General features: G+C 50.4%; 51 protein-coding genes and 2 riboswitches (1 of these 53 running past the window's edge). Of the genes, 6 read left to right on the top strand and 45 right to left on the bottom strand.

The genetic code is table 11. From position 1 onward, the window contains the following. The 9 genes from pckA to cysK all read right to left on the bottom strand — a co-directional run. On the bottom strand, window positions 1-648 hold the 5' end (the start) of the coding sequence (gene pckA, locus H6A13_RS00910; protein ID WP_204907741.1) for a phosphoenolpyruvate carboxykinase (ATP). 957 nt of this gene lie to the left of the window's left edge; the window shows 648 of its 1,605 coding nt (coding positions 1-648); it begins with the start codon at window positions 646-648; its stop codon lies beyond the left edge, outside the window. A 108-nt stretch (window positions 649-756) separates the two neighbouring features. Beyond that, window positions 757-1,485 (bottom strand): ABC-2 transporter permease, encoded by a 729-nt coding sequence (locus H6A13_RS00905; RefSeq protein ID WP_204907740.1) that lies wholly within the window; start codon window positions 1,483-1,485, stop codon window positions 757-759. 146 nt (window positions 1,486-1,631) lie between these two features. Further along, complete coding sequence (locus tag H6A13_RS00900) at window positions 1,632-2,057, bottom strand: DUF6465 family protein (RefSeq protein ID WP_204907739.1); 426 nt, start codon at window positions 2,055-2,057, stop codon at window positions 1,632-1,634. Window positions 2,058-2,137: 80 nt separating this feature from the next. Further along, complete coding sequence (locus H6A13_RS00895; protein WP_204907738.1) at window positions 2,138-2,986, bottom strand: putative manganese transporter; 849 nt, start codon at window positions 2,984-2,986, stop codon at window positions 2,138-2,140. Between the two features lie 11 nt (window positions 2,987-2,997). Then, window positions 2,998-3,513, bottom strand: coding sequence for a transcription repressor NadR (locus tag H6A13_RS00890; RefSeq protein WP_204907737.1), 516 nt, complete (start codon window positions 3,511-3,513; stop codon window positions 2,998-3,000). A gap of 18 nt (window positions 3,514-3,531) precedes the next feature. Next, a complete protein-coding gene (locus H6A13_RS00885; protein ID WP_204907736.1) occupies window positions 3,532-5,115 on the bottom strand; it encodes an ABC1 kinase family protein in 1,584 nt (527 codons plus the stop codon). Further along, window positions 5,108-5,431, bottom strand: a complete 324-nt coding sequence (locus H6A13_RS00880; RefSeq protein WP_204907735.1) for a phasin family protein — start codon at window positions 5,429-5,431, stop codon at window positions 5,108-5,110. The genes H6A13_RS00885 and H6A13_RS00880 overlap by 8 nt, the downstream gene beginning before the upstream one ends. A gap of 50 nt (window positions 5,432-5,481) precedes the next feature. Further along, on the bottom strand, window positions 5,482-5,874 hold the full coding sequence (locus H6A13_RS00875) for a diacylglycerol kinase family protein (RefSeq protein ID WP_204907734.1): 393 nt from the start codon (window positions 5,872-5,874) through the stop codon (window positions 5,482-5,484). Between the two features lie 20 nt (window positions 5,875-5,894). Then, window positions 5,895-6,824, bottom strand: a complete 930-nt coding sequence (gene cysK, locus H6A13_RS00870) for a cysteine synthase A (protein ID WP_204907733.1) — start codon at window positions 6,822-6,824, stop codon at window positions 5,895-5,897. Window positions 6,825-7,079: 255 nt separating this feature from the next. On the opposite strand from cysK, the gene H6A13_RS00865 reads away from it, so the two are divergent. Beyond that, window positions 7,080-7,400: a DMT family transporter gene (locus H6A13_RS00865; RefSeq protein WP_204907732.1), complete on the top strand. Its 321-nt coding sequence runs from the start codon at window positions 7,080-7,082 to the stop codon at window positions 7,398-7,400. 119 nt (window positions 7,401-7,519) lie between these two features. Next, window positions 7,520-8,680, top strand: a complete 1,161-nt coding sequence (locus tag H6A13_RS00860; RefSeq protein ID WP_204907731.1) for an FprA family A-type flavoprotein — start codon at window positions 7,520-7,522, stop codon at window positions 8,678-8,680. A 373-nt stretch (window positions 8,681-9,053) separates the two neighbouring features. Here H6A13_RS00860 and H6A13_RS00855 read toward each other — a convergent pair whose 3' ends face one another. From H6A13_RS00855 to tdh, 8 genes are all read right to left on the bottom strand, one after another. Beyond that, a complete protein-coding gene (locus H6A13_RS00855) occupies window positions 9,054-9,566 on the bottom strand; it encodes a YgjV family protein (protein WP_204907730.1) in 513 nt (170 codons plus the stop codon). A gap of 164 nt (window positions 9,567-9,730) precedes the next feature. Beyond that, window positions 9,731-10,246 carry a hypothetical protein gene (locus tag H6A13_RS00850; RefSeq protein ID WP_204907729.1) on the bottom strand — a complete coding sequence of 172 codons (516 nt, stop codon included), beginning with the start codon at window positions 10,244-10,246 and terminating at the stop codon, window positions 9,731-9,733. Window positions 10,247-10,252: 6 nt separating this feature from the next. Continuing rightward, a complete protein-coding gene (locus H6A13_RS00845; protein WP_204907728.1) occupies window positions 10,253-10,675 on the bottom strand; it encodes a DUF4430 domain-containing protein in 423 nt (140 codons plus the stop codon). A 155-nt stretch (window positions 10,676-10,830) separates the two neighbouring features. Next, window positions 10,831-11,019, bottom strand: a riboswitch (cobalamin riboswitch). A gap of 97 nt (window positions 11,020-11,116) precedes the next feature. Continuing rightward, entirely contained in the window at window positions 11,117-13,741 is a 2,625-nt protein-coding gene (gene ppdK, locus H6A13_RS00840; RefSeq protein WP_204907727.1) for a pyruvate, phosphate dikinase, read from the bottom strand. 101 nt (window positions 13,742-13,842) lie between these two features. Beyond that, on the bottom strand, window positions 13,843-15,231 hold the full coding sequence (locus H6A13_RS00835) for an aminopeptidase (RefSeq protein WP_204907726.1): 1,389 nt from the start codon (window positions 15,229-15,231) through the stop codon (window positions 13,843-13,845). A 133-nt stretch (window positions 15,232-15,364) separates the two neighbouring features. Further along, window positions 15,365-16,132, bottom strand: coding sequence for a transposase (locus H6A13_RS00830; RefSeq protein ID WP_204907725.1), 768 nt, complete (start codon window positions 16,130-16,132; stop codon window positions 15,365-15,367). 124 nt (window positions 16,133-16,256) lie between these two features. After that, on the bottom strand, window positions 16,257-17,456 hold the full coding sequence (locus tag H6A13_RS00825; RefSeq protein ID WP_204907724.1) for a glycine C-acetyltransferase: 1,200 nt from the start codon (window positions 17,454-17,456) through the stop codon (window positions 16,257-16,259). Between the two features lie 84 nt (window positions 17,457-17,540). Then, window positions 17,541-18,602 (bottom strand): L-threonine 3-dehydrogenase, encoded by a 1,062-nt coding sequence (gene tdh / locus H6A13_RS00820; RefSeq protein ID WP_204907723.1) that lies wholly within the window; start codon window positions 18,600-18,602, stop codon window positions 17,541-17,543. Window positions 18,603-18,877: 275 nt separating this feature from the next. Between tdh and sstT (H6A13_RS00815) the strand changes: the two genes are divergently transcribed. Both sstT (H6A13_RS00815) and sstT (H6A13_RS00810) read left to right on the top strand, forming a co-directional pair. Next, entirely contained in the window at window positions 18,878-20,146 is a 1,269-nt protein-coding gene (sstT, locus tag H6A13_RS00815) for a serine/threonine transporter SstT (RefSeq protein WP_204907722.1), read from the top strand. A 354-nt stretch (window positions 20,147-20,500) separates the two neighbouring features. Beyond that, window positions 20,501-21,769, top strand: coding sequence for a serine/threonine transporter SstT (gene sstT / locus H6A13_RS00810; protein WP_204907721.1), 1,269 nt, complete (start codon window positions 20,501-20,503; stop codon window positions 21,767-21,769). Window positions 21,770-21,883: 114 nt separating this feature from the next. Here the strand turns inward: sstT (H6A13_RS00810) and H6A13_RS00805 are convergent, their stop codons facing one another. The 19 genes from H6A13_RS00805 to proC form a co-directional block, all read right to left on the bottom strand. Next, window positions 21,884-23,275: a glycine--tRNA ligase gene (locus H6A13_RS00805; protein ID WP_204907720.1), complete on the bottom strand. Its 1,392-nt coding sequence runs from the start codon at window positions 23,273-23,275 to the stop codon at window positions 21,884-21,886. Between the two features lie 117 nt (window positions 23,276-23,392). Further along, the gene (gene recO, locus H6A13_RS00800; RefSeq protein WP_204907719.1) at window positions 23,393-24,136 is read right to left on the bottom strand and encodes a DNA repair protein RecO; all 744 of its coding nucleotides are present in this window, start codon (window positions 24,134-24,136) and stop codon (window positions 23,393-23,395) included. A 179-nt stretch (window positions 24,137-24,315) separates the two neighbouring features. Further along, the gene (gene era / locus H6A13_RS00795) at window positions 24,316-25,212 is read right to left on the bottom strand and encodes a GTPase Era (protein ID WP_204907718.1); all 897 of its coding nucleotides are present in this window, start codon (window positions 25,210-25,212) and stop codon (window positions 24,316-24,318) included. Between the two features lie 74 nt (window positions 25,213-25,286). Continuing rightward, a complete protein-coding gene (locus tag H6A13_RS00790) occupies window positions 25,287-28,208 on the bottom strand; it encodes an insulinase family protein (protein WP_204907717.1) in 2,922 nt (973 codons plus the stop codon). Window positions 28,209-28,353: 145 nt separating this feature from the next. Next, entirely contained in the window at window positions 28,354-29,958 is a 1,605-nt protein-coding gene (locus tag H6A13_RS00785; protein WP_204907716.1) for a Na+/H+ antiporter NhaC family protein, read from the bottom strand. A 143-nt stretch (window positions 29,959-30,101) separates the two neighbouring features. Then, window positions 30,102-30,278, bottom strand: a riboswitch (Lysine riboswitch). Between the two features lie 93 nt (window positions 30,279-30,371). Then, entirely contained in the window at window positions 30,372-31,295 is a 924-nt protein-coding gene (glsA, locus tag H6A13_RS00780; protein ID WP_204907715.1) for a glutaminase A, read from the bottom strand. Window positions 31,296-31,339: 44 nt separating this feature from the next. Beyond that, window positions 31,340-32,200 (bottom strand): Uma2 family endonuclease, encoded by an 861-nt coding sequence (locus H6A13_RS00775; protein WP_204907714.1) that lies wholly within the window; start codon window positions 32,198-32,200, stop codon window positions 31,340-31,342. A 228-nt stretch (window positions 32,201-32,428) separates the two neighbouring features. After that, window positions 32,429-35,965, bottom strand: coding sequence for a pyruvate:ferredoxin (flavodoxin) oxidoreductase (gene nifJ, locus H6A13_RS00770; protein ID WP_204907713.1), 3,537 nt, complete (start codon window positions 35,963-35,965; stop codon window positions 32,429-32,431). Window positions 35,966-36,091: 126 nt separating this feature from the next. Further along, window positions 36,092-37,033 (bottom strand): TIGR03943 family putative permease subunit, encoded by a 942-nt coding sequence (locus tag H6A13_RS00765; RefSeq protein WP_204907712.1) that lies wholly within the window; start codon window positions 37,031-37,033, stop codon window positions 36,092-36,094. A gap of 33 nt (window positions 37,034-37,066) precedes the next feature. Next, complete coding sequence (locus H6A13_RS00760) at window positions 37,067-38,137, bottom strand: CobW family GTP-binding protein (protein WP_204907711.1); 1,071 nt, start codon at window positions 38,135-38,137, stop codon at window positions 37,067-37,069. Between the two features lie 211 nt (window positions 38,138-38,348). Continuing rightward, complete coding sequence (locus H6A13_RS00755; RefSeq protein ID WP_204907710.1) at window positions 38,349-40,331, bottom strand: sodium-translocating pyrophosphatase; 1,983 nt, start codon at window positions 40,329-40,331, stop codon at window positions 38,349-38,351. A gap of 81 nt (window positions 40,332-40,412) precedes the next feature. After that, on the bottom strand, window positions 40,413-41,153 hold the full coding sequence (gene truA, locus H6A13_RS00750; protein ID WP_204907709.1) for a tRNA pseudouridine(38-40) synthase TruA: 741 nt from the start codon (window positions 41,151-41,153) through the stop codon (window positions 40,413-40,415). A 12-nt stretch (window positions 41,154-41,165) separates the two neighbouring features. Further along, a complete protein-coding gene (locus tag H6A13_RS00745) occupies window positions 41,166-41,990 on the bottom strand; it encodes an energy-coupling factor transporter transmembrane component T family protein (protein ID WP_204907708.1) in 825 nt (274 codons plus the stop codon). Continuing rightward, the gene (locus tag H6A13_RS00740) at window positions 41,987-42,841 is read right to left on the bottom strand and encodes an energy-coupling factor transporter ATPase (protein ID WP_204907707.1); all 855 of its coding nucleotides are present in this window, start codon (window positions 42,839-42,841) and stop codon (window positions 41,987-41,989) included. Before H6A13_RS00740 ends, H6A13_RS00745 begins: the two co-directional genes overlap by 4 nt. Beyond that, a complete protein-coding gene (locus H6A13_RS00735) occupies window positions 42,826-43,677 on the bottom strand; it encodes an energy-coupling factor transporter ATPase (RefSeq protein ID WP_204907706.1) in 852 nt (283 codons plus the stop codon). Before H6A13_RS00735 ends, H6A13_RS00740 begins: the two co-directional genes overlap by 16 nt. Window positions 43,678-43,730: 53 nt before the next feature. Beyond that, window positions 43,731-44,663 carry a DMT family transporter gene (locus tag H6A13_RS00730; protein WP_204907705.1) on the bottom strand — a complete coding sequence of 311 codons (933 nt, stop codon included), beginning with the start codon at window positions 44,661-44,663 and terminating at the stop codon, window positions 43,731-43,733. Then, entirely contained in the window at window positions 44,663-45,181 is a 519-nt protein-coding gene (locus H6A13_RS00725; RefSeq protein WP_204907704.1) for a peptidylprolyl isomerase, read from the bottom strand. Before H6A13_RS00725 ends, H6A13_RS00730 begins: the two co-directional genes overlap by 1 nt. 76 nt (window positions 45,182-45,257) lie before the next feature. Further along, window positions 45,258-46,934, bottom strand: coding sequence for an aryl-sulfate sulfotransferase (locus H6A13_RS00720; protein WP_338042975.1), 1,677 nt, complete (start codon window positions 46,932-46,934; stop codon window positions 45,258-45,260). Window positions 46,935-47,113: 179 nt separating this feature from the next. Beyond that, window positions 47,114-47,908: a pyrroline-5-carboxylate reductase gene (gene proC, locus H6A13_RS00715; protein ID WP_204907702.1), complete on the bottom strand. Its 795-nt coding sequence runs from the start codon at window positions 47,906-47,908 to the stop codon at window positions 47,114-47,116. A 196-nt stretch (window positions 47,909-48,104) separates the two neighbouring features. Here proC and H6A13_RS00710 point away from each other — a divergent pair, with 196 nt between their 5' ends. Beyond that, window positions 48,105-48,746: a GntR family transcriptional regulator gene (locus H6A13_RS00710; RefSeq protein WP_204907701.1), complete on the top strand. Its 642-nt coding sequence runs from the start codon at window positions 48,105-48,107 to the stop codon at window positions 48,744-48,746. A 70-nt stretch (window positions 48,747-48,816) separates the two neighbouring features. Here H6A13_RS00710 and H6A13_RS00705 read toward each other — a convergent pair whose 3' ends face one another. The 6 genes from H6A13_RS00705 to H6A13_RS00680 all read right to left on the bottom strand — a co-directional run bounded on the left by H6A13_RS00705 (window position 48,817) and on the right by H6A13_RS00680 (window position 54,770). Further along, window positions 48,817-51,207, bottom strand: coding sequence for a ribonucleoside triphosphate reductase (locus H6A13_RS00705; RefSeq protein ID WP_204907700.1), 2,391 nt, complete (start codon window positions 51,205-51,207; stop codon window positions 48,817-48,819). A 168-nt stretch (window positions 51,208-51,375) separates the two neighbouring features. Further along, window positions 51,376-52,068 (bottom strand): anaerobic ribonucleoside-triphosphate reductase activating protein, encoded by a 693-nt coding sequence (locus H6A13_RS00700; RefSeq protein ID WP_204907699.1) that lies wholly within the window; start codon window positions 52,066-52,068, stop codon window positions 51,376-51,378. Window positions 52,069-52,148: 80 nt separating this feature from the next. Continuing rightward, window positions 52,149-52,739: a TetR/AcrR family transcriptional regulator gene (locus H6A13_RS00695; protein WP_204907698.1), complete on the bottom strand. Its 591-nt coding sequence runs from the start codon at window positions 52,737-52,739 to the stop codon at window positions 52,149-52,151. Between the two features lie 48 nt (window positions 52,740-52,787). Next, entirely contained in the window at window positions 52,788-53,057 is a 270-nt protein-coding gene (locus H6A13_RS00690; protein ID WP_204907697.1) for an acylphosphatase, read from the bottom strand. A gap of 118 nt (window positions 53,058-53,175) precedes the next feature. Beyond that, on the bottom strand, window positions 53,176-54,096 hold the full coding sequence (locus H6A13_RS00685; protein ID WP_204907696.1) for a DUF1848 domain-containing protein: 921 nt from the start codon (window positions 54,094-54,096) through the stop codon (window positions 53,176-53,178). 137 nt (window positions 54,097-54,233) lie between these two features. After that, the gene (locus H6A13_RS00680; protein ID WP_204907695.1) at window positions 54,234-54,770 is read right to left on the bottom strand and encodes an HD domain-containing protein; all 537 of its coding nucleotides are present in this window, start codon (window positions 54,768-54,770) and stop codon (window positions 54,234-54,236) included. 137 nt (window positions 54,771-54,907) lie between these two features. On the opposite strand from H6A13_RS00680, the gene H6A13_RS00675 reads away from it, so the two are divergent. Beyond that, window positions 54,908-55,642 (top strand): SDR family NAD(P)-dependent oxidoreductase, encoded by a 735-nt coding sequence (locus H6A13_RS00675; protein WP_204907694.1) that lies wholly within the window; start codon window positions 54,908-54,910, stop codon window positions 55,640-55,642. Between the two features lie 39 nt (window positions 55,643-55,681). Here the strand turns inward: H6A13_RS00675 and H6A13_RS00670 are convergent, their stop codons facing one another. From H6A13_RS00670 to nrdR, 3 genes are all read right to left on the bottom strand, one after another. After that, window positions 55,682-56,443 carry an exodeoxyribonuclease III gene (locus H6A13_RS00670; protein ID WP_204907693.1) on the bottom strand — a complete coding sequence of 254 codons (762 nt, stop codon included), beginning with the start codon at window positions 56,441-56,443 and terminating at the stop codon, window positions 55,682-55,684. Between the two features lie 52 nt (window positions 56,444-56,495). Further along, entirely contained in the window at window positions 56,496-57,230 is a 735-nt protein-coding gene (truA, locus tag H6A13_RS00665) for a tRNA pseudouridine(38-40) synthase TruA (protein WP_204907692.1), read from the bottom strand. 24 nt (window positions 57,231-57,254) lie between these two features. Next, the coding region (nrdR, locus tag H6A13_RS00660; RefSeq protein WP_207751817.1) for a transcriptional regulator NrdR at window positions 57,255-57,671 on the bottom strand (417 nt) is incomplete at its 5' end.

Here is a 57,671-nt window from a genome sequence, read left to right as displayed (position 1 = left end):
CAGATAATAGTTCATCATGGAGAACATACCTTTCTTCATCTCTCCGCCGTACCAGGTATTCACGATCACCTGCTCGCGGCTTGTGATATTAAACATCGCCGCAGTCTCGGATCTTAAGCCAAGCTCTTTGTAATTCTCCACTTTCGCTTTGGACGCATTGTATACAATGAAGTCCGGCTCAAAGTTCTCCAGCTCCTCCTCTGTGGGGCGGATGAACATATTCTTAACGAAGTGAGCCTGCCATGCAACTTCCATAATGAAACGGATCGCCATACGTGTATCTTTGTTGGCGCCGCAGAATGCGTCAACTACAAAAAGGCGTTTGCCGGAAAGCTCTTCCTGGGCAATTTTCTTTACTGCGTCCCATGCTTCCTGGGTTGCCGGATGGTTGTCATTGGGATACTCCTCTGTCGGCCACCATACAGTGTCTTTGGAATTTTCATCCATCACAATGTATTTGTCTTTCGGAGAACGGCCTGTGTAAATACCGGTCATAACATTGACCGCGCCAAGCTCGCTGACCTGTCCCTTGTCAAAACCTTCCAGATTCGGGTTCGTCTCTTCCTCGAACAGCATTTCGTAAGAAGGATTGTGAACAATTTCTGTTGTTCCGGTGATACCGTACTGTGTTAAATCGATCTTTGACATGATTCGCTCTACCTCTTTCTTTCTTTATTATAGTTCATTCGTCTCACATTATACAGGATGATTGACAAAAAATCAACAAGTAAACTTTCATTTTGCAAGTTTTTAACTCTAATCTTGCAAATCGTCGTCTTCATCGTCATCCAGAAGATGACGCATCTTTTCCACCTCAGACTCCATAGAATCCTGCTCTTTCACCTGTTCGGAGAAATTTTTCTCCTTCTTTCCAACCCTTCTGGAATGCATCATAAATTGAACGATTATTCCTATCACCGCAATGACTGCGCCGATTCCAATACCGATCCAGACGTTTTCCCCAAGTCCGGCCAGGACCGCGATATTGGTTCCCGCTGTCACGCCTCCGCTCAGCCCGGTCACGATGATCACAAACGGCTCCACATAGATCACAGCCAGGATCGCAACCACCAGAGCCGCCACGGCACATACCCCTGTCAGCACCACCGACTGGGGCTGAAGGATGGAAGAAGCGATTCCCAGCACCTGGAGAAACACCAGGAAAAATACGCCGATCCGGTACAAAAACCAGGAAAGCACCGCCAGGATTACACCGGCCGCCACTACGACTCCTGCAAAGGCCAGCCCGTCCAGCCCGGCCACCAGGGCAATGACCGCTCCGATCAGAGCGCCCACAAAGAAGCCCACCAGGGCTCCCAGAAACTTCACAAGCTTCAATCCAAAGAAACAGATCAGCAGTCCGACCACGATACCCGCCGCCGCGGCTCCTACGCCGACTGCCGCTCCGCCTTCCGCGAATACATTCAGCTGCTGCCCCTCCACGATCTGGTTCAGCTGCTCCTGAATTCCACTTAACTGTTCCATCTTTTTATTCTCCTTTGTCCCTTATTCTTATCTCGCTTTGTATACTCCAATTTTTATTTCCCTTATTATACCAGTAAATCCCCGATCAGTAAAGTTTTCCGAAAAAAAAGAGCGCCCCAGATCCGGGCGCTCCGCATGTACACCTTTTAGAACAGTGCAACCGCTCCTGTATCAACACCGTTGATCACATAGTATACCGCACTCTCTTCCGGCTTGATATAAAGATCCATGGTCTTGATCTCTCCGACTTTTCTGCCGGACTTTGTCCATGCCTTCTTTACATTTGCAACAATCGTTTTTTCATCCATCTGCTGTCCGTAATATTCCACAATCGCATTTACCTTGATGTCTTTCTTTGCTGTGGTCTTCTTCGCTGTCGTCTTCTTTGCAGCAGCCTTAGCCGGCGCTTTCTTCTCTTCCGCCGCTTTTACTGTAGTCTTCTTCTCTTCTGTCTTTACTGCTGCCTTCTCGGTCGTTGTCTTTGCCGCGGGAGTCTTAGCTGGCTCTGCAGCCTTTGTCACAGTCGCTGTTTTCTTTGTTTCTGTACTTGTACTTGCTTTTTTTGTAGCCATGATAATTCCTCCTCAATTTGCCAGGTTTCTGCCTGACCATGAATTATTATAACACATTGTAAAAAAAAAGCAATTGTGAATCAATTGACAAACTGCAACAACAATCCTGCCGCAACAGCCACAATATACAGCATAATCATGATTTTTACGTTTTCTTTCCGGTTCCGGTTCACTTTAAAGAGCACGATCAGCCCGGCCCCCGCCCCGGTACACAACCCGGACACCACAGAAGCAAAGGAGATCGCCCCGCTAAGATAAAGCTCTGTTAAGATCACCGAAGCCGCGCAGTTGGGGATCAGTCCGATCACCGCGGCGATCACTGGCTGGAATACCGTATCTCCCAGCAGAAATTCGGAAAGCCCCTGTATGCCAAAGATCTCCACGCACAGATCCAGGATCCAGGTAAAAAGAAAAAGATAGAGGAACAATCGAAAGGTATGTCTCCAGGCCGGCATCAGGATCCCCGCGTGATCTGCATGGCAGCCGCAGTTTACGCACAGGATGCCCTCTTCCTTTTTCCCGGACAGCCGGTCTTTCAGGCACAGATCCGCCACATACCCGCCTGCAATGGCGATCACCACCTTGACCGCCAGGAGACGCCCCACCTCCGGGGCATACTGCGGATTCCCAAGGAGGATCAGCACCGCCTCATCGGAAGTGGCGAGGAACACCGCCAGAAGGGTTCCCACGGAAATGACCCCGCCTGCGTACAGATTCGCCGCCATAACGGAAAACCCGCATTGCGGCACGCAGCCTGCAGCCGCGCCCACAACAGGCCCCGCCTTCCCTACTTTTTCCATGATTCTTGCGCTGTGCTTTCCCGAGTAATGCTCCAGGCCCTCGATCAGCAAAAAAGCCGCAAATAAAAACGGCAGCATGCGCAGACAGTCCGCGCATGCGTGCTCTAATGTATGCAATAAAATTTCCATTCGATTCCTTTCTAGCCGTCAACCGTTACCAGTATCTTCTTTTCTTTCAACACCTGCTCGATCAGATCCAGCGTCTCCTCGCTGTCTGCCGTGATCAGGTGGTAATGATAATTGGAAGTGATATTCTTAAGCGGACTGGACCTGCCGCTTCGCATATCCTCCAGAAACCGCCCCACATCTCTCCGGGACCGAATATTCAAGTCCGCTTCCAGACGCCCATACACCCGGTGCTGCACCACCACATTTTTCACGCAGCCGCCCAGATCCACCACCGCGCACAGCTCCGCCTCCAGCTGGTCGTCCGTATGGCACACCTTCAAAAGCCGGGATACCTCCCCGGTCCCGGCCAGCACATATCCCCGGTTGGTGGAGATCACCTCATAACCGGCCGCCCGCAAAAGCGCGATATCCTGCACGATCACCTGCCGGCTCACCTGATAACAGGCCGCCAGCGCAGCGCCGGAGACCGGGCTGTTGCTTTCCCGGATCCGCCGGATCATATCATTTCTTCTGTCTGTTCCTGTCATACCCAAATCCATCTCCCGTTATTTCCGCGAAAATATATGCTTGAGAAATACGTACATGACGATACAAAATGCGATCACATACCCAAAAGCTCCCAGAGCCGGGATCCCCATGATCTTCGGCTTCATATCTGTCGTACAGATAATACTGGAGCTGATCAGAAGGGCCATCACCCACAGGCCCATCACAATATTCCGGACCATCCGGCGCAAAAGCCGCTCCAGTTCCACAGACGCATGAAGGTCCAGATTCACTTTGGTCTGTCCTTTCATATATCCGTGCAGCATATCTGACACAAGCGCAGGGATATCCAGCGCCTTATGTATGGACCGGAAAATGGTCTTGCCGCTGTTTTTCAGCTCCTTCTTCCAGTCCCTTCCCAGAAGATACCTGCCCGCCATCCGCCGGGAGGCGATCTCGATCATATTAATGTCCGGGGCAATATCCGCCAGCACACCTTCCATGTGCGTCAGTCCCCGGGCCAGCATCGTCAGCCCGTGCGGCATGATGATCTTATTCTCCTTCATGACCTCCATCAGATCCATCATCACTTCCGCGATATCGATCTGCCCGAGATCCAGGGAACCGTACTTGCTCATCAGCTCACTGATCCCTTCATACAATACGCTGGGATCCGGCTTTTCCTTAAACTCTCCCAGCTCCATCACCACATCCTGGATGACGCCGATATCGTTCATGGCTATGCCTTCCACCGCACGCCCGATCAGTTCCCTGTCCCGGTCGGTGAGGCGCCCCATCATGCCCATGTCCATCCAGACGATCTTACCTTCCCGGATCTTTACATTGCCCGGATGGGGATCCGCATGGAAGAATCCGTCCTCCATGACCTGCTTGATATAATTATCCACCAGCTTGCTGCCGATCTCCTGGAGATCGTACCCATTTTCCAGCAGATATTCCTTATCATTGACGCCGCAGCCTTCGACAAACTCCATCACCAGGACCTGCATGGTGGTATACTCCTGATAGATCCTGGGCGTATCCACATAAGCCACATCCTGGTTATTCTTGCGGAATTCTTCCATATTGGCCGCTTCCGTCAGGAAGTTCATCTCTTCCCTGGTCACGCTCCACAGTTCATCCAGCACCATGTTCAGGTCCACCATGCCCTTGATGCTCACCGGCGGCACCAGCTTCACCGCCTTATGAAGAAGCGCAATATCCCTGGCCATGGTCTCATAGATCCCTTTTCTCTGGACCTTCACCACCACAGGGCTTCCATCCAGCAGCACCGCCCGGTGCACCTGGGCGATCGACGCCGAACCAAGCGGCGTCTCATCGATCTCCGCAAACACCTCATAGAAGGGGCAGCCATAAGCGGTCTCGATCACCTCCGCCACTTCCGGGAACGGCATGGGAGCCACATCATAACACAGCCGCATCAGCTCGTCACAGTACCGCTTGGGCAAAATGTCCGAATGCATGGACATAATCTGGCCGATCTTAATAAAGGTTGGTCCCAGATCCTCCAGGATCAGCCGCAGCTTTTCCGGCGTCACGCCCTTTGTAATACTGTGCCTGCGCAGGACCGCGGTAATTTCCCGCAGCCTTCCTTTTTGCTCTGTCGCTGGTTCTTTACTCATCCATACCCTCTTCTTTACACTCTTCTTTTGCCTGGATCCGCTCCTTTAACAGCGCGATCTGCTCCGGCGTCATCTCATCCAGCAGAGTATCCAGGTCTTCGGGAGAAGAAGCCTTTACAGACAAATTTACCTTATCTTTCATGGTCTTCTTAATGTTATGCTTCAACTCTTCATTCAGGGCCTTCCCCTGCTCTACGGTCAGTTCACCCTTTTTCACCATCTCGTCCAACAGTTCTTTGGACTTTTCTCCTGTAACTGCTACCGCTCCGATCCCTGCAAGGATCACTTTCTTAATGTTATCGCCAAAGTTTTCCATATGATTTTCTCCTTTCTACTTGCTTTATCCTTTACATGATGCCCGGGAAATCATCCGATGATCCCAAGAGCCTCAACAAATTCTAAGATTTTCGGCAGAAAAATGATGCATCCGCTGACCGCCGCCATGATGGCCGCGATCAGCACCGCCCCTGCCGCCGTATCTTTGGCGATCTTAGCCAGAGGCTTTCGCTCCTCCGTTACCAGATCCACCACCGCTTCCACCGCCGTATTCACCAGCTCCAGCGCCATCACCAGTCCGAAAAGGACCAGGCAGATACACCACTCCGTGGCAGAAAGCCCCAGAACCGTGCCGAAAAACACCACCAGGATCATGGCCGCCGTGTGGATCCGCATGTTGCGTTCTTTGCGGATCCCGGTCAGGATTCCCTCAAAAGCATAGCCAAAGGTCTTGCGAAGCGGCGGTTTTTTCTCTCGTTTCATATCCGTCACCTTAACTTTCCCTACGCGTCAAACAGCTCGGTAGAAAAATAGCGTTCTGCCGTATCCGGCAGGATGGTAACCACCGTCTTGCCCTTTCCCAGTTTCTTCGCCATCCGAAGAGCCGCCGCCACATTGGTGCCGCCGGTGATGCCGCACATCAGGCCCTCTTTTGCCGCCAGCTCTCTTGCCGTGGCAAGCGCCTCCTCATCGGTCACGATCACGATGTCCTGGTACACATCCTGATGCAGGATCTTCGGGATCACGCCGTCTCCGATTCCCATCTGGATATGGCTTCCCACTTCCTTACCGGAGAGGATCGCCGCATGCTCCGGTTCGATCGCCCAGATCAGGATATCCGGATTTTGCTCCCGCAAAGCCTCGCCCACGCCGGTGATGGTGCCGCCGGTGCCAATACCGGAGCAGAATCCGTGGATCGGCTTACCTGCCTGCTTTAGAATCTCCTGTCCGGTCTGTTCCCTGTGCGCCTGGCTGTTAGCCTCATTTTCAAACTGCTGCGGCACAAAGACATTCGGATCGTCTTTCGCCATCTGAAGGGCCGTCTGCATACACTTCTCAATGCATGCGCCGATATTTCCCTCGTCATGGATCAGCACCACTTCCGCCCCATAGTTCTTCACCAGCTTACGCCGTTCCTCACTGACAGAATCTGGCATAATGATCCGGGTCTTATATCCCTTCACCGCGCCGATCAGCGCAAGGCCGATCCCCTGGTTGCCGCTTGTCGGCTCCACGATGATCGTATCCGGCCCGATCCTGCCGTCCTTCTCAGCCGCCTGAATCATATTCAGGGCCGTGCGGGTCTTCACAGAACCGCCGATATTCACCGCCTCAAACTTCACCAGCACTTCCGCATCCTCAGGATCTGTCATCCGGTTCAGCCGGATCAGGGGTGTATTTCCTACAGCTTCCAAAACGTCGTGATATATCATAGTCTTACCTTCCTTACTGAAAAAATACCTTTTAACACGTTGCTTCTTCCTAAAATAATAGACCAAATCATTGACAAAGGCAATTCCATTTGTTAAATTATATTCGAAAGTTCACAAAATGTTTATTTGCCGCCGGGTAATCGAAGCGCTTGCTCTGTATCGTTAGGCCATAGAAGATACAGTCCAGACGCTTTTTCTTTTTGCAAAATTCATATTCCCGGCAGGCTTTTCTGCCATCTGAAAGGAGAAAAAAATATGGAATGGTTTTATCTTGTCATCGCCGGAGGGCTGGAAGTCTTCTGGTCCACCTGTCTGAAATTTTCCGAAGGATTTACTGTCCTGAAATTCACGATCCTCACCGTGATCGGCATGATCTTCAGCTTTGTGTTTCTGTCCCAGGCCACCAAAGTCCTGCCCCTTGGCACTGCTTACGCCGTCTGGACCGGCATCGGAGCCCTGGGCGCCGTGATCGCAGGTATCGTCCTTTTTCACGAATCCGTCTCTCCGGTGAGGCTCTTCTTCGTGGCTCTTTTGCTCATCGGGATCATCGGGCTAAAGGCCACCTCAGCCGCGTAAGCAAAAGACCGGACAGAATGTTTCTAATATTGTACTTGGTTTTCCGGCGTTTATCGCCTATAATGTTACCAGAAACTTTTCTATAATGAATGGACATAAATGAAGGGAGATCTTACGATATGACAACAGTAACAGAAGCAATCCGCTATGTGGGTGTCAACGACCACCATGTAGACCTCTTTGAAGGACAGTATCCCGTTCCCAACGGAATGGCCTACAACTCCTATGTGATCCTGGACGAAAAGACCGCAGTCATGGACACCGTAGATATCCTCTTTACAGAAGAATGGCTGAAAAATGTAGCCGAAGCACTCGGCGGACGCAAACCCGACTATCTGGTGATCCAGCACATGGAGCCGGACCACTCCGCCAGCATCGAAGCCTTCTTAAAGGTTTATCCGGATACCACCGTAGTGGCAACCGCCAAAGCATTTGCCATGATCGGCCAGTTCTTTGACCTGGATCTGGAAGGCAGAAAACTGGTGGCAGAAAACGGCGCTTCCCTGTCTCTGGGTTCCCATGAACTCCACTTCGTCTTTGCGCCCATGGTACACTGGCCGGAGGTTATGATGACCTATGAAAGCACTGACAAAGTCCTCTTCTCTGCAGACGGATTCGGTAAATTCGGCGCCCTGGACACAGAAGAAGACTGGGACTGCGAAGCCAGACGCTACTATATCGGTATCGTAGGCAAATACGGCGCACAGGTACAGAACGTATTAAAGAAAGCCGCAGACCTGGACATCCAGATCATCTGCCCGCTCCACGGACCAGTATTAAAGGAAAATCTTGCTCATTATCTGGAGAAATACGACATCTGGTCCTCCTACCGGGCAGAGTCCGAAGGCGTCATGATCGCCTATACCTCCGTGTACGGCCACACCAAAGCTGCTGTAGAACTTCTGGCAGACAAGCTGAGGGAAAAGGGCTGCCCCAAGGTTGTGGTATGCGACCTGGCAAGAGACGAGATGACCGAAGCGGTAGAAGACGCTTTCCGCTACGGCAAACTGGTGCTTGCCACCACCACCTACAATGCCGACATCTTCCCGTTCATGAAGCACTTTATCGATCACCTGACCGAACGCAACTACCAGAACCGCACCATCGGCCTGATTGAGAACGGCTCCTGGGCGCCTCTGGCTAACAAGATCATGAAAGGGAAATTCGAAAAGAGCAAAAACATCACCTGGCTGGAGACAGAAGTCACCATCAAATCCGCTCTGAACGCTGAAAGCAGCGCACAGATCGAAGCCATGGCAGACGAACTGTGCCGGGAGTAATTGAGAAGATAAGAAATATGCTGCACTGACCTTCGCGCCGTGCAGCATATTTTTTTGCCAGACTCCGAAACACATTCCCAAAGATGCCAGAATTCTTCCTTCAGAATATACTGATCGACTTCCAGCTTATAACTTTCAAATTCATACTCCGGGTGGGCTGCCAGATAGACAAGATAGACGTCCGGATCCGCACGCAGAAGCTTCCGTCCGATCTCTATCCCGTTTACCGGACTCATTTCGATCATCGTCCTGACCATACCCCTCTGCCGTAAAACTCATTTGAAGATATTATACTCCCCGATTTCTGTAATGTCACCCCTTTGGCCACCACTGGTTGTATAATTGACCTTGAGTTTTATCGTTTTCTGACAATCTAGGATTCCCGGACCCTCCTCGCCGAAATCCGGTACAGGGAGATCACGCAGAGGATACCCATGACCACCTGGGCGATCCCGGAAGAAAAGTCCCAGATCACAAAGAAATAAATGGTCCACAGGGCAATATTGATCAGCAGAAAGATCTTCACGCAAAATACATCCCGGAAATAATAATTGGCAACTGTCCAGATCAGGGTGGCCAGCACCGGAAAAAGCCCTGCCAGCCCCTTGGTGTTCAAAAGCACGCCGCCTGCCGTGATCACGATGCTCAGGCCAATCATCCAGTTTCTGGTATATTTATTTTCCATGATCAATACATTCCGGAAGATCGCCAGAGACAGGGTCACAAGTCCCGAATACGATCCAAACACTACAGACGACAGGCAGAGAATCCCGTTTTCCGCAATCTGATATGTATAGATCTTGCGGGTGTCTGTGGTGCAGCACCCCAGTAGCAGCATCACCGCCGCTGCAAAAGATATGATATTTCCCAAAATAATATGGTTCATGAATGATTTTCCTTCTTTCATTGTAAAAATGATAACTCCACTCCAAATATTATCGCAGATGGCTGCGGGATACAATATGAATCTTTCTTTTTTCTGCCGGAATTGCCAAAAAGCCTCATGGACACCAGCATACATCTGCCATCCATGAGGCTTTCTTCTCTTTTTTAGTCCAGCATCCGGCTGCATTTTTCCAGGACACGCAGGATCGGATGGAACAGGACCAGGCACAGGACAAAGTTCCCGGCTCCGTGGATCAGGTCATAGGGGATCCCTGCCACCCACCAGGACACCATCATCCCCGGCCCTCCGATAAACAGGTAGGGGATCGCGCACAGCGCGCCAAATCCCAGGCCGAAGGCCCCGCTCATTACTGCGTAGACAAGGGCCTGCCGGCATCCGCTTTTTTGCATGATCAGCGTGATCACCACCAGCAGGGGCCACACATACAGATAGTTGATGACCCACAGGTTCATCCCCCACACCAGGCATTCCACGCCTACGAATGCAAATACGGCGGGGAGCGCCTTTTTACCGAATACGATGGTGTAAATAATAAACAGAAAACTCACCAGTTCGATATTGGGCAAAAATGCCAGCGCAGTTTTTGCCGCTTCCACTGTGGCCGTCATCATTCCGATCAGAACAATATCTTTTGCTTTCCATTTCGTCCTGCTATTCATAAGACATTACTCTCCGGCAGCAACCTCGTAAGCCAGACGGTATGTTCCGCCGTCCTCTACCGGCTGGGTGTCCGCGCTGTACTGGCCGTACTCGCCGTCGACATAGATTGCCCAGTATGCGCCGTCCGTATCATAATCTGCGGTCAGGCCATTTACGGTATTGATGTACAGCCCGTAATCATCCTCGTCGCCCTCGTAAGAGAAGTCTTCGCTTTCCGCCGCTTCATCCATAAGTTCACGCAGCGTCTCCACATCAGTGGAAAGTTCATAAGACGTCACCTCTCCGGCGTCATCCATGACCTCCAGGGTACAGGTCTTGGAGCCTTCTTTTGTCTTTGGCCCTGCAACAAAATAAACGACTGCGAAAATAACTGCGATCACAATCACTGCCGCCAGGGCAATCCAGATTTTCTTTTTGCTTTTCTGCATCTTCTTTTCTCCTTTTCTTCTTTGATGAAGTTGAAAGGTACTAATCCATTTCCATTTAGCAAAAACGCCCGCTTCCACAGGGAAACGGGCGTACTTCACGCATGATTACCGCAGTTTGCGGCGGATGTACAACCAGTTACTCGTGGTTTGGAAAAGATCCTGTACAGCAACAGGCAGGTCTCCTGGCTCACAGATCATCATGCGTATCCGCCTTCCCGATCTCTCAGTGGCATTGCCGGTTACGCACTCCCTGATTACAGTGACGAGTTCGCACAGGATTTGCACCTGTTTCCCTTTTCACCAAATCAGCTTCCTGAATTGACACCTGTCGCTTCTTTCATTCAACTATGTTCAGTTATAACATATTTTTCCAGAAAAAACAACGCCCTGTTCAAAAGAACAGGGCGCTGCGGATCATTTGTGATTCGATATCGCTTCCGCTTATTTGTGAGCGATCGCTGCCTGAGCTGCTGCCAGTCTTGCGATCGGTACACGGAACGGTGAGCAGGATACATAATCCAGTCCAAGGCTGTCGCAGAATTCAACAGAGGACGGATCTCCGCCGTGCTCGCCGCAGATACCAAGGTGCATGTTCGGGTTGCTGGATTTTCCAAGCTCGATCGCCATCTTCATCAGCTTGCCAACACCTACCTGATCCAGTTTTGCAAACGGATCGTTCTCGTAAATCTTAGCATCATAGTATGCATTCAGGAATTTTCCTGCGTCATCACGGGAGAATCCGAAGGTCATCTGTGTCAGGTCGTTGGTACCGAAGCAGAAGAAGTCAGCTTCTTTTGCGATCTCGTCAGCGGTAAGAGCAGCTCTCGGGATCTCGATCATGGTACCTACTTCGTACTTCAGGTCGATGCCTGCTGCAGCGATCTCTGCGTCAGCAGTCTCAACTACGAATTTCTTTACGTATTTCAGCTCTTTGATCTCTCCAACCAGCGGGATCATGATCTCCGGCTTGATGGTCCAGTCCGGATGAGCCTTCTGTACTTTGATGGCTGCGCGGATGACAGCTCTTGTCTGCATCTTTGCGATCTCCGGATAAGTAACTGCCAGACGGCATCCACGGTGACCCATCATCGGGTTGAACTCGTGCAGGCTGTCGATTACGGCTTTGATCTGCTCAACAGTCTTGCCCTGAGCCTCAGCCAGTTTCTTGATATCCTCTTCCTCAGTCGGAACGAACTCATGAAGCGGCGGATCCAGGAAACGGATGGTTACCGGATTTCCTTCCAGAGCCTCGTACAGCTCTTCGAAGTCTCCCTGCTGATACGGCAGGACTTTCTCCAGAGCCTTTTCTCTTTCTTCTTCGGTCTCAGAGCAGATCATCTCGCGGAATGCGTCAATTCTGCCTTCTCCGAAGAACATGTGCTCGGTACGGCAAAGGCCGATACCCTCTGCGCCAAGCTCTACTGCCTTCTTAGCGTCTGCCGGTGTATCTGCATTGGTGCGGACTTTCAGTCTTCTGTACTTGTCAGCCCATCCCATGATACGTCCGAACTCGCCTGCGATTGTAGCGTCTACGGTCGGGATGATTCCATCATAAATGCATCCTGTGGATCCATCCAGGGAGATCGGATCTCCTTCGTGGAATTCTTTTCCGCCCAGTGTAAATTTCTTATTTGCCTCGTCCATAACGATGTCGCCGCATCCGGATACACAGCAGGTACCCATACCACGTGCAACAACAGCTGCGTGAGAGGTCATACCACCACGAACAGTCAGGATACCCTGCGCGCTCTTCATACCGGTGATATCTTCCGGAGAGGTCTCCAGACGAACCAGAACAACCTTCTCTCCTCTTTCTGCCCACTCTACAGCATCGTCAGCGGTAAATACGATCTTACCACATGCAGCTCCAGGAGAAGCGCCAAGAGCCTTGCCCATCGGGGTAGCTTTCTTCAGTGCGTCTGCGTCGAACTGCGGATGAAGCAGAGAGTCTAAGTTTCTCGGATCGATCATTGCTACAGCTTCTTCTTCCGTTCTCATGCCCTCGTCAACCAGGTCGCATGCGATCTTCAGAGCAGCCTTTGCAGTTCTCTTACCATTACGTGTCTGCAGCATGTACAGTTTGCCGTGCTCTACGGTAAACTCCATGTCCTGCATGTCTCTGTAGTGAGTCTCCAGAGTCTTGCATACATCTTTGAACTGTGCAAATGCCTCCGGGAATTTTTCTTCCATTTCGGAAATGTGCATCGGAGTACGAACTCCGGCAACAACGTCCTCGCCCTGTGCATTGGTAAGGAATTCTCCGAACAGACCGTTTTCTCCTGTAGCCGGGTCACGGGTAAATGCAACACCTGTACCACAGTCGTCTCCCATGTTACCAAATGCCATCATCTGTACGTTGACAGCAGTTCCCCAGGAGTACGGAATATCGTTGTCACGACGGTATACATTGGCTCTCGGGTTGTCCCAGGAACGGAATACAGCCTTTACAGCGCCCATCAGCTGCTCTTTTGCGTCAGCCGGGAAATCTGTTCCGATCTTCTCTTTGTACTCTGCCTTGAACTGTCCTGCCAGAGTCTTCAGATCTTCTGCTGTAAGCTCAACGTCCTGTTTTACGCCTTTTTCTTCTTTCATCTTGTCGATGAGTTCTTCGAAATATTTCTTGCCGACTTCCATAACAACGTCGGAATACATCTGGATAAATCTTCTGTAGCAGTCCCATGCCCAGCGCGGATTGCCGGATGCTGCAGCAAGTGTCTCTACTACTTCTTCATTCAGACCAAGGTTCAGGATGGTATCCATCATACCAGGCATAGAAGCTCTTGCACCGGAACGAACGGATACAAGCAGCGGATTTTCCTTATCTCCGAACTTCTTTCCTGTGATCTCTTCCAGCTTTGTCATAGCCTCCATGATCTGTCCCATGATCTCATCGTTGATCTGTCTGCCATCCTCATAGTACTGAGTACAAGCTTCTGTTGTTACAGTGAATCCCTGCGGAACCGGCAGGCCTAAGCTTGTCATCTCAGCCAGGTTGGCACCCTTGCCACCGAGAAGGTTTCTCATGTTCGCATTACCTTCGGTGAACATATACACCCATTTTGCCATTTGTCATGACCTCCTAAACTAAATTTTTCTAAGTCGCACATCTATTTTACTGGTTTTACCAATATTCGTCAAGAGTTTTAACAATCTTGAAACACCTGTATTTACATATTTTTCAGGAATGCCAGGTATCCTTTGTAAGCCTCGTAAACATCTGCCTTACTGGTCGTCTCCCAGGGTGCATGCATGGACAGTACCGGCACGCCGCTGTCGATCACTTCCATGCCGTAATTGGCCATGATATAGGCGATAGTTCCGCCGCCGCCCACGTCTACTTTTCCAAGTTCCGCGAACTGGTATGCCACCTGCTCTTCGTCCATAGCCCGGCGGATCTGCGCAAGATATTCTGCATTTGCATCGTTGGAGCCGTTCTTTCCTCTGCTGCCTGTAAATTTATTGAACACCAGCCCTTTACCGAAGAATGCGGAGCTTCTCTTCTCAAATGCGTCCGCGAACATGGGGTCGTAGGCTGCGCTGACATCGGAAGACAGCATTTTAGAGTTCTGCAGGGCTCTTCTTACCTTCAGTTCAGATTCACCGGACTCCATAGCGATCAGCTCTGCCACTACATTTTCAAAGAAGCGGGACTGCATGCCGGTAGCGCCGACACTTCCGATCTCTTCTTTGTCTACCAGGATACAGCACGCGGTACGCTCCGGCACATCCGCATCCAGCATTGCAAAAAGAGAGGTAAAGCCGCAGACACGGTCGTCCTGCCCGTAAGCCAGGATCATGCTGCGGTCGATTCCGCAATCTCTTGCCTTGCCTGCCGGCACGATCTCCAGTTCTGCAGAAACAAAGTCTTCCTCTTCAATATTATAGGATTCTTTGAGGATCTTCACTACATTTGCCTTGACAGCGTCCTTCTCCTCCTTGTCCAGGCCCTCTGCCTCTTCAAGCGGGCAGCTTGCAAGGATCAGATCCAGCTTCTCTCCTTCGATCACCGCGCTGGCCTTCTGCTCCATCTGCTTGGCGGCCAGGTGCACCAGAAGATCAGAGATCACGAATACCGGATCATCGTCCTTTTCCCCAATGCTGACATTGATCACCGTTCCGTCTTTTTTTGCCACAACACCGTGCAGCGCCAGCGGGATCGTAAGCCACTGATACTTCTTAATGCCCCCATAATAATGAGTGTCCAGGTACGCGAACTCATCGCTTTCATAGAGAGGATTCTGCTTCACGTCGATCCTCGGGGAATCGATGTGGGCTCCCAGGATGTTCATGCCCTTTTCCAGCGGCTGTCTGCCGATCTGAAACAGCACAATACTCTTGTCCATGCATACCGCATAGATCTTGTCGCCCGCTTTCAGCGGCGCCTTCGCTTCAGCCAGGCTGACATAGCCCGCCTTCTTTGCCTCCTCCACGGTAATCGCAACACATTCCCTCTCTGTCTTGCCGGCGTCCAGGCACGCCTTGTACCGTTCATTCACCTGGTCAAGCTCTGCCTTCTGGGCAGGCGTGTAGGTTTTCCAAACATTTTTTCTGTCCATGTTTCCAACTCCTTTCTTTGACAATAGTATAACAGGAGACGTAGACTTTTGCAAAAGGTCTACGTCCCAATTTGCATTTTACCCTGTACCTTTTTGTAAATCAGGGTGTACCCGACTCATTTTCTTTTTCATACTACTTGTTCTGCAGTTCATTCATCAATGTATTGCAGAGTTTCTTTGCAATCTTTTTTGAGATTTTTAGTGTTTTTACTAGGCGCGAGATATACGAGTCCTGAAGTTCGCTTTCCTCAAATACCTGGAGGAGCGTCATGAGATTCCGCTCCTCACAGATTTCTTCAGCGATCAGTAATGCCGCATCTTTCTGCTTTGCCATCATTTCTTCTTTTATATCCGCAAAGACCTGTACGTCTCTGACCCCGTGAAATTTTTCGAACTCTTCATATTCTGTAAAAGTACTTGTATATTTTTTTATTGCATTGGAATGGATGATCCCGGGCATTTCCAGCATGTATTCAGCCATGCTGCTGTATTTGTACCGCTCCGGACGCCTTACCATTCCCGCCTTTACAGGATTCAGATGGATATACCGCATACAATTCCAATAGTATGCATCTGTTTCAATGCATTCACTAATAAATCTGTTTTGAAATACATGGCCATTTCTGTAATGCTTGTAATTGTAATAATTCGCATACTCGGCCAAAACGACTGCCATAAATAATGATAAAACCTGGAGTTCAGCTTTGATAATCAGATGTGCGTGATTTGACATGATACAATATGCGTAAATTTCTACGTCATATTTCTTTAGATATTTTAGAATGATTTTTTTGAAATAAATCTTTTCTCTTTGCTGATTATAGATTTTCTCTTTATTGATTCCCTTAACGATAACATGGTAAAAATCTGTAAAACTTTTTTGTCTTCTTTTTGTTGGCATTCAGCTCCTCCTTTCGGATGCTGAACTCCATTCAGGTACAGGGTAAATGTCATTTGGGTACACCCTGATTTTCAATTTGGGACGTAGACCTTTGCAAAAGGTCTACGTCCCAAATTGTTTGTTGTTATTTCAATCCCATCTCTTCTCTTACTTCGATGAAGCATTTTACGATGAAATCGATATCTTCTTTGGTATGGCTTGCGCATACCTGTGTACGGATTCTTGCTTTTCCCTTCGGTACTACCGGATAGGAGAATGCTACGACATACACACCCTTGTCCATCATGCGGCTTGCGAACTCTGCTGCTGTCTTCTCATCGTACAGCATAACCGGTACGCAGGGATGTGTTCCCGGAATGATGTCGAATCCGTTGTCTACCAGTTTCTGACGGTAGTATGCGGTTACTTCCTCCAGGTGATCGCGAAGCTCTGTGCTCTCGTCCAGCATGTCAAAGAGCTCCAGGCTTGCGCCGACGATCGCCGGTGCCAGGGAGTTGGAGAAGAGGTACGGACGGCTTCTCTGACGAAGAAGATCAATGATCTCTTTACGTCCGGATGTATATCCGCCGGAAGCTCCGCCGAGCGCTTTGCCCAGGGTTCCTGTGATGATGTCAACACGTCCCTGTACGCCGCAGTACTCCGGAGTTCCACGTCCTGTTTTTCCTACGAATCCAACTGCATGGCTGTCGTCTACCATTACCAGTGCATTGTATTTATCTGCCAGGTCGCATACGCCCTGCAGGTTGCAGATGATACCATCCATGGAGAATACACCGTCTGTTGCGATCAGTTTGATTCTTGCGCCGGCTTCATCAGCCTCTTTTAATTTCGCTTCCAGATCTTCCATATTATTGTTTTTGTAACGGAATCTCTTTGCCTTGCAAAGACGAACGCCATCGATGATGGATGCGTGGTTCAGTTCATCACTGATAACTGCATCGTCTGCTGTCAGGATCGTCTCAAACAGACCGCCGTTCGCATCGAAGCAGGAGGAGTAAAGAATCGTGTCGTCTGTTCCCAGGAAGTTGGAGATCTTTTTCTCCAGCTGTTTGTGGATATCCTGGGTTCCGCAGATGAAACGTACGGAAGCAACACCAAATCCTTTCTGGTCATAGGTTTTCTTTGCAGCCTCGATCAGACGCGGGCTGTCGCCAAGACCCAGATAGTTGTTTGCGCACATGCAAAGAAGTTCTCTTCCGTCTTCCATCTTTACTTTTGCGCCCTGGGGAGATACAAACGGAGCCTCGCCTTTAAAAAGTCCGGCTTCCTTAATTCCCTCTACTTCTTTTGCGTAAATGTCCAAAATATCGTTTTTACGAGCCATTTCGTTCAAATCCTTCTTTCTTATTAAATAAGTAGTAATTTTCTGCCGCGTCTTTTAAACGCAGCCTGTCCTGACCTGATCGTTTTAGTCGTTGATGTGAGACCAGTCAAGGATAACTTTTCCGGACTCTCCGGAGATCATAGCCTCAAATCCCTTCGCAAAGTCTTTGATGTCGAAGTGATGTGTGATAATCTCGGAAATGTCCAGTCCTGCCTGCAGCATGGTAGACATCTTGTACCAGGTATCCCATACCTTTCTTCCATAGATACCGCGCAGGTTCAGTCCGTTGAAGATCACTGTCTCAAGGTCTACGGTAGCGTCTGTTCTCTGCAGTCCCAGAAGAGCGATCTTTCCGCCGTGCTTCATGTTGTGGATCATGTCATGAAGAGCAGCCTGGGAACCGGACATCTCAAGACCTACGTCGAATCCTTCGGTCATGCCGATCTCGTTCATTACATCCGGCAGTTTCTCTTTTGCAAGGTTCACAACTCTGGTAGCGCCCAGCTTCTTAGCCAGTTCCAGACGATACTCGTTAAAGTCTGTCACTACAACGTGTCTTGCGCCTGCGAATTTAACGATAGCCGCTGCCATGATACCGATGGGGCCTGCGCCTGCCACCAGCACGTCCTCGCCTAATACATCGTAGGAAAGTGCGGTGTGAGTTGCATTTCCAAACGGATCAAAGATCGCGTACATCTCTTCCGGGATGTTCGGGTTGCAGGGCCATACGTTGGAGGCAGGGATTACCAGGTATTCCGCAAATGCACCGTTGCGGTTTACGCCCACACCTTTGGCATCCTTACAGTTTTCTTTGTGTCCTTCCAGACAGTTGCGGCATTTTCCGCAGGTGATGTGTCCTTCACCGGATACCAGGTCTCCGATATTGAAGCCCTTCACTCCGGATCCAACCTCAACAACCTCGCCAACATACTCATGTCCTGCTGTCAGGCCGATCGGAATAGTGTGCTGTGCCCAGTCATTCCACTGCCAGATATGTACGTCTGTTCCGCAGATCGCGGTCTTGTGGATCTTGATCTTGACGTCGTTAGGTCCCACTTCCGGGATCGGAACCCGTTTCATCCACAAGCCTTCTTCCGGCTTCTCTTTGACGAGCGCCCACATCATTCCATCATTTTTTTCACTCATGTTGATACCTCCCATATCTTCGTCTCCCCAGACGATTCTTGTATTTCGTTACTATTATATCATTCATTTTCACGACACACAATGGATATTCATGAGTTTCATGTGTACAATTTGTTCATTTTTTTGTACACAAGGCCCGAATAATAAGTTAATATTTACAAATCCGTGCATTTCTTTTATAATGATATTTAGCATTATTATTGGGGGACCATAATCCGAAATCTAGAAGAAAGAGAGGATGCAGATATTGTGATGCGAAATATCTGCGAGAAAAGATGCAAACAGTTAAAAACATCATTAGCAAATGGAACAGCATCAGTCTGGTCAAACGTATCATTTGTGGATTGATCATTGGTATCATCCTTGGACTTGTTGTTCCGCAGGCATCCGGAATTTCGATTCTCGGAGACCTGTTCGTAGGCGCCCTTCGAGGCATCGCTCCCGTACTGGTATTCTTCCTGGTTATGAGCTCGCTCTGCCACATGGGGAAGGGACAGAAGACCAATATGAAAGTGATCGTAATCCTGTACATGGCCGGCAATATTCTTGCAGCAGCCTGTGCCGTAGCAGCAAGCTACATTTTCCCGATCACCCTGACCTTTACCGAGAATACAGACACCAGTGATGTTGCTCCTCCGAGCGGCGTGACCGAAGTCTTAACCAACCTTCTGATGAACCTGGTTGACAACCCGGTAAATGCCATCGTACAGGCAAACTACATTGGTATCCTGTTCTGGGCCATCATCTTTGGTGTTGCTCTGAAAGGGGCGGGCGAAGGAACCAAAAATGCTCTGGAACACATCTCCGATGCAGTATCCATCGCCGTACAGTGGGTCATCAGCTGTGCACCGTTCGGTATCATGGGTCTGATTTTCACCACCATTTCCGAGCAGGGACTTTCCGTTCTCCTTGGATACGGACGTCTGATCCTGGTACTGGTTGGAACCATGGCCGCTGTTGTATTCATTGTAAACCCGATCATCGTGTTCCTGTTTATCCGCAAGAACCCGTTCAAACTGATCTTTACCTGTCTGAAGGAAAGCTTTATCACTGCGTTCTTCACCAGAAGCTCCGCTGCGAACATTCCTGTTAACATGAAGCTTTGCGAAAGACTTGGCCTGGATGAAGATACCTACTCTATCTCCATTCCTCTTGGCGCTACCGTAAACATGGCTGGTGCGGCAATCACCATTTCTACCATGGCACTGGCAGCAGCCAACACCCTGGATATCCACGTTTCCGTCGGCAGTGCACTGATCATGTGCGTACTGGCAGCAGCCAGTGCAGCCGGAGCTTCCGGTGTTGCAGGCGGTTCCCTGCTTCTGATCCCGCTGGCATGTAGTCTGTTCGGTATCCCGAATGACATCTCCATGCAGGTAGTCGGTGTCGGATTCATCATCGGTGTAATCCAGGATTCCTGTGAGACAGGCGTTAACTCTTCTACAGACGTTCTGTATACAGCGATCGCAGACTTCCGCGACCGCCGGATCCATCCGGAACACTACGCAAACAAGCCGTTTGATCCGGAGATCAAGATTCTGTAATTTTCAGATTACACGCGTACACAAAAGACTTACAATTACATACGGTTTCAAGACAGGCAGATCTTCTGCCTGTCTTTTTTTGTCCCTATACCTGTCAGTCCTGCCAGTAACACGCCGTCTTTACCTACGCCTGCCTGTATGCGAAAGATGCAAAAAACACATACAGGTGCGCAAACAACTTCTTAGCGTGCCATTAGCGCTCTTTGTGCATTTCGACGAAAAACATGTTTTTTCAATATTTTCCATCGTCATCATTTACAAATCATCCAAAATCTAGTATATTAAAAACATCATTATTTTAGCGTTATCTTAACACGCTACAGGTAACGTGTCAAGAAGAAAGAGAGGGAAAATATGGAAAAACTCAAAGGCATCATTCAAAAATGGGACAGCATCAGTTTGGTGAAACGGATCATCTGCGGACTGATCATCGGTATCATTCTCGGTCTGGTCGTACCGCAGGCAAGCGCGATCTCTATTCTGGGGGATTTATTTGTCGGAGCTCTGCGCGGAGTTGCACCGATTCTGGTATTTTTCCTGATCATGAGTTCTCTGTGCCGTATGGGCGAAGGACAGAAAACCAACTTAAAGGTAATCGTCATCCTTTATATGGCGGGCAATGTGGTGGCTGCAGCCTGTGCCGTAGTGGCAAGCCGGCTGTTTCCGATCGTTCTTACCTTTTCTGAGAGCACGGACACCAGCGACGTTACCCCGCCCAGCGGAGTTACAGAGGTCATCACCAATCTTCTGATGAACCTGGTGGATAATCCGGTCAACGCCCTGATCAACGCCAACTTCATCGGCATCCTTGCATGGGCCATTATCTTTGGTATCGCGCTCAAAGGCGCCAGCGAAGGAACCAAAAATGCGCTGGACAATATCTCTGACGCAGTTTCCACTGCAGTCAGATGGGTCATCAACTGCGCTCCCTTCGGTATCATGGGACTGATCTTTACTACCATTTCCGAACAGGGTCTGTCTGTCCTCCTTGGATACGGACGTCTGATCCTGGTACTGGTCGGAACCATGGCGGCGGTAGCGCTGATCATCAATCCGATCATCGTATTTTTGTTCATCCGCAAAAATCCTTACAAGCTGGTATTCACCTGCCTGAAGGAAAGCTTTATCACCGCATTCTTCACCAGAAGTTCTGCGGCAAATATCCCGGTAAATATGGGACTGTGCGAGCGGCTGGGACTGGACGAAGACACTTACTCCATCTCCATTCCGCTTGGAGCAACCGTAAATATGGCCGGCGCAGCCATCACCATTTCTACGATGGCCCTTGCAGCGGCGAATACTCTGGGTATTGAAGTATCGATCCCCAGCGCGCTGATCATGTGTGTACTGGCGGCTGCCAGTGCGGCAGGAGCCTCCGGCGTGGCAGGCGGATCTCTGCTTCTGATCCCGCTGGCCTGCAGCCTGTTTGGTATCCCCAACGATATCTCCATGCAGGTGGTAGGTGTCGGATTTATCATCGGCGTTATCCAGGATTCCTGCGAGACTGGTATCAACTCCTCTACGGACGTACTTTACACCGCCATCGCAGACTTCCGTGATCGCCGGATCCATCCGGAACGCTATGCGGACAAGCCGTTTGATCCGGAGATCAAGATTTTATAAAACGTGTAAAAAGAAAATATGCCCCTTTTTGGTTGTCATACTTTCACAAAAGAAGGCGCCCTCCAACCGGCGGACGCCTTCTCTATTTTACTCTCTGAATATTTTCAGCACTTTTTACCACTCGAATTTCTTCTCGAAATAGCTCTCCAGATCTTCGATCTTTACTCTCTCCTGCTCCATGGTATCTCTGTCACGAACGGTCACCGCGCCGTCTTCCTCAGACTCGAAGTCATAGGTAATGCAGAACGGTGTTCCGATCTCGTCCTGGCGGCGGTAGCGTTTTCCGATATTGCCGCGCTCATCGAACTCACAGTTGTACTTTTTGGACAGTTTTGCGTAAATCTTCTCTGCGCCCTCGCTCAGCTTCTTGGACAGCGGCAGCACGCCGATCTTGACCGGAGCCAGCGCCGGATGGAAATGGAGAACCGTACGCATGTCTCCGCCTTCCAGCTCTTCCTCATCATAAGCGCTGCACAGGAAGGCAAGGACCATACGGTCCGCTCCCAGTGACGGCTCGATCACGTAAGGAATGTATTTGATCTTCTTCTCATCATCAAAATAAGACAGATCCTGTTTGGACACGTTCTGATGCTGGGTCAGGTCAAAGTCTGTACGGTCTGCGATTCCCCACAGTTCGCCCCATCCAAAGGGGAAGAGGAATTCCACGTCTGTGGTTGCCTTGCTGTAATGGCTCAGTTCTTCCGGAGAGTGATCGCGGTAGCGCATTTCCTCATCCTTGATGCCCAGGGTCTTCAGCCAGTCCAGACAGAATTTTTTCCAGTATGCGTGCCATTCCAGATCCGTATCCGGCTCGCAGAAGAACTCCAGCTCCATCTGCTCAAACTCTCTGGTACGGAACGTAAAGTTTCCAGGTGTGATCTCATTTCGGAAGGATTTACCGATCTGGCAGATTCCAAAGGGGATCTTCTTTCTGGAGGTACGCTGTACATTTTTAAAGTTTACGAAAATACCCTGTGCCGTCTCCGGGCGAAGGTAAACCACGCTCTTGGCGTCTTCTGTTACACCCTGGAAGGTCTTGAACATCAGGTTAAATTCACGGATCTCGGTGAAATTGTGTTTGCCGCAGGTAGGGCAGGGGATCTGATGCTCCTCGATATACTGCTCCATCTGCTCGTGGCTCCAGCCGTCGATGCTGTCCGGAAGCTCCAGGTCATTTTCTTTTGCATAATCCTCGATCATCTTGTCAGCGCGGAAACGCTCATGGCACTCTTTACAGTCCATCAGAGGATCGCTGAATCCGCCCAGATGTCCGCTGGCCACCCAGGTCTGTGGGTTCATCAGGATCGCACAGTCCACGCCTACGTTGTAGGGAGACTCCTGTACGAATTTCTGCCACCAGGCTCTTTTTACGTTATTCTTCAGCTCAACGCCCAGGTTTCCATAGTCCCATGTATTTGCCAGCCCGCCGTAGATCTCAGATCCCGGATAAACGAATCCTCTTGATTTCGCCAGCGCAACGATTTTGTCCATTGTCTTTTCTACCATGCCCTATTCCTCTCTTCCATATGTTTATCTGTATTTTCTATAAATACAATGATTGTTAATAATTATACAGTTTGCGGCCCGTGTTTTCAAGCCTTATTCCACATTTGTTTTCAGGATTTATTCTACGATCATTTTCAGGATTTCCAGAGATTTAAAATGTCTGTCCACATACTTTTCCAGATAATCTGCAACGATCTTTTCCAGTTCGTCCAGCACCTCTTCTTTTACCACGAAGGTGTACAGCTTTTCCACCGGGGAGGATACAATGTACTGCAGGGTGTAGACCGTGGAGGGAAGGATGGTTCCGGCTCCGTTTTCCAGGCGGCCGCAGTCCTCGCAGAGAAATCCGCCCCGCCGGACGCTGAAGCGCCAGGGTCCTTCCTTGCGCCCGCAGGCCATGCAGGAAAATACCTGGGGGCCTTCTCCATTTACCGTCACGGCCTTGAGTTCGTAAATGCAGCGCACCAGCCGGTTGGGGATATGGGGATTCAAAAGCGCCCGCAGGGTCTGGTAAAGAAGCCCCAGAAGCTGCGTCTCATCATTTCCTTCTCTGGCGTAATAGCCGGCCAGATCCATGAAGTAGAAGCCATAGTACGCCCCCTCCATATCCTGGCGGAGCTCGGAAAAATAATTGGAAATAGAGGCCGACATCAATGTATAGGATGTCCGCCCCTCGTAGATCGCAAATGTGCCGAAAGCAAAGGGTTCTGTAACGCCCATCAGCGCATTTCCCGCTCTTCTGGCTCCCCTGGCAAAGGCGGAGATCTTGCCCCTCTCCCTTGTCAGGATCACGATCCGTTTATCATACTCTCCTATCGGCGCCGCCGACAGCACCATGCCAGTCACCGTGATCTGATTCAACTTCCCTTTCTCCTTTGCGGGACCTTTGCTCCCGCCCGCAGCCGGCCGCATTTCTATAGCTGAGATAGTCCTTTATGCTGCCGGTCTTAAGAAATTGGTTCCAGTAATTTTCTTCCACTTTTGATCACCTCATCCTCTGTTACTCTTCTGAGGATAGGTTCTCCCGGAAAACCACTTCTTTATTCTTCTTCCCGATATCCAAAATTTTTCATCAGGAATTCGCTGTCTCTCCAGTCCTTCTTCACCTTAACCCAAAGCTTGAGATTTACCTGGCAATCCAGCATTTTTTCAATCTCATACCGGGCCGTGCTGCCGATTTTTTTCAACATATTTCCTTGTTTACCAATAATAATCCCCTTGTGGGAATCCCGCTCGCAGATGATCGTCGCGTCGATATGCATGATCTTGTTCTTTTTCTGCATCCGGTCAATGGCCACGGCAATGCCGTGAGGGATCTCTTCCTGCAGGCTGTGGAGAGCCTTTTCGCGGATCAGTTCCGCCACGATCTGGCGCTCCGGCTGGTCGGTCACTGTGTCCTCATCATAAAACTGCGGACCATAAGGCAGATATTTGAAAATCTCCCGCACCAGCTCATCCGTATTATCCCCGTTTCTCGCCGAAACCGGCACGATCTCCGCGAAATCGCAGACATCCTTGTACGCCGCGATCACCGGAAGGATCTCCTCCTTCTTCACACTGTCGATCTTATTGATCACCAGGATCACCGGCGTGTTCACCCGGCGGAGCTGGTCTGCGATATGCTGCTCGCCGGCGCCGATAAACGTAGCAGGCTCTACCAGCCAGAGGATCACGTCCACTTCTTTCAGCGTCCGCTCCGCCACATTTACCATATACTCGCCCAGCTTATTCTTCGCCTTGTGGATCCCCGGCGTGTCCACAAACACGATCTGCCCCTCTTCGGTAGTCAGGATCGTCTGGATCCGGTTCCTCGTCGTCTGCGGCTTGTTGGACGTAATCGCGATCTTCTGGCCGATCAGCTGGTTCATCAGTGTAGATTTCCCCACATTCGGCCGGCCGATCAACGTCACAAAGCCAGATTTATAATGATTATTCATGCTTTTCCTCCCAATGGGGACGTAGTCATTTGCAAAAGGGGACAGGGTAAAGTGCAAAAGGTCTACGTCCCCTGTTAAAACCTTGTCACTGTCCCGAACATTTCTTTTTCCGCGTCTATGGCCTCTTCGCTGCCGATGACGCACACCTGCCCGGCAGCCAGCACGGCTTCCGCCACGTCTGCCAGCGCCCGGATGTCTTCCTGTCCTGCTTCCAGGATCTCTTCCCTCTCTTTGCGGATCATCTCTTCACTGACATGATTCATGTAGAGGTTCATGGAGCGGTCTCCTTTGGCCGCCGGCGTCATGGGCTGGTCGATATTGCTGATGGTGCCGATGATGTATTTGGTCATATCCCTCTCGCTGACGGTGAAGTTCCGGAGGTATTCCGGAACGCCTTCGTAGACTTCCATGGTCCGTTTCAGGTTGGGATCCCGGTAGGAGACAAAAAACCCTTCTCCGATCCGGTTGAAATTGCTCATGCAGCCGTAAGCCCCGCCTTTGACGCGGATATTCTGCCACAGGTATTCGTAGCTCATGATCACTTTCAGGATCTGCAGCGCCCCGGTATAGGAAGCGCCCTGATCGATAAAGTTACCGGCCCTTGCCACGTACTGCACTTTGGAAGCGGTTTTGAACCCTTCGTTCTTTTTCTCGCAGTGCAGGATGCAGGCCTGGGGTTCCACCGGTTCTGTAAAAAGCTTTTCTTTAAGGCCTTTTACCTGTTCTTCGATCCCCGCCAGTCCTTCCGCCGCCGCTGTGTAGCTGATCATCAGATTGTCCGCGCGGAACAGCCGTTTTGCCAGAGCGCCAAGCTTCCGGACCAGATCTTCTTTTTCTTCTTCATAGTGATCTGTGATCCTGGAAACAACCCGGTAAAATTCTATGCCGCCTGTCAGGTCTTTTAATCTGGCCGACGGAGACGCATAAGCCATGGCCCGTAATACTGCGGTGGTGTGTCCCGCAGACTGGAAGCGCATCAGAAGTCTGGATTTCAGCATTTCCAGGATCTCCAGAAGCCGCTTTTCATCTGTAAGCTTTGACTCGGTCAGGATCTCCGCCATCATGGCAAATGCCACCGGCAGCTTCTCATAGAGCGCCTTGGTTTTGATCTCAAATGTCGCCCTAAATGCTTTTTCTTTTACTTTCGTCACATCCGGATACAGTTCCAGCGAAGTGCCGATGCCGCCGGTGTGCACGTTGATCTCATTAAATAATTCTCCGTATTCATAATGCGTGGTATCGATAACTCCAAGCGTCGCCTGCAGGATCCCCACATAAGGCAGCAGCTCTTCCGGAACGCCGGACATATCGAACAGCAGATCCAGATATCCGATGCCATTGGTCTCTATCTCATGAAAGATCATGGGAACTCCTGCCGCCTGTTTTTCTTCATTGAATACAGGCGCGATCTTACGGGAAATGTCTTCTCGTTTCAGAACCGGGATTTTCTCCAGATCCTCCGGCCTGTCCTCTTTGGACTGGTACTCCTCCAGCTCGCGGGTCTTCGTTACCAGTTCTTCTCTTTCTTCCGGGCTCAATCCGTCCTTGTAGGCCGCAAGCTTTTCCCGAAGCTCCCGGTCCATCCTGGCGGTCCGTCCCTTTTCCGGTTTCACCACCACAATGGCTCCATGAGGATTCTCCAGAAGATATCTGCGGATCAGATCTTCGTAATAGCCGGTGCCGATCTGCTTCTTTAAAAATGCGAAGGTATCCAGCGCCTCAATGTGGATAAACGGCTTTTCATCGTCATAGAGCCAGCTGTCCATGATCTGAAGGCCGTACATCAGCCCCTTGGGATAACTGCCAAAATCCGCTTCCCTGTACCGGAATTCATGATAATTGATCCCGGCCTCCAGGGCTTTGGGATCCATTCCTTTTTCTACGATCCCGCTTAACACCTCTTCGATCTTCCGGACAAATGCATCCTTCTGATCTACATTTGCATTCTTTGACACCACAGAAAATACCGGCTGGCAGATCCCGTTGTCATAAGATCCCATAATGTCTTTTCCTATACCCGCATCTGTCAGCGCTTTTTTTAGCGGCGCTCCCGGCGCAGACAAAAGAGCATAATCCAGGATCTGGAATGCCAGGTAAAGCTCCCGGTCCAGGCTGGTACCGATCACTTTATTATAAGATAAATACGTATTATCGGCTTCTGATTCATCGCTTGCTATGGAATATGGAAGCTCTTTTTCTATCATATGGTCAAAAGCCTTCTGCATCGGGATCCGGGAATCCACCTGGATCTTATCAAAATGGCAGAGATATTCCTGATCCAGCCAGTTTAGCTTTTCTTCCATATCCATATTTCCATACAGGTAAATATAGCTGTTAGCGGGATGGTAATAGGTCTGGTGGAACGCCAGGAACTGTTCGTAGGTCAGTTCCGGAATATGCTCCGGGTCGCCGCCGGATTCATTGGCGTAAGGCGTGTCCGGGAAAAGGGTATTTAACACCACCCGGTCCAGCACGCTCTCCGGCGAGGAGAACGCTCCTTTCATCTCATTGTATACGACTCCGTTATACCCGAGTTCGCCGTCCGGCGTATCCAGCCTATAACTCCACCCTTCCTGGCGGAAGATTTCCTCATGCTGATAAATGTTCGGATACAGCACAGCGTCCATGTAGACGTGCATCAGGTTCTGAAAATCCTTGTCATTGCAGCTTGCCACCGGATATACCGTCTTATCCGGGTAAGTCATGGCATTTAAAAATGTATTGAGCGATCCTTTTACCAGTTCTACAAACGGATCCTTGGCCGGAAAATTCCTGGATCCGCACAGCACCGAGTGTTCCATGATGTGGGGCACGCCGGTGCTGTCCTTGGGAGGCGTGCGAAACCCGATACTGAACACTTTATTTTCATCATCATTTTCTATCAGAAGCACCCTGGCTCCGCTCTTTTTGTGGCGGCAAAGATACCCGCGGGAGCGGATCCCTGTCAGTTCTTCCTTCTGTAAGACTTCATAAGCCTTGATATTTGCCTCATTCATATGTCTGTCCTCTGACTCCTTTCATTTCCACATATTATAACGCTTTTTGGCTGCTGCTGCAATCACCACTGCAAAGAAAAGAACGGCACAGTGTATCCATGCCGTCCTGTCTCATTTTCTTTATTTTCTGCAGTCTGTCCGGTGGTTATGCATTGATTTTTCTGATCACCGCAAGGGTTCCGACCATCAGAAGGATTCCCACTGGCAGACAGATAAATGGATTTTGCACAAATCCGGCGATGATGTATGTCACAAAAGATACCGCCGCACAGGTCACCGCATAGGGAAGCTGGGTCGTCACATGATTTACGTGATTACACTGTGCGCCCGCCGAGGACATGATCGTCGTATCCGATATGGGCGAGCAGTGATCGCCGCAGACCGCGCCCGCCATGCAGGCGGAAATGGAGATGATCATCATGGTCTCGTTGGTTCCCTGGAACACCGCTACCACGATAGGGATCAGGATGCCAAAGGTTCCCCAGGAGGTTCCGGTGGCAAAGGACAGAAGGCAGCCTACCAGGAAAATAATGGCCGGCAGAAGATGCAGGAATCCTCCTGCCGCAGACTCCACAACCCCGGCTACATAATCCGCCGCTCCCAGGCTGTCTGTCATGGCTTTCAGCGTCCAGGCAAAGGTCAGGATCAGGATCGCCGGCACCATGGCCTTAAATCCTTCCGGCACGCAGACCATGGTCTCTCCGAAACTCAACACCCTGCGGAGCGCATAGAACACGGTCACGATCACAAATGCAAAAAAGCTTCCAAACATCAGTCCCACCGAAGCATCGCTTCCGGAGAACGCCTCTACAATGCCGGCGCCGGAGAAAAAGCCGCCGGTATAGATCATGCCGATGACACAGCAGACGATCAGCACCAGGATCGGGAATACCAGGTCGATCACCTTTCCCTTTGATTCATTGATCTCTTCTTCCATTCCCGCATAAGGTCTGTCCGGCGTGGTATAAAGGTCGCCCTTTCTGGCATTTTCTTCGTGCAGCTTCATCGGGCCGTAATCCACCTTCAGAAGCACCAGCGCCAGCATCATGGTGATCGTCAGAAGCGCATAATAGTTATAAGGAATGGCCCGGATAAAGATAGAAAATCCATCCTCTCCCTCTACAAATCCCGTAACTGCCGCAGCCCAGGAAGAAATCGGCGCGATAATACATACCGGCGCGGCTGTGGCGTCGATCAGATAGGCAAGCTTTGCCCTGGATACGTTGTGTTTGTCTGTCACAGGCCGCATCACGCTTCCCACAGTCAGACAGTTGAAATAATCGTCAATAAAGATCAGCACTCCAAGCAGGATGGTGGCAAGCTGCGCGCCTGCCCGGCTCTTGATATGCTCGCTGGCCCAGCGGCCGAAAGCGGCCGATCCTCCGGCCTTATTCATCATACAGACCATAATCCCAAGGATCACCAGGAACACCAGGATCCCCACATTGTAGCTGTCTGAAAGCACTCCCACGATCCCGTCCTGGAAGACATGGGTTACTGTTCGTTCAAAATCAAATCCCGCATAAAATACACCGCCGATCAGGATTCCGATAAACAGGGAACTATAGACCTCTTTTGTGATCAGCGCCAGCACAATAGCCACCACCGGCGGGATCAGCGACCAGAAGGTGGCGTACATTCCCGGTACATACTCCGTCTCTGCATCCGCCGCAAATACCGTCACGGCGCTGCATGCCAGGATCAGCAGAAACACAGTGGTTCCCCACACAAATCTTCTCTTTCCACTCATACTCTTTCTTCCTCTCTTATCATTCTTTCGTTTGCGGCAAAGTCCCGGCCAGACGCCGGAACCGCCTTGTCACATCAAAAATGCCATGAACTTGCGTCTTACAGCGCACATTCATGGCATAATTATCATTTCTCCTGATCCTTATCCCTGATAGTGCTCCACAAAAAGTGACAGTCCGCAGCATCTTCTGCATACGTCCCAGAGAAAAGGGGCCGGAAAACCTCCCTTTCTCTTCGGCAGCCTCCCCTTTCTTCCTCAGACAGCCATTCCGGTGCTTATGTCTGAAAAATACTGATGAAGCCTGCGCCTCTATCCGGTTCATGATTCATTTCTTATATTTTTGCATTAATCCCCTGAAATGTCAACCAGAAATACTCCGGTCCGGAGAAAGCCGGCAAAGTCCGGGAGCGTGCCTAGAAGAGAGAAACACCCATCTTCTCGGAAAGATACTCCAGGATCTTGATCCCGCCGGCGCTGTTTCCTTTTTCATCCAGGGCAGGGCCAAAGACCCCGATGCCCATCCGGTCTACCAGAGACGCCGCAATCCCGCCGCCCACGCCGCTCTTTGCCGGAAATCCAACGGTCATGGCAAATTCACCGGAGCCGTCATACATCCCGCAGGTCAGCATCAGCGCCCGGATGGCCTTGGCGTTCTGGGGTTCGATCAATTCTTCCCCGTCCCTGGGATCGATCCCGTGATTCGCCAGCACCAGGCTCATGTAGGCGATATCGTGGGCTGTCACATTGACAGAACACATGCGGAAATAAAAGTCCAGGCACTCTTCCACGTCCCCCTCCAGGATCCCGGACGCCTTCAGGTAATAGGCCAGCGCCCGGTTCCGGTCTCCGGTGTCCCGTTCCGACTCATATACCGCCTGATTTAACGCAATCTCATCGTTATCGCAAAGCTTTCTGGTAAATGTCAGGAAGCGTTCAAACTTCTCGTCCGCATCCGCCCCCTTAATACAGCTGGCCACCGCGATTGCCCCCGCATTGATAAAGGGATTGAAGGGCCTTGTCTTCGTTTCCAGTTTGATAATGGAATTAAAGGGATCGCCTGTCGGTTCCACCCCCACCTTTTCATGAAACAGATGGTCCGCCCCGCAGTCCCGGATTGCCAGGATCAGGGACGCCAGCTTCGAAATACTCTGTATCGTAAAGGGAATACGGGTATCCCCCGCCTCCAGCACATTTCCCTCCAGATCGATGGTACACACGCCCAGATAATACTGGTTCACCGCCCGCAGCTCCGGAATATACTGCGCCGTTTTCCCAAATTTTGTAAAAGCCTTTCCATATCGCAACGCATCTTTTAATAAATCCTCTGTCACCTTCATACCAAACTCCTCATTCTTTCTATCATATACGGACCCGCAGCTTCTCAATCCTCGTCCTCTCTTTTCTCCCTTTCATCATCCTCTCTTTCAGAGTCCTCTCTCTCATAAAGGAAGCGGACATATTCATAGATTGATGCAAAGTCCACCCTGCACTCTCCGTCAAAAATCCCCACCGGTATCTGATCCGTAAATGTATACAGCACCGGAAAATCCGTGTGCTCAAAATCATAAACCAGCACCCGTTTCTTCTTCGGATCAACGATCCAGTATTCCCGGACTCCGGCCGACTCATATTTACCAAGCTTCACGTACATATCCTTTTCCCATGTGGATGGGGAAAGGATCTCCACCACAAAATCCGGCGCCCCGTAAACGCACCGCCGCACCACCTTGCTGCGGTCGCACACCACCAGCACGTCCGGCTGCACCATCGTCCGGTCATCCCGGTCAAGCTGCACATCCAGCGGAGCGATCATCGGCAGGCAGTTCCCCTTCCCGTCACTGATATAATTGAACAGATCCTTCCATATCGACGTGATCAAGATCTGATGGATAGACTCCGGCGATGACATATCATAGATCACACCGTCGATCAGCTCTACCCGCCTGTCATCCGGCAGAGCATAATAGTCTGCCAGCGTATATTCCCCCTGGGCCTTCGAATCATCCGCCATATAAGCCAGGCTTTCCGCCACCCGGTCCGGTCGCGGACTTCTCTCCTCCCCTTCTCTTTCCACTGAACGGAACACTGTCTCCAGCGCCTGCATCGTAGTATATCTGGGCGACTCCGTCACCCCCGCAAAGATCTTCTGCACCGTCGCAAGCGGAACCCCTGTGTAATCGGAAATCTGCTCATTCGTAAGCCCGTACTCCCTCTTCTTCTCCCGCATCTCCTCAAGCGTCATAGCCGGCCTCCTTTCTCCTCATTTCCATTTGGCCTGTTTCTAATATACCATGTTCATGCCATATTTGGCAATAATATGGCAAGCAATGGCAAACGAGACGTAGCCCTTTTGCAAAGGGCTACGTCTCGTTTTCCATTAGCCGCCAGATCACTTCCCACATTGCCGGAAATGGAAAAGGGGACGTAGACCTTTTGCAAAGGTCTACGTCCCCTTTTCCATTTTTTCCGTTTATTCTTCTCCGTACAGAGTTACCAGTTTCTTCAGATAGGAATATCTTTCCATTGCTTCCTGCTCGTTCTTTGCGAAGAGTTTTTCTGCTCTTTCCGGATTGGATCTCTTCAGAGCGTTGTAACGAACTTCGCCGTTCAGGAATTCCTGATATCCTTCTTCCTTCGGCTCTTTGCTGTCCAGCGTGAATTTCGCGCCTTCTGCTGCCGGGTTGAAGCGGAAGTTATTCCAGTAACCGCATTCTACCGCAAGCTGCTCTTCGGTCTGAGCTTTGCTCATACCTTTCTTGATACCGTGGTTGATACACGGAGCGTATGCGATGATCAGGGACGGTCCCGGATATGCCTCTGCCTCTGCGATGGCTTTTACGGTCTGGTTGAAGTCAGCACCCATGGCGATCTGTGCTACATATACATAACCGTAGCTCATAGCGATGCCTGCCAGGTCTTTCTTCTTGGTCTCTTTACCGTTTGCAGCGAACTGTGCGGTTGCACCTGTCTTGGTAGCCTTGGAGGACTGTCCGCCTGTGTTGGAGTAAACTTCGGTATCGAATACCATGATGTTGATATCCTCGCCGCTTGCGAGTACGTGGTCAACGCCGCCGAATCCGATATCGTAAGCCCATCCGTCACCACCGAAGATCCACTGGGACTTCTTAGCCAGGAAGTCTTTGTTCTTTACAACATCCTTGCAAAGGTCGCAGTCGCATCCGTCCAGAACGGATACCAGTTTGTCTGTTGCATCCCCGTTGCTTGCGCCGCAGTTGAAGGTATCCAGGTATGCCTGGCATGCTTCTTTTACTTCTGCGGATGCCTTGTCAGATGCAGCGATCTCTTCTACTTCTGCTTTTAATCTCTTGCGGATTGCCTTCTGGGCAAGCAGCATACCGTAACCAAACTCTGCGTTATCCTCGAACAGAGAGTTGGACCATGCCGGACCCTGTCCCTTGGAGTTTACAGTGTAAGGTGTGGACGGTGAGGAGTTACCCCAGATAGAGGAACATCCTGTTGCGTTTGCAATATACATTCTGTCGCCAAACAGCTGTGTTACCAGTTTTGCGTACGGTGTCTCGCCGCAGCCTGCACATGCGCCGGAGAACTCAAGGAGCGGCTGTTTGAACTGGCTGCCCTTTACAGTCTCAGGTTTGAACTTGGCAACAACTTCCGGTTTTACTTCAATCTCTCTTCCGAAATCAAATACTTCCTGAGAAGCTACGTTTGCTTCCATGTTCTCCATAACGAGAGCCTTCTCGCCCTTCTTGCCCGGGCAGACATTTGCACAGGAACCGCATCCGGTACAGTCGTAAGCGGATACTGTCATGGTGAACTTCATTCCCGGCATACCGATCATGTCGATAGCCTGTGTTCCTTCCGGTGCTTTTGCAAGCTCTTCCTCTGTCAGGGCTACCGGACGGATAACAGCGTGCGGACATACATATGCACAGCGGTTACACTGGATACAGTTCTCTGCCTTCCATACCGGGATATCTACTGCGATACCACGTTTCTCATATGCAGAAGATCCGGACGGTGTGGAGCCGTCTACATAATCATTAAATGCAGATACAGGCAGGCTGTTTCCTTCCTGGGAATTTACCTTGGTCTGGATGTTCTTTACAAAGCTTACAACGTCGTCTCTTCCGCCCTTTACTTCCGGTGCGAAGAGGCCTTCATCCGGACAGGACTTCCAGGACTCCGGAACTTCTACTTCGTGTACCTGTTTTGCTCCTGCGTCGATGGCGTCATAGTTCATCTGAACGATCTTGTCGCCCTTTCTTCCATAGGTAGCTTTTGCAGCCTTCTTCATCAGGTCGATCGCTTCCTCTTCCGGAATAATGGCTGCCAGTTTGAAGAATGCAGACTGAAGAACAGTGTTGATACGTCCGCCAAGTCCGATCTCTTTACCGATCTTGATACCGTCGATGGTGTAGAACTTGATGTTGTGGTCAGCGATGTAAGCTTTTACCTGTCCCGGCAGATGCTTCTCAAGACCTTCCATATCCCACGGGCAGTTCAGAAGGAAGGTTCCTCCGTCTACCAGTTCCTGAACCATGTTATATTTGTTCACATAGGACGGATTGTGGCAGGCAACAAAGTTTGCCTGGTGGATCAGGTATGTGGACTTGATCGGTGACTTACCAAAACGCAGGTGAGACATGGTAACACCGCCGGACTTCTTGGAGTCATAATCAAAGTAAGCCTGTGCGTACATGTCTGTGTTGTCGCCGATGATCTTAATGGAGTTCTTGTTTGCTCCGACAGTACCGTCAGCGCCAAGACCCCAGAATTTACAGTTGATGGTTCCCTCCGGTGTGGTAACCAGAGCCGGTCCCACTTCCAGAGACAGGTGTGTTACATCATCCTCGATACCGATGGTGTATCTTTCTTTCTCTGTGTTGTTAAATACTGCAACGATCTGTGCAGGTGTGGTGTCCTTGGATCCCAGTCCGTAACGTCCGCTGAATACCGGAACGCTGTCAAATTTGGATCCTTTCAGTGCGGATACAACATCCAGGTACAGAGGCTCGCCCTGTGCTCCCGGCTCTTTGGTTCTGTCAAGAACATTGATGTATTTTACAGTATCCGGAATTGCGTCGATCAGAGCCTGCGCACAGAACGGACGATACAGACGTACTTTTACAACGCCCACCTTCTCGCCTGCTGCCAGCAGATAGTCGATAGTCTCCTCGATGGTATCACAGGCAGATCCCATTGCTACGATTACCTTCTCGGCATCCTCTGCTCCATAGTAGTTAAACAGCTTGTAGTTGGTTCCGATCTTTGCATTCACCTTGTCCATGTATTCCTGAACGATTCCCGGCATAGCATCATAGTAAGGATTGCATGCCTCTCTTGCCTGGAAGAAGATATCCGGGTTCTGCGCGGATCCTCTCTGGCACGGATGATTCGGGTTCAGTGCATGATTTCTGAATGCATCAATGGCATCCATGTCTACCATGTCCTTCAGATCCTCATAATCCCATGTCTCGATCTTCTGGATCTCATGAGAAGTACGGAATCCGTCGAAGAAGTTGATGAACGGAAGCTTGCCTTTGAGCGCTGCACAGTGTGCAACCGGGCTTAAGTCCATAACTTCCTGAACGCTGGACTCGCAGAGCATGGCAGCTCCGGTCTGACGGCATGCATATACGTCAGAGTGATCGCCGAAGATAGAAAGTGCATGGCTTGCCAGGGCACGTGCGGATACGTGGAATACACCCGGAAGCTGCTCACCTGCTACCTTGTACAGGTTCGGGATCATCAGGAGCAGACCCTGTGAAGCTGTAAATGTAGTGGTAAGGGCGCCTGCTGCCAGGGATCCGTGTACTGCACCTGCAGCTCCGGCCTCTGACTGCATCTCAGTAACCTGGACAGTCTGTCCAAAGATATTTTTTCTTCCCTCGGTTGCCCACTCATCTACATGTTCTGGCATAACAGATGATGGAGTAATCGGGTAAATAGTAGCAACTTCAGTGTAAGCATATGCTACATGAGCCGCAGCCTGATTACCATCCATGGTCTTCATTTTTCTCGCCATTTTCGTTGTTCCTCCTTCAAAAATTGTACAAATTAGAAATAATTTGGCATATATAATTATTATAGCCCCAGGCATTTTAAAAGTCTAGTGCATCTTGTCCTTATTTTGTTCCTTTTTCGGTACATTTTACCCCAGATATACCACGTCTTCCGCCGGCTTCCTGGCCTCGCGGAGTTCCTTCAGATAAAGCACCGGCTGCTCATTTCCAAATCCAACCGGTTCATACGCGAATCTGGCCCTGACCATATAATATTTCTTCTTGTCTCCTTCGATCTTTTCTGCAGATCTGCAGGGATATCCGTAATACCGCATATCAGCCGCGCAGCAGGTCATGATCTTACGCACCGGCACAAACATATGGTCCTCCATCCCCTTCGGGCGGAAGATCTGCGCCTTAAACAGGATCTCTTTATCCAGGTAGCGGTCCGGATGATCATAGGCATCCACATACCAGATCCCGAAATCTTCATCCGCCACTTCGATGACGTCTTGTTCCACATCGTAGGGAAGATCCTCCTGCGACGGCTGTATGATCCGGCCTTCCGTATCCTCAAAGATCAGCTGGGCCATGGGGTTTTGTACCTTTAAAGCCCGGCGGAACCCGGAGCGGTCTACCTCCGGCGCGCACCGGTTGATCACGATCAGCTCGGATTCTGTCAGCTGTTCCATCAGCATGTTGCGCATGTTTTTCAGATACATGTCCAGAGTCTGGCCGTTGACCGTCGAGTAAACACCCTGCAGTTCCCAGCTTCGCGGATACTGAATGCTCAAAAGGTCCGAAAGCTTCCACATGCCGTTATACTCGATCACCACCTGCACCGGATGGTATTTTTTCGTCAGATCCTTAAAATAGGCCGGCGTAAGGGTCTCCATTTCTGTCACCTGCTCCAGGACCATATCCTTTTCCTGTAAATATTCTTCCGTGTACGGGATCTCTCCTTCTTCGCAGCAGATCAAAAGCGTGCGCCCCGGCTCGATCCACTCCTGCTCCATCAGCGTCTCCCGGACCAGAGTGGTCTTGCCGCTGTCCAGAAACCCGGTTACAACAAATACCGGTATGACTCTCATTGTTCATCCTCCTCCCGCTTCCTTTTTGTCCGATCAGACAAGATGAAACAGCTCTGCCAGCTGATCTTGTGCCAGATCGGTTCCGATCACGCACAGGCGTCCGGTGTAATCCGCCCGGCCTTCCCGCACCTCATACTCTCCAGGCACCAGGTCAAATTGCTTCCAGGTACCGTCCGCCATACAGAGGATTCCTTTGGCCCGGAGTACCGTGCCGCAGCCGGTTTCTCCGGACAGTGTCTGCAGGATCTTCTCCAGTTCTTCTTCTGTGTACTGATGGGCAGTTTCTCTACCCCAGCTGGTAAAAATCTCGTCCGCATGGTGATGATGATGGTCATGACAGCAGTGTTCATGATCATGGTGCTCATGGTCGTGATGGCAGTGCTCATGATCGTGGTGTTCATGGTCATGACAGCAATGTTCATGATCATGGTGCTCATGGTCGTGGTGTTCATGGTCATGATGGCAGTGCTCATGATCGTGTACATCTTCCAGCAGATCTTCCATGCCGGTCTTATGTTCCAGAGCGCGGCGGATGGCATCTGCGTCAAGCTGCTCCCATGGCGTGGTGATGATCGCCGCCTGATCGTTCTCCCCGCGCAGGAGGGAAACGCACTCTTCCACGGCTTCCGGCTTCATCATCTGCGTCCGGCTGATGACGATCGTAGAAGCGCTTGCCACCTGGTCTTTATAAAATTCCCCGAAATTTTTCAGGTACATTTTTGCCTTTTTCCCATCCACCACGGCAATCCGGCCTTCAATCTCGATCGGCGCATCCTTTTTCACTGCTTCCACCGCGCGCACGATATCGGAGAGTTTTCCGACTCCGGAGGGTTCGATCAGCACCCGGTCCGGCGTATACTCGTCCAGAACCTTTTTCAGAGCAATGCTGAAATCTCCCACCAGTGTACAGCAGATGCAGCCCGAATTCATTTCCGTGATCTCGATCCCGGCATCTTTTAGAAACCCACCGTCAATCCCGATCTCACCAAATTCATTCTCGATCAGCACCAGCTTCTGGCCCTGAAACACCTGATCGATCATCTGCTTGATGAAGGTGGTCTTTCCCGCGCCAAGGAACCCTGAAATAATGTCTACTTTTGTCATGTTGCTCAGCCTCTTTTCTTCTATCATTTTTATGAATCAAACTCCAGTTATCTCGCAGTCTATCTTAACACAAAATATCAGCTGATTCCAGTTTTTCCCTTTCAGCAATTGGCTCATCGATCGGGGACGGGGGATTTCTGAAAATCCCCCGTCCCCGATCACTCATAAAAAAAGACGCACACTTCTGTGTGCGCCTTTTGTCCGTCTTTTCTTATAAGATTCCTCCTACGGAAAGGAAGAGCGGTGCAAATACCAGTGACACGATGGTCATCAGTTTGATCAGGATGTTGATGGACGGTCCGGAAGTATCCTTGAACGGATCTCCTACGGTATCGCCTACAACCGATGCCTTGTGGGCTTCGCTTCCTTTTCCGCCGTGGTTGCCGTCTTCAATGTATTTTTTCGCATTGTCCCACGCGCCTCCGGAGTTGGCCATAAAGATCGCCATCATCACACCGGTGGTCAGGGCTCCTGCCTGCAGTCCTCCAAGGGCCGCTGTTCCAAGCAGTACACCTACCAGTACCGGCGCTGCGACTGCCATGATGCCGGGTACCAGCATTTCCTTTAAGGCCGCTGTCGTGGAAATGGCAACACAGGACTTGTAATCCGGCTTTGCTGTACCTTCCATAATGCCAGGTATGCTCTTAAACTGTCTTCTTACTTCTTCGATCATCTGATAAGCCGCCTTGGATACAGACTGCATGGTCATGGCGGAGAACAGGAACGGAAGCATGCCTCCCAGCAGGATACCGATGATGACACGGCTGTCCAGAAGGTCAATCTTCTCCAGTTTTACCGCCTCTGCATAGGATACAAACAGTGCCAGCGCTGTCAGGGCCGCGGAACCGATGGCAAAACCTTTTCCCATAGCCGCTGTGGTGTTTCCTACTGCATCCAGCTTATCTGTGATCTTACGTACTTCCGGCTCCAGACCGGACATCTCGGCGATACCGCCTGCATTGTCGGCTACTGGTCCGTATGCGTCTACCGCTACGGTAATGGCTGTGGTGGAAAGCATTCCTACCGCTGCCAGAGCGATTCCGTAAAGACCGCAGAACTGGAAGGCTGCGAAGATACCCAGACAGATCAGGATGATCGGAACTGCCGTAGACTTCATACCTACCGCGATACCGCTGATGATGGTGGTTGCGGCTCCGGTCTCGGACTGTTCTGCAATCTCTTTCACAGACTTATAGTCTCCGGATGTATATACTTCTGTAACAATACCAATGATCAGACCTACTACCAGGCCGGCGATCACGGCGATGGCTGCATTGTAATCTCCAAAGCACATCTTGCTGAAAAGTACGGATACTACCAGTACAATGACTGCGGACACATAAGATCCCATCTTCAATGCTTTATGCGGATTGGATTTTTCATCCCCGCGGACAAAGAAGGTTGCCAGAATGGAAGCGATCAATCCAAGTCCTGCAACGATCAGCGGATAAGCAGCTCCTGCAACTTCATAATACGCGATTCCAAGAGTCAGTGCGGAAACCAGGGCTCCTACATAGGATTCAAACAGGTCGGCGCCCATACCGGCGACGTCGCCTACATTATCTCCTACGTTATCAGCAATAACAGCCGGGTTTCTCGGATCGTCCTCCGGAATACCTGCCTCGACCTTTCCGACAAGGTCGGCGCCCACATCGGCGGCTTTTGTATAGATTCCGCCTCCCACACGGGCAAACAGAGCGATGGATGAAGCGCCCAGGCTGAAACCGGACAATACATCCACGTTTCCTGTCAGCAGATAAACGCCGCTGACGCCAAGCACGCCAAAGCCGGCCACGCACATTCCCATAACGGCTCCGCCGGAGAATGCGATGGACAACGCCTTATTCATACCCTGCAGTCTTGCCGCATTGGCAGTCCGCACATTTGCTTTGGTGGCAACGGTCATTCCGCAGTATCCTGCCAGTGTGGAAAATAAAGCTCCCACCACAAAGCAGACGGCTGTTACCCAGTTCCCGATGCCGATACCGATCAGCACAAAGAGCACGGCCACAAAGATCACCAGGATCTTGTACTCTGAAAACAGAAATGCTCTTGCGCCTTCACTGATGGCGGATGAAATCTCTTTCATCCGGTCTGTTCCGGGTTCCTGTCTGGAGACCTTTGCCGCCAGATACGCGGCAAACAAAAGTCCCAACACTCCCAGAGCCGGAACAATGTTCATAAACATTTGCATTTTCTTTTTCCTCCCATTGACTTGTTTTGCTTGTTAGTTCTATCTTAGCCCATTTGATGGGCATTTGTATACCCTTTTTTGTCAGAAATATAAAATCTCTGTTAAAACCAGGCCTTCCGGCGGGGCCGTCACCCCCGCATTCGTCCGCTTCTTTTCTTCCAGGATCTCTTTTAATTTCTCCGGTCCGTAAAATCCTCTTCCGACCCGGATCAGCGTTCCCGCAATGATGCGCACCATGTTATAAAGAAAGCCGTTCCCGCTGACACGGATCACGATCTCCGGGCCTTCCCGGGTAATGGTCAGTTCCTCTATGGTGCGGACCGTATGTTCCACCTGGCTTCTCACACAGCAGAAGCTGGCAAAATCATGCTCGCCGACAAGATAAGCGGCTCCCTCCCGCATGCGTTCAATGTCCAGGGGATAGGAAAGATACGCCGAATATCTCTTACGCAGAGGATTGGGCGCTTCCCCATTGTAAATGTGATATTCGTAGGTTTTCCGGATATGATCCTGATACCTGGGATGCCAGTCCGGCGCCACTTCTTCTGAACGGACCACCACAATATCCCCCGGCAGCCTCTGGTTTAACGCATAACTCATCCGCTCCGGCGGGATGGCAGACTCTGTGTCAAACACCGCCACATTTCCCAGGGCGTGAACGCCGGAATCTGTACGGCTTGCGCCAATCACCCGGATCTCTTCCCCGGTAAGGTTCCTGATCGCCCGGTTTAGCATTTCTTCAATTGTAATGCCGTTCGGCTGGATCTGCCAGCCGCAGTAATCGGTGCCGTCATAGGCCACCGTCAGTCTGATTCTTTTCATAGTATCTCCACGCTAAAAGATCCACACATGAAGGGGCAGATACCGCCCGATCACAAATACCGCCACTACGTAACAGATCACGACCACATAGGTGACATAATCCCTGCCGCGGTAATGGAGCGGCTTCATTTTGGTCCGTCCCTCTCCTCCGTGATAGCACCGCGCTTCCATGGCCATGGCAAGATCATTGGCCCGGCGGAATGCCGACACAAACAAAGGCACCAGGATCGGGATCATATTTCTGGCCCGCTGGATCATATTGCCGCTTTCCAGGTCTGCGCCTCTTGCAATCTGCGCTTTCATGATCTTATCCGTCTCTTCCAGAAGGATGGGGATAAACCGGAGCGCGATCGACATCATCATAGCCACCTCATGCACCGGCACCCGCAGTTTTGACAACGGCTTCAGAAGCTCCTCCAGTCCGTCTGTCAGTTCATTGGGCGTGGTGGTAAAGGTCATAAGCGAGGAACCGATGATCAGGTAGATCAGCCGGATCGCCATAAACACCGCCGTCCGAAGACCGCCTTCCGTTACTGTGAAGATCCAGACATGGACCAGCACCTCGCCCTCTCTTGTCAGAAACAGGTTGAAAAGCACCGTGATCATCAGAAGCATCACGATCGGTTTCAGCCCTTTTACGATATACGACAAAGGCACTTTGGACAGCCGGATGATGCTGACCAGAAAGATGGTGGCGACCAGGTACCCGGAAATGCTTTTAAACAGAAATAAAGAGATCAGGTACAGGAGGGTGGACACCAGTTTCACTCTTGGGTCCAGCCTGTGCAGAAGACTCTTTGCGGGATAATATTGTCCAATCGTAATGTCTCGAATCATTTCCTCTTCTCCAATGCTCTCATGATCTCATCTGCCGCTTCCTTTACAGTGGTCACCCGGGGATCCACCGCAAGGCCGTGTTCCCTCAGATCATGCATGATATAGGTCACCTGGGGCGCCGCAAGGCCGATTTTTTCCAGTTCCAGATAATGGGCAAATACCGCTCTTGGGGTGTCGTTATATTTTACCTGTCCATGATCCATCACAATGATCCGGTCCGCGTATTTCGCAATGTCCTCCATACTGTGGGACACCAGGATCACGGTCATATCGCTGACTTTATGAAGATATGCGATCTGGTCCAGGATATCGTCTCTTCCTTTGGGGTCCAGCCCTGCCGTCGGCTCATCTAGTACCAGCACTTTCGGCCGCATGGCAAGAACGCCGGCAATGGCGGCTCTTCGCTTCTGCCCGCCGGAAAGTTCAAAGGGCGAGACCTGATAATATTTCTCTTTTAATCCCACCAGTTTCAGCGCCTCCAGCGCGCGCTCCTTACATTCTTCCGGTGAAAGTCCCTGATTTTTCGGCCCGAAGCACACATCAGTCAGCACATCCACCTCAAAAAGCTGATACTCCGGATACTGGAACACCAGTCCCACCTGCGTCCGCAGCTCCTTCATGGGATATCCCTCTTCGTAAATGTTTCTCCCGTTATAGTAGAGGGCTCCGCTGCTGGCTTTCAAAAGCCCGTTCAGATGCTGGATCAGCGTCGACTTCCCGGAACCGGTGTGCCCGATGATCCCCACAAACTCTCCATGGGGGATCTCCAGGCAGACATCTTTTAAGGCATGCTTTTCATATGCCGTGCCTTCGCTGTAAACATAATTGATATGGTCTAATTTAATCGACATAGCGCCTCCACCAATTCTTCTTTCCTTAAGATCCCATCCGGGATCTCAAGCCCCCTCTTTTTCAGTTCGTCCGCCAGGATGGTTACCTGGGGAACATCCAGCCGGTACTTTTTCAGGGTGTCCACCTGTGAGAAAATCTCCCGGGGCGTCCCCTCCATCACCACATGGCCGTGATCCATCACATAGATCTTGTCCGCGTCGATCACTTCTTCCATATAATGGGTGATCAGGATCACCGTGACCTTCTTCTTTTCCCGCAGTTTTTTGAGCGTTCGCAACACTTCTTTTCTGCCGGAAGGATCCAGCATGGCCGTGGGCTCGTCCAGCACAATACACTTGGGTTCCATGGCCACCACGCCTGCGATCGCCACCCGCTGCTTCTGTCCTCCGGAAAGCTTGTTGGGGGAATGATGCCGGTACTCCAGCATCCCCACGGCTTTCAGGCTTTCTTCCACGCGTTTCCAGATATCCTCCGTGGGCACGCCGAGATTTTCCGGCCCAAATCCCACATCTTCTTCCACCACGGTTCCGATGATCTGGTTATCCGGATTCTGAAAGACCATGCCTGCCGTCTGCCGCACAGGCAGAAGTTCTCCGGGATCTCTGGTATTTTTCCCATCCACCCAGACCGTCCCTTCGGTCGGCACCAGGATCGCATTCAGATGTTTGGCAAATGTAGATTTCCCGGATCCGTTGTGGCCGAGAACCGCCACGAACTGTCCGGGCGTCACGTCCACATCCACGCCGTCTATGGCCCTGGATACGCCGATCACATTGCCTTCTTCGTCTCTTTTTTCATATTCATATACCAGATGTTCTGTCTTTATAATATCCATGGATCTAGTCTCCAATCGTTTCTGCCTCCCTTTTTATCAGCCGTTCCTGCCTCTTAACACGCGTCATCCGCCGCTTTCCCGGAAGGAACCATGTTGACCAGAAAGATTCCCAGGCTGACCAGCAAAAGGGCCATAAGGTTCTGGAACCGGAAAACCTGTTCCTCTAAAAAGATGGCTGACAGCACGACCCCGAACACCGGGATGCTGAACCCGAAAATAGCCACCTTTCCTACCGGATTGTATTTCAGAAGTTCTGCCCACAGGATAAAGGACACCGTTGAGAGCAGCGCCATATACAAAAGAAGCGCCAGCCCCGCAGGCGTGATCCGTCCGATCCTTCCTCCTGCCGCAAGGCCGATCAGGATCAGCACTGCGCCGCCCATCAGCAGCTGGAAGGCAGTGATGGTCATGGGCGACTCCCTGTCTTCTATCATTTTCAGCGTGACAGAACTGATGCCGTAGGCACAGGCACATACGAGGATCAGCCCCTCTCCGGCCAGACGGAAACCGTCCCCCATCCCGCCCGGAGACAGATTGATCACAACGACTCCTGCGAAGCCGATCAGGCAGCCTGCGATCTTCTTCCAGGTCAGTTTCTCATCCTTCAAAAGAAAATGGGCTGCAATGATGGAAAAGAAGGCATTGGATCCGTTGATGACCGATCCCTTGGCTCCGGTCGTATAGGCAAGGCCGATATAAAAGCAGACATACTGTACGGTTGTCTGCAAAAGTCCCTGTCCAAAGACATATGGTATGGAGGACCTCTTCATTTTCACCAGCTGCCGGCCGGCAGCGCAGGCTGCAAGATAAGCCAGTACTCCTGCCATGAAGAACCGGTATCCTGCAAAAAGGATCTCGCTGCCCTCCCCGTGGATCTCCAGCATCTCATAGCCGATTTTTATGCAGGGAAATGCGCTGCCCCATAAGGCGCAGCACACCAGTGCCAGGAAAGTCCTGACTGCCGTATTCTGATAAAACCGTTCCATTATACTTTTTCCGGCTCCGGATAGTCTGTCCCTTTGGTATCCACCGTAACCTTCTTCATTTTCTGCTCTTCCAGCGGTTTGTCGTTATAGTCGGTGTCCACACAGGCGATCTTGTCTACCACGTCCAGCCCCTCGATCACTTTTCCAAACGCCGCATAAGCGCCGTCCAGATGGGGCGCATTTTCATGCATGATAAAGAACTGAGAACCTGCGGAATCCGGATGCATGGCTCTTGCCATGGAAAGCACGCCCTTGGTATGTGCCAGAGAATTCGGAAATCCATTCTGCAGGAATTCTCCTTTGATCTGATAGCCCGGTCCGCCGATGCCGATTCCCTGCGGGCATCCGCCCTGGATCATGAAGCCCCGGATCACACGGTGAAAGATCAGGCCGTCATAGAACCCTTTGTTCACCAGAGAAATAAAATTGTTCACTGTATTTGGCGCGATCTCCGGATAAAGTTCCGCTTTGATCACATCTCCATTTTCCATCTCAATTGTAATAACTGGATTTTCCATATTTATCTGCTCCTTTTCGTAATGGTCTCTTTATTGTAACGAATCCTTCTGCTTTCGTAAAGGGAAAGATTGTGTTTTATTTGCCTGCCCGGAAATAAAAACCGTCAAAATCATACTTGTATACCCGGTAAATATACTTTTCTACCTGCATCTCAAACTGGGCGATCAGATGGTGGTCTTCATCGTATTCCCCAAAAGTTCCCGCAGTTCCGGAGTCCGCAATGGTATTGCCGTCCAGGTTCTGCACGCTGCTGAAATACCCGGAATAAGGAAGTTCAAAGGAATCTGTCAGTTGAAATGTTCCGGTATTTTCATCCACCAGATATTCGTAATAATAGGAAGTATCGCCTTCTGTAGCGGAAGTTTCTGTCAGTCCAAGGGCGCTCCAGTCAAAATCCGGCCTGGTGGCGCTGTAGCCGATGTTATTATTGAACATATACAGATAATACTGGCCGTCCGCAAGGGAAGGATCGTCCACATAGGTGATGGAATGCTGGCCGCCCTGAATGGTAAAATCGCCTTCTTTACTAAGCACCTGGTTTTCATACTCTGTATCTGCCCATACGGCTTTTTCTGCTATGATATAAGCCACTGCCGGACCGTCATAGATATGGTCGATCTTGATGATCGAGGACGTCTCCCTGGAACTTAACAGAACCGAGCCGTCTCCGATCCACTGGATCGTGTTGATATGGATCCAGTCCAGCTCCCCGCTGTCATTCTTTACCCGTTCTTCTTTGAACCTGCCAAAGAGGTCTCCCAGATCCAGTACCTCGCTGACCGCGCCGCTGTTCACATCCAGCCGAAGGATAATGTCCTCCACGCTGTCCTGCGTGGTATCGGTGGCAAGGATCAGCATATTTCCGTTATCATCAAAGACATAATCATGGTGCAGTTTATAAGTTCCAAGATCATATACCGCCGTGATCTGTCCCAGCGGATTCATCCGCGCCATCTGGGTTTCGGAAATGCTATAGTACATGGACTGATCCCGGAACAAAAGCCTGTGGCTCCGGTAGCCGATGACAGGCACCTCGCCCCGCAGCACGCCCTGATTGTCATAATAGTACATAAAGTCCAGAGCATCGCTGTCATTGCCAAGGATCACATAGAGTCCATTGGAAAGTTCCTCTTCCTCTCCGTCCATTTTTGTTTTCAGAACCGTTTCTTCTTCTCCCAGAAGGCTTCCCATCTCATAGACGATTTCTTTGGTATCGGTGGATCCGTCTTCTTCTGTTATATAAAAAGTAATGGTATTGTCCGTATCCGGGATCAGGCCGATCATCTGAAATTCATGCTCTGTCGTATACTCCTCTTCCTGCCAGACGTCTCTGCGGAAATCCCCGATATCAGAATCGCTGACATGGACATTGTAAGAAATGGCCGCCGGTTCTTCGGTCTCAAAATAAACGTAGAGAGACTGGGTGTTCGTTCCAAAGGGATTATATTCGATCAGCATATCGCTTGCCGTATACTCTCCGGATGCCTTCTCCTCTTCCAGCCTGTCCGCGATGGCCTGCTGATTGTCCACCTGATAGGTTGCCTTGATCTTTTCCTGGATCTCTTCCTGCTCTTTTGTAAGACCGCTTTTTACCTCTGCATCCGGATTTGCCGCAGTCTCCTCTTTGGCCGTCTCTTCCTGTTGTTTTTCTTCTTTTGCCTGGCGGCTTTCCTTTATCTCCTCTGCCGCTGCAATCCCTCCGATCGCAATGGCCAGTACCGCGCAGACAATCGTGATGATCTTTCTTTTCACGTCTTTCATCCTTTCCGGGCGTTTTTTCTATTATAACAAACTACAGCCGGAATCTGTGTGAAGATTTTATGATTTTTTTCCGATCTGCATGTTATTTACGCGAAAATGGGCAGGACACAATATGTCCTGCCCGGATCCATAAACAAAACTTTCGGGGTGTTTTTGGCAATGATCTTTGATTACATATTTTTGGAGATTTCCTCGCAAACCTTCATCGCTTCGATGATGGCGCTTCTGAAACCTCTCTCTTCCAGAACGCGTACCGCTTCGATGGTCGTTCCGGCCGGTGAGCATACCATGTCTTTGAGTTCTCCAGGATGCTTTCCTGTATCCAGCACCATCTTGGCGCTTCCCAGAACTGCCTGTGCAGCGAACTGATAAGCCTGCGGTCTTGGCATTCCGCCGGAAACGGCAGCGTCTGCCATTGCTTCGATCATCATAAATACATAGGCCGGTGAGCTTCCGCTGGTGGAAACGACTACGTCCATCAGGCGCTCCGGAATGATCTCAACACGGCTGAAGCTCTCCAGCAGTGTTTTTACATAAGAAATCTCTTCTTCGGACAGATAAGCGTTGGGGCTTGCAGCTGTCATCCCGGCTCCTACCATAGCCGGAGTATTCGGCATGGTACGAACGATCTTCACCTGTTTTCCAAACTGCTCTTCCAGCCATGCAAGAGTCTTGCCCGGCGCGATCGTGATGATGATCTGGGAATCCTTGATCTCTCCTGCGATCTCTTTGATCACATCTGCGTAAAACTGCGGTTTTACGGACAGAATGATCACTTCCGCCTTCTGTGCTACTTCTATATTACTGTCGGTTACATGAATACCAAACTGCTTCTGCACGCGTTCTCTTCCCGGTGCAAATAAATCAGCGCCGATGATCTCGTCTGCCGGGATCACGTTGTTGCTGATGATTCCGCCCATAATCGCAGATGCCATGTTGCCTGTTCCGATAAATCCTAATTTCATTGTTTTCCCCATCCTTTTCTTGTTTTTTGTGATGTATACATTTTTATAATTTGTATACAATTCTTTCTAATGCGACTATAACACTCCCATAACTAGAAGTCAACTCTTTTTTTCACTTTTTTCTCTTGCGCAATCCTTGAAAACTCGTTATAATTTGTATACAAATAAATTTTATGTATACATTTAGGGTGATCATATGGCAAGAAAGACAACGTCTCTGGCCGAACAGGCCTATCAGACGATCAAAAACCGAATCCTGGACCTGACTTATGCTCCAGGCATGTCCCTGACAGAAGCCATGCTGACAGAAGATCTTGGCATGAGTCGCAGCCCCGTCCGCGCAGCGATCCAGATGCTGCAGGCGGAAGGCCTTCTGGTCTCGGATTATTACCGGTCTATCACAGTAAGAGAAATTACGGACAAGGATATCCGGGACATCTATCAGCTCCGGGAACTGCTGGAGGGCGCCGCATTTCAGCTGATCTTCACCTCCGGGCGCCATGAAGAATACTCCTACCGGATCGAGGAGAAGGTAGTGCGGATGTGCGCCGCCGCTTCCGACCCTTACGCCTGGGAGGTCGCAGACACTGACATGCACATGGAGATCATCGGGATCCTGGACAACGACCGCATCAACCGGATCTACGAAAACAACCTCTCCGAGCAGATCCGCATCGGCCAGTATTCTGTTCGTCACGGCATGCGGATCCCCCAGACCAATGAGCGGCTGAAAAAGATGGTCCGCTATATGCGTAAAGGGGATTATGAACATGCCTATGAGATCCTGCGGGACGATCATTTCATGCTGGGAAGGGATTCCGCCCTCCGCCGGAAATAATCAGCAAAACAAAAGATCCCGGAAGCGTCTTTCGACTTCTTCCGGGATCTTTTTTATTATTTCTCTGTTTCTAAGAAACCTGTACGCCATGTTCTTTTGCGTACTGAGCGATATTGGATGCATTTGCCATCTTTTCGACTTTACCGTCTCCTACCGCCACCAGTGTAGGCGCCTGCATAACGCCATATTTTTTCACCAGATCTTTATTGCTTTCAGCATCGATCACTTTATAGGCGATCCCCGCCTCTTCCAGAGCCCGCTTTGCTACCGCACAGTTTGGGCAGGTCTTTGTGGTAAACAACAGATTGCGCTCTTCGCCGTCCGCCGCTTCGCAGACTGCTTCTCCCTCTGTCTTTTCGCCGGTTGTAAAGGCTTTTCCATGGAATTTGGAATGAACAACGTCATAAACCTTACGGTCCTTAAATTCCTGAGCCTTTCCATCGTTCCAGTTCTGCACCGGACGATAGTAACCGGTGATCCGGCTGTAAACTTCCGTGGTCTCTCCGCATTCCGGGCATACATACTGTTCGCCGTTCAGATAACCATGGTTTCTGCAGATCGAGTAAGTCGGTGACATGGTGTAATATGGAAGCCGGTAATTTTCCGCAATCTTCCGCACCAGGGCCGCCGCTGATTTCCAGCTTGGAAGCTTTTCTCCCAGGAACGCATGGAATACGGTTCCGGATGTATAGAGAGTCTGCAATTCATCCTGGATATCCAGCGCTTCGAAGATATCTTCTGTATAACCCACCGGCAGATGTGTGCTGTTCGTGTAGTAAGGTGTTCCGTCTCCTTCTGCCGCAGTGATAATATCCGGGAACTGTTCTCTGTCGTGCTTTGCAAAACGGTAAGCAGTAGACTCTGCAGGAGTCGCCTCCAGATTGTAGAGATCGCCGTACTCTTCCTGATAGGAGGACAGGCGCTCCCGCATGTGGTTCAGCACCTTCTGGGAAAATTCCTGGGTTTCCTTATGCGTCATATCCTTGCGGATCCACTTCGCATTTAATCCGGCCTCATTCATGCCCACCAGTCCAATGGTGGAGAAATGATTCTCAAAAGTGCCCAGATAGCGTTTGGTATACGGATAAAGCCCTTCATCCAGAAGCTTTGTGATAACCGTACGTTTTACATGCAGGGAACGGGCGGAAATGTCCATCAGCCGGTCCAGTCTGGCAAAAAACATTTCTTCATTCTCTGACTGGTAGGCGATCCTTGGCATATTGATGGTAACCACGCCTACTGATCCGGTACTCTCGCCGCTGCCAAAGAAGCCGCCGGATTTCTTACGCAGCTCCCGCAGATCCAGACGCAGGCGGCAGCACATGCTCCGCACGTCGCTGGGCTCCATGTCGCTGTTGATATAGTTTGAGAAATATGGTGTGCCGTATTTTGCCGTCATCTCAAAGAGCAGACGGTTATTTTCTGTATCGGACCAGTCAAAATCTCTGGTAATGGAATAGGTCGGGATCGGATACTGGAAGCCTCTTCCGTGGGCGTCGCCTTCGATCATGATCTCGATAAATGCCTTGTTGACCATATCCATCTCTTTTTTGCAGTCGCCGTAGGTGAAGTCCATCTCTTTGCCGCCTACGATGGCCGGGAGATTTGCCAGGTCTGCCGGAACCGTCCAGTCCAGGGTAATATTGGAGAACGGCGCCTGAGTACCCCACCGGGATGGTGTGTTCACACCGTAAATAAAGGACTCGATGCATTTCTTTACTTCCGGGTAGGTCAGGCCGTCTGTTTTTACGAAAGGAGCCAGGTATGTATCAAAGGAGGAAAATGCCTGGGCGCCGGCCCACTCATTCTGCATGATTCCAAGGAAGTTTACCATCTGATTGCACAGAACGCTCAGATGCTTTGCCGGAGAGGAGGAGATTTTCCCCGGAATCCCGCCCAGTCCTTCCTGGATCAGCTGCTTTAAGGACCAGCCTGCACAGTAGCCGGTCAGCATGGACAGATCATGGATATGGATGTCGGCGTTGCGGTGTGCCTGGCCGATCTCTTCGTCATAGATCTCGGAGAGCCAGTAGTTGGCCGTAATGGCGCCGGAGTTGCTGAGGATCAGTCCGCCGACAGAATAGGTAACCGTGGAATTTTCCTTTACACGCCAGTCCATCACCTTGACATAGCTGTCCACGATCTCTTTGTAGTCCAGCATGGTGGACTTCAGATTCCGGATCTTCTCCCGCTGTTTGCGGTACAAGATGTAGCCCTTCGCCACGTCGGCATATCCGGCCTTGATCAGGATATTTTCCACACTGTCCTGGATATCCTCCACCTGGATCAGCCCGTCCTTGATCTTCGGCTCAAAATCCGCAGTCACTTTCAGAGCCAGCAGATCGATAATATCCTGGTTATAATCCTTTTCCTGCGCTTTAAACGCCTTCTCAATGGCGACACATATTTTTGAAAGATCAAATTTTGCGACCTGTCCGTCGCGCTTCATTACCTGGTACATTCCTCTTTCCTCCATTTCTATCTTCGTCGGTTCTTATATCATACCACCGCCGCCATTCAGAAGTCAATAAAAAATAACAATATATTGTGTTAAGTTTTTGTACCTTTCACAATATATTGTTATTCCAGGAAAGTGTTTTTCAATTTAAAACGTATACTTGACCGCCTCTTACAGGCCCCTGATTTCCGCCGCCGGAACATATTCCTTCACTACGTCCAGCGCCTGCCGCATAATATTTTCATTATAAGCGTGGAGCCCGGGCTGGATCAGATCGCCCGAATCCTGAAACTGCTGCAGAAAATAGCGGTCCGCTCCGCGGATCCACCGGCCGATCGCCTCAAAATCCGAACGCTGGTGGTACTCCTGCACCACCGTAGTACGAAATTCATAGGGCACGTGTCTTTCCATCAGATATGCAACACTCTGCTCCACATTTCCGGTGTCATAGCCTTCAATCCCGATGGTCCGCCCATAATGCTCGCGGGAATTCTTAATATCCATTGCCACATAGTCCGCCAGTCCCTCTTCTACGATCCTGCGCAGCTTCTCCGGAAAACTCCCGTTCGTATCCAGCTTCACCAGATAGCCAAGCCTCTTGATGCCCGCAAGAAACTCCTCGATCCCGTGCTGGATCAGCGGTTCCCCGCCAGTCACACACACACCGTCCAGAACCCCCTGTCTCTTCTGCAGAAACGAAAAAATATCCTCCTGAGGGATTTCCGGGTTCTGGTGGGTGTCCAGCACAAGCGGCGCGTTATGGCAGAAAGGACACCGGAAATTACAACCCGCCGTAAAAACCGTGCAGGCCACCTTCCCCGGGAAATCCAGCAACGTCAGCTTTTGCAGCCCTTGAATGATCATAAACCTTCCTCCTTTGGGGACGGGGGATTTCCAGAAATCCCCCGTCCCCAATCGTTTTTTTCCACATTTTATCCACACATTTATCCACATTTAAAGTGTTCCAGCATGACCGGCATGTATTTTTTGCTTCGCTCCTCCAAAGAATACGTGCCACGATTCAGACACCAGTCTGTTACCAAAGCTCTTTCACACATTGAGTAATAGTTAGTGATCTCACTTGCGCTCATATCAGAAGATAATTCTCCTCTTTTCTGCCCTTCTTCCACAATTTTTACTACAAGTTTGTAGTATTTTCTGTTATGATCCAGCAGATTTCTCTGTCCCTGCGAAACAAGCTGGGTCGAATACAAGGATGCAAGCAGATCAATGCTGATTTTTTCTTCCATCATAGAATGTGTCTTATAATTCAGATACAATAATTTTTCAAAACTATTCATGTCCGGATCCATTGTTTCTTCCAGTTCTGTATAATAATCGTCCAGGATCAGAGACAACGTACTTAGGAGTTCATCTTTCGTATTGAAATAATAGTAAAATGAACCTTTCGATGTCCCGGATAGTTCGATAATTTCATCAACTGTAGTCCCATTATATCCTTTTTCGTAAAACAGCCGCCATGCTGCTGCAGCAATTCTGCTTTTTACATCTTTGTTTTCCACATTTTTTTCCATCGTTCCTCCTTTGGGGACGGGGGATTTTCGAAAATCCCCCGTCCCCAATTATTTTACATAAAAACTTTTTTCGTTCTCCAGTGGAATATCCTTTGTATCAATCCAATCTATGGTAATAAATGGATTATGATTCAATCCCTCCATCAATTTATGGATCAACGCCTCTCTACCCTGAATTTCCAGCGTGACTGTTCCGTCATACTCGTTTTCTACCCATCCTGTCAGCCCGAGAGAGTGGGCCAGATGCTTTGCAGTATATCGAAATCCCACTCCCTGCACCCGGCCATAAAAAGTCATTCTTTTTCTTACTTCTTCCATGTGATTTATCCTTTTTCCGTTTTCCACATTTTTCTCCACATCTGATTTTTATTGTATATGAAAATGTGGATAAATGCAAATGGGGGACGGGGGATTTCCGGAAATCCCCCGTCCCCCATTAATCGAACAGCGACAGCTGATTATCTCTAAGCGAATGTATTTCTTTTTCTGTGATTGTTTCGTCGCCCCGCAGCCTGCCCACCAATAACGGCGAAGCCGGGTCGTGTTGTTCGTATTTTTTTCTGGCGCTTGCCGGGCTGTGTACTGCGTAGCAGTAAGCGCATCCGTTGATGCAGGTATCGTAGGAACCGATATCTATGCTCTCTATGCACCGGCATTCTTTGCGCTGGCCCGGATCTTTTCTGGCATCCAGTTTATAGCCTGCGATTTTCCGGATCTTTTCCCCGTCAATGCAGGCGCCGTGGCGGATCCCGAACCGTTTCAGATCCAGTTTTTCCGCACAGCTGTATAATGGGAGCTGATATTTCCCGGCGATTTTTCCCAGGCCTTCCGCCAGTTCTTCGATTTCTTCCTGCTCCAGTTCCTGGAACGGGCTGTTCCGGTATGCATCTACGAAACTTACGATGCAGCGGGTTGTGGCCCGATGAAGCCACTCGCACATCATTTCAAATTTCTCCAGATGATAATCTTTTGTGTATTTTTCTGTCAGGAGTATGGGATCGAACCTCCAGTCCATCCGCTCTTTCCCCAGTTGTGCGCTCATCAGCAGGAAGGTAGCCATCGCGTCGGAGATATCCGGCGCTTCCGGCTCCAGATCGGGGCCATAATCTGTGATGGTCATCTGAAAATAGTACCGGTATCCCATCTCGTCAATTTCCCGCAGATACGGGCGCATCGGTTCTGGATTCTTGCTCCAGAATACGATGCTGTCCACCACATCCGGCGAAAGAGTGATGCGCTGTATCTTTTTTCGATTGTAGGGGTTTTGCACCAGCACTTCCCCTTCTCTTAAACGATTTATGAACCATTCCGGATATCTGGCCGGAATGTCCGTTCTCCTGCTTGCACTGATAATCATCCTACATGTTTCCTTTTATCTTCCTGTTTTTCCGGCGTCTTCCCGCCAGTCTTTAAACTGGATTTCCCCGGATCGGCCTGCAGTACGCCGGTCTTCTAACCGGATTTTCCCGGATCGGCCTGCTATCCGCCGACCCTCTAGCCGAAATTTTTCCGGATCAGCCTGCAGTATTCCTCATAGGCTCCGACGCCTGCAAAGCTATCCTTCAGCGCGTCCCGGACGCCTTTATAATACCAGCCGATCGTTTCTTTGTCTTTCATGCGGAAGCGGTTCCACAGTTCTTCGCCCGCAATGGGATAATCCCTGTCAATGTCCCGCATATTGGACAGCTTGTCTGCAAGACCGATCATCTGGACCTCCCGGGGCGCCGTCCGTAAGTGTTCGATCGTAGCCGTCTTTCTTTCCATCCAGGTTCTGGACTTGTCCTCGCTTTCCTGCGCCACCATGGAAGCCACTCTCTCGGAAAATGTCTGGGCCAGGATTCTCTGGCTGACCCCGGAGCAGTCCTCAATGGTGTCGTGGAGAATGGCGGCGCTGATCACTTCCTCATCCGTAGTCATGGTAGACACGATATCCCCCACCTCTATGGGATGTACGATATAGGGCCTCTTTGTTCCTTTCCGGAACTGGCCCGCATGGGCCTTTGTCGCAAACTCGATCGCTCTGTCGATCATACTGCACCTCTTTCTCTTTTACATAGTAAATTTTAACACCTGGGACTTTTCTTCGCAATGATTCCGGAGTATAATCTTACTATCCTTATGGCGGGCCGTCTCCCGCTATCAAATAACGAAAGAACAGGAGTCCTGGTATGTCCATGCAAAATGTACTGATCACCGGAGCTTCCAGAGGCGTTGGCAAAAGTACGGCTCTTGCCTTTGCTTCCCGCGGCTTCCGTGTGTTTTTAAATTGTAAATCTTCTCTTGCAGATCTTGCAGAGGTAAAAAAGGAAATTCAGGATACCTGCGGCGCGCCGTGCCATCTGGTGCCGGGCGATGCAGGCGATCCACAGGCTATCCGGCAGATTTTCAAGGAAATCCGTGAGATCTGCGGCGGCATCGATATCCTGATCAATAATGCCGGCATCTCGCACATCGGTCTTTTGATGGATATGACGGATGCCCAGTGGGACGGGATCCTCTCTGCCAATCTGTCTTCCGTCTTCTACTGCTGCCGGGAAGCCATTCCCTACATGGTTTCCAGACATTCCGGACGGATCATCAACATCTCTTCCATGTGGGGATCGGCAGGCGCTTCCTGTGAAGCCGCTTATTCCGCCACAAAGGCCGGCGTGGACGGACTGACCAAAGCCCTGGCCAAAGAGCTTGCGCCCAGCGGCATCCCGGTCAACGCCATTGCCCTTGGCGTCATTGACACCCGTATGAACGCCCAGCTCTCTTCGGAAGAAAGAGAAGCCCTCTGTCAGGAGATCCCTGCCGGACGATTTGGGACCCCCGAAGAAGCGGCCGAACTAATCTATCAGACCGCCCTGTCCCCGTTGTATCTGACCGGACAGATCATCCGCATGGACGGCGGATTTCTTTAAGCAATAACAATCCAAATCATCACAAAGAGGAGGCTTAACTTAAGCCTCCTCTTTCATCTCCAGCACAACCGGACAATGGTCCGATCCATAGATATCTGTCAGGATCTTTGCGTCGATCAGACGGTCTTTGAGACCTTCGGACACGCAAAAATAATCAATCCGCCACCCGGCGTTCTTTTCTCTTGCGCGGAAACGGTAGGACCACCAGGAGTAGATCCCCTCCACATCCGGATAGAAATAGCGGAACGTATCAATAAACCCTGCCTCCAGAAGCCGGGTAAATTTTCCTCTCTCTTCGTCCGTAAATCCTGCATTTTTCCGGTTTGTCTTTGGATTCTTCAGGTCGATCTCCCGGTGCGCCACATTCAGGTCTCCGCAGAACACTACCGGTTTCTTTTCTTCTAATTTCTTCAGATATGCAAGAAATGCATCCTCCCACTCCATGCGATACGGCAGTCTTGCCAGCTCGTTCTGGGAGTTGGGCGTATAGACGGTGACAAAGTAAAAATCTTCATATTCCAGCGTGATCACACGCCCTTCTTTATCGTGCTCTTCGATCCCGATGCCGTAAGATACGTCCATCGGTTCCTTTTTTGTAAAGATGGCGGTTCCGGAATATCCTTTGCGCTCCGCATAGTTCCAGTACTGAAAATATCCGGGCGTATCCAGCTCCAGCTGACCTGCCTGCATCTTTGACTCCTGGATACAGAAAATATCTGCGTCCAGTTCCCGGAACACTTCCAGAAATCCCTTCTGCACGCAGGCGCGCAGTCCATTTACATTCCAAGAAACAAACTTCATTGGTCCTCCTCCGGATCCATGCCATTTATCCGAATCCGTTTTCTTTCACTCTTTAATAGTATACTTTACGCAGGAAAAGTCCCCTGGCCGGCGCAAGAAATCCGGCAAGGCTCCTGTCCTCTGCCGCGATCACCACAGGAAGCATGGCGCCGTCCCGTTTCCCGGTCCCGACTTCCAGAAGCGTTCCCGTCATGATCCGGACCATGTGGTACAAAAATCCGGTTCCGTAATAAGTGATCCGTACCTTTTCTCCGTTGCGCACGATCTTGATATTCGTAACCCGGCGGACCGGATCTTTACAGTCCTTATCGTCCGTAAAGCTGGTAAAGTTCTTGGGCCCGATCAGATAATCCGCGGCATTTCGCATGGCCTCGATATCCAGCTTGTGGGGATAATGATAGCAGTGTCTGCGGGAAAATACATCCGGCTTTTCCCGGCAGTCAATATAGTATTCATACTTCTTCCCTTTGGCGCTCTTTCTCGCGTGGAATCCATTCTTTACCAGTTCCGCCTTAACGATGCGGATATCCTCCGGCAGATAACGGTTCAGGGAATCCTTCAGTTCTTTGGTGTCATAGAGCTTGGACAGCTTCACACTTGCCACCTGCCCTCTGGCATGCACGCCCGCATCGGTCCGCCCGGCGCCGTCCACGTGCACTCTGTATCCCACCAGTTTTCCAATGCTCCATTCCAGCACAAACTGGATGGTGTTGTCAGTGGTTGCCTGACGCTGCCATCCCTGGTATCTGCTGCCATCATAGGAAATGGTTAACTTGTATGTTCTCATCTTTGATATCTCACCCAATTTCATTTACTTCAGTATTTTTTTCAACTCGTCCATAAACGTATTCACATCTTTGAACTCTCTGTATACCGATGCAAATCTGACGTAGGCCACCTCGTCCAGCCCCTTAAGCTCTTCCATTACGATCTCACCGATCTGGCTGCTGGGGATCTCTTTTGCCTCCATACTGAATATCTTGGTCTCAATCCGGTCTACCGCCGCCTGGATATCCTCTGCGGATACCGGTCTTTTATAACATGCCCGCAGCACGCCATTTTCAATCTTGTCCCTGCGGTACTGTTCTCTTGTACTGTCTTTTTTAATGACGATCATCGGGATCGTCTCTACTTTTTCATAGGTCGTAAATCTCTTGCCGCACACGTCGCAGGAACGGCGGCGTCTGATGGAACTGCCGTCATCGGCAGGTCTGGAATCAATCACTCT

The organism is Mordavella massiliensis, assembly GCF_016902415.1.
GTDB classification, from domain to species: Bacteria; Bacillota; Clostridia; order Lachnospirales; family Lachnospiraceae; genus Merdimonas; species Merdimonas faecigallinarum.
Note: the sequence above shows the minus strand (reverse complement) of the source record. Positions and strands in the feature narration are given on the sequence as shown.

Bases quoted from the DNA above. Each gene is read 5' to 3' on its own strand.
- era (WP_204907718.1), bottom strand. From the start codon at position 25,212: ATGAATAATCATTATAAATCTGGCTTTGTGACGTTGATCGGCCGGCCG.
- H6A13_RS00835 (WP_204907726.1), bottom strand. From the start codon at position 15,231: ATGGACAGAAAAAATGTTTGGAAAACCTACACGCCTGCCCAGAAGGCA.
- H6A13_RS00765 (WP_204907712.1), bottom strand. From the start codon at position 37,033: ATGAGAGTCATACCGGTATTTGTTGTAACCGGGTTTCTGGACAGCGGC.
- H6A13_RS00905 (WP_204907740.1), bottom strand. From the start codon at position 1,485: ATGGAACAGTTAAGTGGAATTCAGGAGCAGCTGAACCAGATCGTGGAG.
- H6A13_RS00825 (WP_204907724.1), bottom strand. From the start codon at position 17,456: ATGGCTCGTAAAAACGATATTTTGGACATTTACGCAAAAGAAGTAGAG.
- nifJ (WP_204907713.1), bottom strand. From the start codon at position 35,965: ATGGCGAGAAAAATGAAGACCATGGATGGTAATCAGGCTGCGGCTCAT.
- H6A13_RS00885 (WP_204907736.1), bottom strand. From the start codon at position 5,115: ATGAGTAAAGAACCAGCGACAGAGCAAAAAGGAAGGCTGCGGGAAATT.
- H6A13_RS00875 (WP_204907734.1), bottom strand. From the start codon at position 5,874: ATGAAACGAGAGAAAAAACCGCCGCTTCGCAAGACCTTTGGCTATGCT.
- H6A13_RS00845 (WP_204907728.1), bottom strand. From the start codon at position 10,675: ATGCAGAAAAGCAAAAAGAAAATCTGGATTGCCCTGGCGGCAGTGATT.
- H6A13_RS00735 (WP_204907706.1), bottom strand. From the start codon at position 43,677: ATGGATATTATAAAGACAGAACATCTGGTATATGAATATGAAAAAAGA.
- H6A13_RS00710 (WP_204907701.1), top strand. From the start codon at position 48,105: ATGGCAAGAAAGACAACGTCTCTGGCCGAACAGGCCTATCAGACGATC.
- H6A13_RS00790 (WP_204907717.1), bottom strand. From the start codon at position 28,208: ATGAATGAGGCAAATATCAAGGCTTATGAAGTCTTACAGAAGGAAGAA.
- H6A13_RS00805 (WP_204907720.1), bottom strand. From the start codon at position 23,275: ATGGTAGAAAAGACAATGGACAAAATCGTTGCGCTGGCGAAATCAAGA.
- cysK (WP_204907733.1), bottom strand. From the start codon at position 6,824: ATGATATATCACGACGTTTTGGAAGCTGTAGGAAATACACCCCTGATC.
- truA (WP_204907692.1), bottom strand. From the start codon at position 57,230: ATGAGAACATACAAGTTAACCATTTCCTATGATGGCAGCAGATACCAG.
- H6A13_RS00760 (WP_204907711.1), bottom strand. From the start codon at position 38,137: ATGACAAAAGTAGACATTATTTCAGGGTTCCTTGGCGCGGGAAAGACC.
- glsA (WP_204907715.1), bottom strand. From the start codon at position 31,295: ATGAAGGTGACAGAGGATTTATTAAAAGATGCGTTGCGATATGGAAAG.
- H6A13_RS00745 (WP_204907708.1), bottom strand. From the start codon at position 41,990: ATGATTCGAGACATTACGATTGGACAATATTATCCCGCAAAGAGTCTT.
- H6A13_RS00670 (WP_204907693.1), bottom strand. From the start codon at position 56,443: ATGAAGTTTGTTTCTTGGAATGTAAATGGACTGCGCGCCTGCGTGCAG.
- H6A13_RS00860 (WP_204907731.1), top strand. From the start codon at position 7,520: ATGACAACAGTAACAGAAGCAATCCGCTATGTGGGTGTCAACGACCAC.
- H6A13_RS00880 (WP_204907735.1), bottom strand. From the start codon at position 5,431: ATGGAAAACTTTGGCGATAACATTAAGAAAGTGATCCTTGCAGGGATC.
- H6A13_RS00890 (WP_204907737.1), bottom strand. From the start codon at position 3,513: ATGACAGGAACAGACAGAAGAAATGATATGATCCGGCGGATCCGGGAA.
- sstT (WP_204907721.1), top strand. From the start codon at position 20,501: ATGGAAAAACTCAAAGGCATCATTCAAAAATGGGACAGCATCAGTTTG.
- H6A13_RS00855 (WP_204907730.1), bottom strand. From the start codon at position 9,566: ATGAACCATATTATTTTGGGAAATATCATATCTTTTGCAGCGGCGGTG.
- truA (WP_204907709.1), bottom strand. From the start codon at position 41,153: ATGAAAAGAATCAGACTGACGGTGGCCTATGACGGCACCGATTACTGC.
- sstT (WP_204907722.1), top strand. From the start codon at position 18,878: ATGCAAACAGTTAAAAACATCATTAGCAAATGGAACAGCATCAGTCTG.
- H6A13_RS00895 (WP_204907738.1), bottom strand. From the start codon at position 2,986: ATGGAAATTTTATTGCATACATTAGAGCACGCATGCGCGGACTGTCTG.
- H6A13_RS00725 (WP_204907704.1), bottom strand. From the start codon at position 45,181: ATGGAAAATCCAGTTATTACAATTGAGATGGAAAATGGAGATGTGATC.
- H6A13_RS00755 (WP_204907710.1), bottom strand. From the start codon at position 40,331: ATGCAAATGTTTATGAACATTGTTCCGGCTCTGGGAGTGTTGGGACTT.
- ppdK (WP_204907727.1), bottom strand. From the start codon at position 13,741: ATGGCAAAATGGGTGTATATGTTCACCGAAGGTAATGCGAACATGAGA.
- H6A13_RS00740 (WP_204907707.1), bottom strand. From the start codon at position 42,841: ATGTCGATTAAATTAGACCATATCAATTATGTTTACAGCGAAGGCACG.
- proC (WP_204907702.1), bottom strand. From the start codon at position 47,908: ATGAAATTAGGATTTATCGGAACAGGCAACATGGCATCTGCGATTATG.
- H6A13_RS00830 (WP_204907725.1), bottom strand. From the start codon at position 16,132: ATGCCAACAAAAAGAAGACAAAAAAGTTTTACAGATTTTTACCATGTT.
- H6A13_RS00690 (WP_204907697.1), bottom strand. From the start codon at position 53,057: ATGGAAGAAGTAAGAAAAAGAATGACTTTTTATGGCCGGGTGCAGGGA.
- H6A13_RS00680 (WP_204907695.1), bottom strand. From the start codon at position 54,770: ATGATCGACAGAGCGATCGAGTTTGCGACAAAGGCCCATGCGGGCCAG.
- H6A13_RS00700 (WP_204907699.1), bottom strand. From the start codon at position 52,068: ATGATCATTCAAGGGCTGCAAAAGCTGACGTTGCTGGATTTCCCGGGG.
- H6A13_RS00865 (WP_204907732.1), top strand. From the start codon at position 7,080: ATGGAATGGTTTTATCTTGTCATCGCCGGAGGGCTGGAAGTCTTCTGG.
- H6A13_RS00730 (WP_204907705.1), bottom strand. From the start codon at position 44,663: ATGGAACGGTTTTATCAGAATACGGCAGTCAGGACTTTCCTGGCACTG.
- H6A13_RS00685 (WP_204907696.1), bottom strand. From the start codon at position 54,096: ATGATTATCAGTGCAAGCAGGAGAACGGACATTCCGGCCAGATATCCG.
- H6A13_RS00785 (WP_204907716.1), bottom strand. From the start codon at position 29,958: ATGAGTGGAAAGAGAAGATTTGTGTGGGGAACCACTGTGTTTCTGCTG.
- H6A13_RS00695 (WP_204907698.1), bottom strand. From the start codon at position 52,739: ATGGAAAAAAATGTGGAAAACAAAGATGTAAAAAGCAGAATTGCTGCA.
- H6A13_RS00775 (WP_204907714.1), bottom strand. From the start codon at position 32,200: ATGACGCTTGAGGAGATGCGGGAGAAGAAGAGGGAGTACGGGCTTACG.
- H6A13_RS00850 (WP_204907729.1), bottom strand. From the start codon at position 10,246: ATGAATAGCAGGACGAAATGGAAAGCAAAAGATATTGTTCTGATCGGA.
- tdh (WP_204907723.1), bottom strand. From the start codon at position 18,602: ATGAGTGAAAAAAATGATGGAATGATGTGGGCGCTCGTCAAAGAGAAG.
- H6A13_RS00705 (WP_204907700.1), bottom strand. From the start codon at position 51,207: ATGTACCAGGTAATGAAGCGCGACGGACAGGTCGCAAAATTTGATCTT.
- H6A13_RS00900 (WP_204907739.1), bottom strand. From the start codon at position 2,057: ATGGCTACAAAAAAAGCAAGTACAAGTACAGAAACAAAGAAAACAGCG.
- H6A13_RS00675 (WP_204907694.1), top strand. From the start codon at position 54,908: ATGTCCATGCAAAATGTACTGATCACCGGAGCTTCCAGAGGCGTTGGC.